General features: G+C 67.2%; 54 protein-coding genes (1 of these 54 cut by a window edge). 36 read left to right on the top strand and 18 right to left on the bottom strand.

The annotated features are described in order from the left end of the window. The 8 genes from ACIBK2_RS39960 to ACIBK2_RS39925 all read left to right on the top strand — a co-directional run. On the top strand, positions 1-880 hold the 3' portion of the coding sequence (locus ACIBK2_RS39960; RefSeq protein WP_396975437.1) for an extracellular solute-binding protein. Its footprint begins 371 nt before the window's first position; only the last 880 of its 1,251 coding nucleotides appear in the window; the start codon falls outside the window, past its left edge; it ends in the stop codon at positions 878-880. Between the two features lies 1 nt (position 881). Next, a complete protein-coding gene (locus ACIBK2_RS39955; RefSeq protein WP_379284380.1) occupies positions 882-1,763 on the top strand; it encodes a carbohydrate ABC transporter permease in 882 nt (293 codons plus the stop codon). Then, positions 1,760-2,668, top strand: a complete 909-nt coding sequence (locus tag ACIBK2_RS39950) for a carbohydrate ABC transporter permease (protein ID WP_396975435.1) — start codon at positions 1,760-1,762, stop codon at positions 2,666-2,668. Before ACIBK2_RS39955 ends, ACIBK2_RS39950 begins: the two co-directional genes overlap by 4 nt. A gap of 144 nt (positions 2,669-2,812) precedes the next feature. Continuing rightward, positions 2,813-4,210, top strand: a complete 1,398-nt coding sequence (locus ACIBK2_RS39945) for a lipase family protein (RefSeq protein ID WP_396975433.1) — start codon at positions 2,813-2,815, stop codon at positions 4,208-4,210. A gap of 68 nt (positions 4,211-4,278) precedes the next feature. Beyond that, positions 4,279-4,932 carry a TetR/AcrR family transcriptional regulator gene (locus tag ACIBK2_RS39940; RefSeq protein ID WP_396975431.1) on the top strand — a complete coding sequence of 218 codons (654 nt, stop codon included), beginning with the start codon at positions 4,279-4,281 and terminating at the stop codon, positions 4,930-4,932. A 138-nt stretch (positions 4,933-5,070) separates the two neighbouring features. After that, a complete protein-coding gene (locus ACIBK2_RS39935) occupies positions 5,071-6,693 on the top strand; it encodes an AMP-binding protein (RefSeq protein WP_396975429.1) in 1,623 nt (540 codons plus the stop codon). Between the two features lie 170 nt (positions 6,694-6,863). After that, on the top strand, positions 6,864-8,978 hold the full coding sequence (locus tag ACIBK2_RS39930; protein WP_396975427.1) for a CocE/NonD family hydrolase: 2,115 nt from the start codon (positions 6,864-6,866) through the stop codon (positions 8,976-8,978). A gap of 104 nt (positions 8,979-9,082) precedes the next feature. Further along, positions 9,083-9,874, top strand: coding sequence for a DeoR/GlpR family DNA-binding transcription regulator (locus tag ACIBK2_RS39925; protein ID WP_396975425.1), 792 nt, complete (start codon positions 9,083-9,085; stop codon positions 9,872-9,874). Positions 9,875-9,900: 26 nt separating this feature from the next. Here ACIBK2_RS39925 and ACIBK2_RS39920 read toward each other — a convergent pair whose 3' ends face one another. Continuing rightward, positions 9,901-10,143 (bottom strand): hypothetical protein, encoded by a 243-nt coding sequence (locus ACIBK2_RS39920; RefSeq protein ID WP_396975423.1) that lies wholly within the window; start codon positions 10,141-10,143, stop codon positions 9,901-9,903. A 5-nt stretch (positions 10,144-10,148) separates the two neighbouring features. Beyond that, positions 10,149-10,448, bottom strand: a complete 300-nt coding sequence (locus ACIBK2_RS39915; RefSeq protein WP_396975421.1) for a hypothetical protein — start codon at positions 10,446-10,448, stop codon at positions 10,149-10,151. 248 nt (positions 10,449-10,696) lie between these two features. On the opposite strand from ACIBK2_RS39915, the gene ACIBK2_RS39910 reads away from it, so the two are divergent. The 3 genes from ACIBK2_RS39910 to ACIBK2_RS39900 all read left to right on the top strand — a co-directional run bounded on the left by ACIBK2_RS39910 (position 10,697) and on the right by ACIBK2_RS39900 (position 13,393). Beyond that, complete coding sequence (locus ACIBK2_RS39910; RefSeq protein WP_396975419.1) at positions 10,697-10,855, top strand: hypothetical protein; 159 nt, start codon at positions 10,697-10,699, stop codon at positions 10,853-10,855. A 244-nt stretch (positions 10,856-11,099) separates the two neighbouring features. Beyond that, positions 11,100-12,641 (top strand): cytochrome P450, encoded by a 1,542-nt coding sequence (locus ACIBK2_RS39905; protein ID WP_396975417.1) that lies wholly within the window; start codon positions 11,100-11,102, stop codon positions 12,639-12,641. Between the two features lie 8 nt (positions 12,642-12,649). Next, complete coding sequence (locus ACIBK2_RS39900) at positions 12,650-13,393, top strand: TetR/AcrR family transcriptional regulator (RefSeq protein ID WP_396975415.1); 744 nt, start codon at positions 12,650-12,652, stop codon at positions 13,391-13,393. Between the two features lie 23 nt (positions 13,394-13,416). Here the strand turns inward: ACIBK2_RS39900 and ACIBK2_RS39895 are convergent, their stop codons facing one another. Continuing rightward, positions 13,417-14,409, bottom strand: a complete 993-nt coding sequence (locus ACIBK2_RS39895) for an FAD-dependent oxidoreductase (RefSeq protein ID WP_396975413.1) — start codon at positions 14,407-14,409, stop codon at positions 13,417-13,419. Positions 14,410-14,518: 109 nt separating this feature from the next. Between ACIBK2_RS39895 and ACIBK2_RS39890 the strand changes: the two genes are divergently transcribed. Then, positions 14,519-15,085 carry a TetR/AcrR family transcriptional regulator gene (locus ACIBK2_RS39890; RefSeq protein WP_396975411.1) on the top strand — a complete coding sequence of 189 codons (567 nt, stop codon included), beginning with the start codon at positions 14,519-14,521 and terminating at the stop codon, positions 15,083-15,085. Here ACIBK2_RS39890 and pnuC read toward each other — a convergent pair. After that, positions 15,082-15,798 (bottom strand): nicotinamide riboside transporter PnuC, encoded by a 717-nt coding sequence (gene pnuC, locus ACIBK2_RS39885; protein ID WP_396975682.1) that lies wholly within the window; start codon positions 15,796-15,798, stop codon positions 15,082-15,084. The two genes, ACIBK2_RS39890 and pnuC, sit on opposite strands and share 4 nt — an antisense overlap. 127 nt (positions 15,799-15,925) lie before the next feature. Between pnuC and ACIBK2_RS39880 the strand changes: the two genes are divergently transcribed. From ACIBK2_RS39880 to ACIBK2_RS39865, 4 genes are all read left to right on the top strand, one after another. Next, a complete protein-coding gene (locus tag ACIBK2_RS39880) occupies positions 15,926-16,768 on the top strand; it encodes an ABC transporter ATP-binding protein (protein WP_396975409.1) in 843 nt (280 codons plus the stop codon). A 121-nt stretch (positions 16,769-16,889) separates the two neighbouring features. Beyond that, a complete protein-coding gene (locus ACIBK2_RS39875) occupies positions 16,890-17,636 on the top strand; it encodes an ABC transporter permease (protein WP_379284398.1) in 747 nt (248 codons plus the stop codon). A gap of 181 nt (positions 17,637-17,817) precedes the next feature. Next, the gene (locus ACIBK2_RS39870; RefSeq protein WP_396975406.1) at positions 17,818-18,615 is read left to right on the top strand and encodes an ABC transporter permease; all 798 of its coding nucleotides are present in this window, start codon (positions 17,818-17,820) and stop codon (positions 18,613-18,615) included. 100 nt (positions 18,616-18,715) lie between these two features. Next, on the top strand, positions 18,716-19,810 hold the full coding sequence (locus tag ACIBK2_RS39865) for an ABC transporter substrate-binding protein (protein ID WP_396975404.1): 1,095 nt from the start codon (positions 18,716-18,718) through the stop codon (positions 19,808-19,810). Here the strand turns inward: ACIBK2_RS39865 and ACIBK2_RS39860 are convergent. Together ACIBK2_RS39860 and ACIBK2_RS39855 are read right to left on the bottom strand one after the other, a co-directional pair. Beyond that, the gene (locus ACIBK2_RS39860; protein WP_396975402.1) at positions 19,807-20,838 is read right to left on the bottom strand and encodes an XdhC family protein; all 1,032 of its coding nucleotides are present in this window, start codon (positions 20,836-20,838) and stop codon (positions 19,807-19,809) included. The two genes, ACIBK2_RS39865 and ACIBK2_RS39860, sit on opposite strands and share 4 nt — an antisense overlap. Positions 20,839-20,851: 13 nt before the next feature. Beyond that, positions 20,852-21,451 (bottom strand): NTP transferase domain-containing protein, encoded by a 600-nt coding sequence (locus tag ACIBK2_RS39855; protein ID WP_396975400.1) that lies wholly within the window; start codon positions 21,449-21,451, stop codon positions 20,852-20,854. A 150-nt stretch (positions 21,452-21,601) separates the two neighbouring features. Between ACIBK2_RS39855 and uraD the strand changes: the two genes are divergently transcribed. From uraD to ACIBK2_RS39835, 4 genes are read left to right on the top strand one after another with little or no spacing between them, the layout of a single operon-like run. Continuing rightward, a complete protein-coding gene (uraD, locus tag ACIBK2_RS39850) occupies positions 21,602-22,102 on the top strand; it encodes a 2-oxo-4-hydroxy-4-carboxy-5-ureidoimidazoline decarboxylase (RefSeq protein WP_396975398.1) in 501 nt (166 codons plus the stop codon). Further along, complete coding sequence (uraH, locus tag ACIBK2_RS39845; protein WP_379284404.1) at positions 22,099-22,416, top strand: hydroxyisourate hydrolase; 318 nt, start codon at positions 22,099-22,101, stop codon at positions 22,414-22,416. The genes uraD and uraH overlap by 4 nt, the downstream gene beginning before the upstream one ends. Positions 22,417-22,423: 7 nt before the next feature. Continuing rightward, positions 22,424-23,329: a factor-independent urate hydroxylase gene (pucL, locus tag ACIBK2_RS39840; protein ID WP_396975396.1), complete on the top strand. Its 906-nt coding sequence runs from the start codon at positions 22,424-22,426 to the stop codon at positions 23,327-23,329. Then, complete coding sequence (locus ACIBK2_RS39835; RefSeq protein ID WP_396975394.1) at positions 23,317-24,678, top strand: 8-oxoguanine deaminase; 1,362 nt, start codon at positions 23,317-23,319, stop codon at positions 24,676-24,678. Before pucL ends, ACIBK2_RS39835 begins: the two co-directional genes overlap by 13 nt. Before the next feature lie 29 nt (positions 24,679-24,707). On the opposite strand, the gene ACIBK2_RS39830 is transcribed toward ACIBK2_RS39835, so the two are convergent. Further along, positions 24,708-25,340: a M20/M25/M40 family metallo-hydrolase gene (locus ACIBK2_RS39830; RefSeq protein WP_396975393.1), complete on the bottom strand. Its 633-nt coding sequence runs from the start codon at positions 25,338-25,340 to the stop codon at positions 24,708-24,710. Positions 25,341-26,036: 696 nt separating this feature from the next. Here ACIBK2_RS39830 and ACIBK2_RS39825 point away from each other — a divergent pair. From ACIBK2_RS39825 to puuE, 5 genes are read left to right on the top strand one after another with little or no spacing between them, the layout of a single operon-like run. After that, positions 26,037-26,894: an FAD binding domain-containing protein gene (locus ACIBK2_RS39825; protein WP_396975391.1), complete on the top strand. Its 858-nt coding sequence runs from the start codon at positions 26,037-26,039 to the stop codon at positions 26,892-26,894. Continuing rightward, positions 26,891-29,803, top strand: coding sequence for a molybdopterin-dependent oxidoreductase (locus ACIBK2_RS39820; protein WP_396975389.1), 2,913 nt, complete (start codon positions 26,891-26,893; stop codon positions 29,801-29,803). The genes ACIBK2_RS39825 and ACIBK2_RS39820 overlap by 4 nt, the downstream gene beginning before the upstream one ends. A 38-nt stretch (positions 29,804-29,841) precedes the next feature. Then, positions 29,842-31,032, top strand: coding sequence for a DUF6986 family protein (locus ACIBK2_RS39815; protein ID WP_396975680.1), 1,191 nt, complete (start codon positions 29,842-29,844; stop codon positions 31,030-31,032). After that, entirely contained in the window at positions 31,029-31,997 is a 969-nt protein-coding gene (gene alc / locus ACIBK2_RS39810; protein ID WP_396975387.1) for an allantoicase, read from the top strand. The genes ACIBK2_RS39815 and alc overlap by 4 nt, the downstream gene beginning before the upstream one ends. After that, the gene (gene puuE / locus ACIBK2_RS39805; protein ID WP_396975385.1) at positions 31,994-32,911 is read left to right on the top strand and encodes an allantoinase PuuE; all 918 of its coding nucleotides are present in this window, start codon (positions 31,994-31,996) and stop codon (positions 32,909-32,911) included. The genes alc and puuE overlap by 4 nt, the downstream gene beginning before the upstream one ends. A gap of 87 nt (positions 32,912-32,998) precedes the next feature. Here the strand turns inward: puuE and ACIBK2_RS39800 are convergent, their stop codons facing one another. Then, positions 32,999-34,132: a lipase family protein gene (locus tag ACIBK2_RS39800; RefSeq protein ID WP_396975383.1), complete on the bottom strand. Its 1,134-nt coding sequence runs from the start codon at positions 34,130-34,132 to the stop codon at positions 32,999-33,001. A gap of 495 nt (positions 34,133-34,627) precedes the next feature. Here ACIBK2_RS39800 and aceA point away from each other — a divergent pair, with 495 nt between their 5' ends. The 4 genes from aceA to ACIBK2_RS39780 all read left to right on the top strand — a co-directional run bounded on the left by aceA (position 34,628) and on the right by ACIBK2_RS39780 (position 41,498). Beyond that, positions 34,628-35,917 carry an isocitrate lyase gene (gene aceA / locus ACIBK2_RS39795; RefSeq protein WP_396975381.1) on the top strand — a complete coding sequence of 430 codons (1,290 nt, stop codon included), beginning with the start codon at positions 34,628-34,630 and terminating at the stop codon, positions 35,915-35,917. A gap of 330 nt (positions 35,918-36,247) precedes the next feature. Then, complete coding sequence (locus ACIBK2_RS39790; RefSeq protein WP_357385319.1) at positions 36,248-37,120, top strand: 3-hydroxybutyryl-CoA dehydrogenase; 873 nt, start codon at positions 36,248-36,250, stop codon at positions 37,118-37,120. Between the two features lie 90 nt (positions 37,121-37,210). Beyond that, on the top strand, positions 37,211-39,514 hold the full coding sequence (gene metE, locus ACIBK2_RS39785; protein ID WP_396975379.1) for a 5-methyltetrahydropteroyltriglutamate--homocysteine S-methyltransferase: 2,304 nt from the start codon (positions 37,211-37,213) through the stop codon (positions 39,512-39,514). 355 nt (positions 39,515-39,869) lie between these two features. Then, entirely contained in the window at positions 39,870-41,498 is a 1,629-nt protein-coding gene (locus ACIBK2_RS39780) for a DEAD/DEAH box helicase (RefSeq protein ID WP_396975377.1), read from the top strand. A gap of 61 nt (positions 41,499-41,559) precedes the next feature. Here the strand turns inward: ACIBK2_RS39780 and ACIBK2_RS39775 are convergent, their stop codons facing one another. Further along, positions 41,560-42,291 (bottom strand): ZIP family metal transporter, encoded by a 732-nt coding sequence (locus ACIBK2_RS39775; RefSeq protein ID WP_396975375.1) that lies wholly within the window; start codon positions 42,289-42,291, stop codon positions 41,560-41,562. A 79-nt stretch (positions 42,292-42,370) separates the two neighbouring features. After that, positions 42,371-42,928 carry a TetR/AcrR family transcriptional regulator gene (locus ACIBK2_RS39770; protein ID WP_396975373.1) on the bottom strand — a complete coding sequence of 186 codons (558 nt, stop codon included), beginning with the start codon at positions 42,926-42,928 and terminating at the stop codon, positions 42,371-42,373. 95 nt (positions 42,929-43,023) lie between these two features. On the opposite strand from ACIBK2_RS39770, the gene ACIBK2_RS39765 reads away from it, so the two are divergent. Beyond that, on the top strand, positions 43,024-44,349 hold the full coding sequence (locus tag ACIBK2_RS39765; protein WP_396975371.1) for a hypothetical protein: 1,326 nt from the start codon (positions 43,024-43,026) through the stop codon (positions 44,347-44,349). Here the strand turns inward: ACIBK2_RS39765 and ACIBK2_RS39760 are convergent. Next, complete coding sequence (locus ACIBK2_RS39760) at positions 44,318-45,544, bottom strand: AI-2E family transporter (protein ID WP_396975369.1); 1,227 nt, start codon at positions 45,542-45,544, stop codon at positions 44,318-44,320. The two genes, ACIBK2_RS39765 and ACIBK2_RS39760, sit on opposite strands and share 32 nt — an antisense overlap. 53 nt (positions 45,545-45,597) lie before the next feature. Then, entirely contained in the window at positions 45,598-46,650 is a 1,053-nt protein-coding gene (locus ACIBK2_RS39755) for an NAD(P)-dependent alcohol dehydrogenase (RefSeq protein WP_396975367.1), read from the bottom strand. 176 nt (positions 46,651-46,826) lie between these two features. Here ACIBK2_RS39755 and ACIBK2_RS39750 point away from each other — a divergent pair, with 176 nt between their 5' ends. Then, positions 46,827-47,915, top strand: a complete 1,089-nt coding sequence (locus ACIBK2_RS39750; RefSeq protein ID WP_396975365.1) for a S1C family serine protease — start codon at positions 46,827-46,829, stop codon at positions 47,913-47,915. Here the strand turns inward: ACIBK2_RS39750 and ACIBK2_RS39745 are convergent. Together ACIBK2_RS39745 and ACIBK2_RS39740 are read right to left on the bottom strand one after the other, a co-directional pair. Continuing rightward, positions 47,912-48,478 carry a vitamin K epoxide reductase family protein gene (locus ACIBK2_RS39745; protein WP_396975679.1) on the bottom strand — a complete coding sequence of 189 codons (567 nt, stop codon included), beginning with the start codon at positions 48,476-48,478 and terminating at the stop codon, positions 47,912-47,914. The two genes, ACIBK2_RS39750 and ACIBK2_RS39745, sit on opposite strands and share 4 nt — an antisense overlap. Beyond that, complete coding sequence (locus tag ACIBK2_RS39740; RefSeq protein ID WP_396975363.1) at positions 48,478-49,254, bottom strand: DsbA family protein; 777 nt, start codon at positions 49,252-49,254, stop codon at positions 48,478-48,480. The genes ACIBK2_RS39745 and ACIBK2_RS39740 overlap by 1 nt, the downstream gene beginning before the upstream one ends. Positions 49,255-49,481: 227 nt before the next feature. Here ACIBK2_RS39740 and ACIBK2_RS39735 point away from each other — a divergent pair, with 227 nt between their 5' ends. After that, positions 49,482-50,342: an LLM class flavin-dependent oxidoreductase gene (locus ACIBK2_RS39735; protein WP_396975361.1), complete on the top strand. Its 861-nt coding sequence runs from the start codon at positions 49,482-49,484 to the stop codon at positions 50,340-50,342. 52 nt (positions 50,343-50,394) lie between these two features. Here the strand turns inward: ACIBK2_RS39735 and ACIBK2_RS39730 are convergent, their stop codons facing one another. The 4 genes from ACIBK2_RS39730 to ACIBK2_RS39715 are packed head-to-tail and all read right to left on the bottom strand — an operon-like array spanning position 50,395 to position 53,060. Next, the gene (locus tag ACIBK2_RS39730; RefSeq protein ID WP_396975359.1) at positions 50,395-51,243 is read right to left on the bottom strand and encodes a polyphosphate kinase 2 family protein; all 849 of its coding nucleotides are present in this window, start codon (positions 51,241-51,243) and stop codon (positions 50,395-50,397) included. 30 nt (positions 51,244-51,273) lie between these two features. Beyond that, on the bottom strand, positions 51,274-52,002 hold the full coding sequence (locus tag ACIBK2_RS39725) for an ESX secretion-associated protein EspG (RefSeq protein WP_396975357.1): 729 nt from the start codon (positions 52,000-52,002) through the stop codon (positions 51,274-51,276). Further along, positions 51,999-52,637 (bottom strand): hypothetical protein, encoded by a 639-nt coding sequence (locus tag ACIBK2_RS39720; protein ID WP_396975355.1) that lies wholly within the window; start codon positions 52,635-52,637, stop codon positions 51,999-52,001. Before ACIBK2_RS39720 ends, ACIBK2_RS39725 begins: the two co-directional genes overlap by 4 nt. A 30-nt stretch (positions 52,638-52,667) precedes the next feature. Continuing rightward, entirely contained in the window at positions 52,668-53,060 is a 393-nt protein-coding gene (locus ACIBK2_RS39715; RefSeq protein WP_396975353.1) for a hypothetical protein, read from the bottom strand. Between the two features lie 167 nt (positions 53,061-53,227). Between ACIBK2_RS39715 and ACIBK2_RS39710 the strand changes: the two genes are divergently transcribed. The 4 genes from ACIBK2_RS39710 (at position 53,228) to ACIBK2_RS39695 (ending at position 56,423) form a co-directional block, all read left to right on the top strand. Further along, positions 53,228-53,962 carry a GntR family transcriptional regulator gene (locus tag ACIBK2_RS39710; protein ID WP_396975351.1) on the top strand — a complete coding sequence of 245 codons (735 nt, stop codon included), beginning with the start codon at positions 53,228-53,230 and terminating at the stop codon, positions 53,960-53,962. Between the two features lie 86 nt (positions 53,963-54,048). Next, on the top strand, positions 54,049-54,252 hold the full coding sequence (locus tag ACIBK2_RS39705) for a hypothetical protein (protein WP_396975349.1): 204 nt from the start codon (positions 54,049-54,051) through the stop codon (positions 54,250-54,252). A 99-nt stretch (positions 54,253-54,351) separates the two neighbouring features. Further along, positions 54,352-55,596 carry a serine hydrolase gene (locus ACIBK2_RS39700; protein WP_396975347.1) on the top strand — a complete coding sequence of 415 codons (1,245 nt, stop codon included), beginning with the start codon at positions 54,352-54,354 and terminating at the stop codon, positions 55,594-55,596. Positions 55,597-55,799: 203 nt separating this feature from the next. Then, complete coding sequence (locus ACIBK2_RS39695) at positions 55,800-56,423, top strand: hypothetical protein (RefSeq protein ID WP_396975345.1); 624 nt, start codon at positions 55,800-55,802, stop codon at positions 56,421-56,423. Positions 56,424-56,890 lie beyond the last annotated feature (467 nt).

Below are 56,890 nucleotides of genomic sequence, written 5' to 3'. Positions count from 1 at the left end.
GCAGGTGCTTTCGGACATCCAGCCCGGCTTCGCGAAGAACGCGTCGCTGAACGGCACCCAGTTCGCGCTGCCGCTGTTCGCCTCGACGCGCACCCTGTTCTACAACACGGACCTGTTCGCCAAGGCGGGCGTCACCGCGCCGCCGAAGACCTGGGCCGAGCTCACCGACACCGCCAAGAAGATCCAGGCGCTCGGCGGCGGCGTCTCCGGCTACGGTCTGCCGCTCGGCAGCGAGGAAGCGCAGGGCGAGACGTCCATCTGGACCTTCGGCGCGGGCGGCCAGTGGGCCGAGGGTGACAAGCTCACCATCGACACCCCGGCCAACCTCGACGGCGTGCGCGCCATGCGCGAGATCGCCGATGCCGGTGTCACCCAGCCCAATCCGGGCGCGACCGACCGCAAGGACGTCATCAACGCGTTCATCCAGGGCAAGATCGGCATGATCGAGGGTCTGCCCCCGAACATCAGCCAGATCACCGCGAAGAACCCCGGCCTGAAGTACGCGACCGCACCGACGCCGACCAAGTCCGGCACCCCGGTGACGCTCGGCGTGGCCGATCACCTGATGGCGTTCAAGAAGGACGGCAAGAAGACCGACTCGATCAAGAAGTTCCTCGACTTCTTCTACGGCGCCGACGTCTACTCGAAGTTCGTCTCGACCGAGGGCTTCATCCCGATCACCAACACCGCGGCCACCAAGCTGGCCTCGGACCCGGTGACCAAGGCGTTCGGTTCGACCCTCGCGGTGGCCCAGTTCTACCCGAGCAACAACGCGAAATGGGCTGCGGCGCAAGGCGCGATCCGGCAGCAGATCGGCACCATCGCCCAGGGCACCGACCCGGCCCAGGTCTTGCAGCGCATTCAGGAAGCCGCGAAATAGCGTGCGACGGAAAGGAACTCTGGCGGCGATACCGTGGATCGGACCCGCGCTGGTCTTGATCGCGGCTATCGTCGCCTTTCCCGCCTGCTACATGGTGTGGACGAGTACCCGGGATCTCAACGCCTACGGTCAAGACCGAGGCGCGGCGGGCCTGGCGAACTTCCGCACCCTGTTCGGGATTTCCGAGCTGGGATCCGTTCTGGCACACACGGTGATCTGGGTTGTCGCCGTGGTGCTGATCACCCTGGTGTTGTCCGCGGCGCTCGCCCAGTTCCTCAACAAGGATTTCCCCGGCCGCACCGCGGTGCGGATGGCGATCCTGGTGCCGTGGGCGGCCTCGGTCGTGATGACGACGACGATCTTCTACTACATGCTCGATCCCGACGTCGGCATCGCCAATCGCTTCCTGGTCGATATCGGCCTGCTGGACCGGGGTTACGGCTTCACCAAGCAGCCGACGCCCGCGTTCCTGGTGGCGATCGGCGTCGCGGTGTTCGTCTCGATCCCGTTCACCACCTACACGATTCTGGCCGGGCTGCAATCGATTCCGGCCGAGATCGGTGAGGCGGGCCGGGTCGACGGCGCGAGTTCGTGGCAGCGCTACCGCTTTCTCACGCTGCCGCAGCTGCGGCCTGCCATCGCGGTGGCGACGATCATCAACATCATCAACTCGTTCAACTCGCTGCCGATTCTGCAGGTGATCACCGGCAGCATCGCGGGGTTCCAGGCCGACACCACAACCACGTTGATGTTCAAGCTCATTCGGCAGAATCAGCAGGTCGATACCGCCGCGGCGATGAGCGTGCTGAACTTCGTGCTGATCATCGTCATCATCGCGATCTACGTGAAGGTGATCCGGCCGACTCAGGAGGTCGACGGATGACCGCGGCGGATATCGCGCACATCGAGAAGGTCACCGGCGCAGCGGAAGCCGGTGACTCGGCCGAGCGTCCCGGCGCGCGAACGAAGCGGCGCCGCTGGGAGCTGACCGCGGTCGGCGTCGTGCTGGCCGCGCTGTTCCTGCTGCCGTTCATCGTGATGGTGCTCGGGTCGCTGAAGAGCCGTGCCGAAATCCTGCGCATCCCACCGACATACCTGCCCGAGACGTGGCATCCGGACAACTACGCCACCATGTGGGACACCCCGGAAACGCCGCTGCCGTTCAATCTGGCGAGCACGGTGATCATTTCGGTGTTCGCCACGCTGCTCGTGCTGATTGTCGCCATTCCGGCCGCGTATTACACGGCGCGGCACAAGTTTCCGGGTCGCGCGGTGTTCCTCGGCCTGGTGCTCATCACCCAGATGTTGCAGCCGACCGTGCTGGTGACCGGTCTGATCCGGGAGTTCTTCGCGCTCGGTATCAACGACACCTGGCTGGCGATGATCCTGGTGAACGCGGCGTTCAACCTGTCGTTCGCGGTCTGGATCCTGCACAGCTTCTTCGCCTCCATTCCGGTGGAGATCGAGGAGGCCGCGATGCTGGACGGGCTGAGTCGCTGGCAGATCCTGGTCCGGGTGAGCCTGCCGCTGGTGTGGCCGGGCATCGTCACCGCGACGATCTTCGTCGTGGTCTCCTGCTGGAACGAGTTCGCCGCCAGCCTGGTGGTGCTGACCACCCAGAAGAACCAGCCGTTGTCGGTGGCGCTGACCAAGTTCATCGGCCAGTACGACACCTCGTGGCAATACGTTTTCGCTATATCTACGGTCGGCATCATCCCGGTCGTGATCCTGTTCGCCTTCATCGAGAAGCGCCTCGTCGCGGGTCTTACCGCGGGCAGCGTCAAGTAAGCCGACTCGGCGGGTGGTGTGCCACACCACCCGCCGTTTGGCGCGTTGTGAGCCGACACACTGTCTGAGTCTGGACTTCTCGCCGGTTATCTGAAAATATCCCTTACCAGTATCGGTAACGAGCGGTAACGGGAAGGCATTTCGATGAACGTGCGCAATGGTGGGCGCGTCGTCGTCCTCGGCGTCATCGCGCTGATGGCGGCGTGGACGGCACTCGGTTCGGGACAGGCGACGCCAGGGGAGCAGGAGAGTGTCCGGATCGAACCGGCGCCCGCGCTCACCCTGCCGCCGGAACTCGACGACTTCTACCAGCCCGCGGCGGGAGCGGTCGCCGCGGCACAGCCCGGCGAGATCCTGCGCGCGCGGGCGATCTATCCGGCGTTCATGGGCATCTTGCAACTGAATGTCGATGCGTGGCAGTTGCTTTACCGCACCACCAACAGTCATGGCGAGCCGATCTCGACGGTCACCACCATCCTGAAACCGCGCGGCCCCGCGCCCGTGGGCGGGGCGAAGCTGCTGTCCTATCAGATCGCCGAGGACAGCGTCGCGCAGTACTGCGCCCCGTCGTATGTGGCCCAATCCGGTGCCATCCCGGTCGATTACGTGAACGCGGCGGAGACGCTCATTCCGATCGCCGCGGGCCTCGGCCAGGGCTGGACTGTCGCTATGCCCGACTATCAGGGGCCGAATTCGGCGTACGGCGCCTCGCGGATGAACGCGCAGGCCACCCTCGACGGTATTCGGGCCGCCGAGAACTTCGCGCCTGCGCAGTTGAGCGGGCCGGATACTCCGGCCGCACTGTGGGGCTATTCCGGTGGCACGATTCCGACGGCCTTCGTTCCGGAGATCAAGGAAAGCTATGCGCCCGAACTGAATATCGTCGGCATCGCGGCGGGCGGTGTCGCGGCGGGCGACTACGCCGGGGTGGTGCGGCACAACAACGGCGGCGTCTACGCCGGGCTCATCTCGGCCGCGATCGTCGGCATTTCCACCGAATACCCGGAAATGCAGCGGGTGATGCGCGAAAGGGTCGATCTGCTCGGGCAATTCGTCCTGGCGTCCAAGAAGGTGCTGTGTCATCCGCAGGGTGCCATCCTGTTCCCCGGATTCAACTACTTCGGCACTTTCCAGGGCGGAGATCCGCTGAGCCTGCCGGAGATTCGGGAAGCGATCGCGGACAACTCACTCGGGCAGCAGAAACCGACCGTGCCGATCTACTTCTATCACGCACAGAACGACGAGCTCATTCCGATCGCGGGCACCGATGCGACGGTGCAGAAATACTGCGGCGAGGGTGCGCCGAGCGTGACCTATGTCCGGGAATTCGCCGCCGAACATCTCTCCGGTGTCCTCTCGCACTTGCCCGGCGCGTTCTATTGGCTGAAAGACCGGCTCAACGGCGTCGCCGCACCGCAGGGCTGCTCGATTACCAGCCCGGTGAGCACCATTGGGGAACCCCAGTTCGGGCAGGCGCTGTCGGAGATCCTGCCGCCCATGGCGCAGGCCCTGGTCGGATACGCCATCGGCCAGCGGAAGTGAGCCGTCGACCCCGGCGCGGACCGATGTCCGTGCCGGGGTTGCGCCGGGTCAACGGGTAGCATCGAACGGTGGCACGGCGGGAAGAAGAATCGAAGGACGGTCGCAGCTACGGCGGGCTGTCACGGGAACAGCGGGTGGCGCAGCGGCAGGCCCGATTGATCGATGCCGCCCTCGAATTATTCGGCACCCAGGGTTACGCGGCCACGTCCATCGAGCGACTCTGCGCGGTCGCCAATGTTTCCACCCGCAGTTTCTACGAAGATATGGGCAGCCGTGAGGCTTTGCTCATCGCGTTGGTCAACCGGACCACCTCGCACGCGGTAGAGCGGGCCTTGGAGGCCTTGGCGAAAACCGAGCACGATCCGCTGTCGACGAGGGTGGTCGAGGGCTTTCGCGCCTATCTCTCGGTGACCTGTGCGGATCATCGATCGGCCAGGGTCTGTTATGTCGAGGTGGTCGGCGTGAGCCAGGCGGTCGAGGAATGGCGCAGAGATCAACGGCGCCTGCTTTCGTCATTGTTGATCAGCGAAGCCGAGCGGGGTGTCGAGCGCGGCGAGGCCAAGCCGCGGCGTTTCGATCTTTTCGCGCTCGCGGTGATCGGCGCGGTGAACTCGCTCGCCCAGGAATTGGTGCAGAGCACGCTGCCCGATTCGGTCATCAGCGTGGACGAAATATGCGAGGAGATCGCGTATTTCGTGAACTCCGGGCTCGCACTCACCTGAACTGAAACCAGCGAAACTGACTGAGGGTTCGGCGAGATCAGTATCTGAAAAGATGTCTTGCCGAATTGGTGTAAATCTCCTACAGTCGAGTCGACGCCCTTGTTCGAGGGCGTCGACGATTCTCTGGACGGAGTGTTCATGTCCTCCATCGGAAGTGCCGTTCGCGCGCTGGTGGTCAATCTGCATTCGGTGGGCGTGCTGCAACGGGCGGGCGTGCTCAACCTGCTCGCACCGGCCGACCTGGTGCGCGCCTCCCGCGCGGTCCGGCAGTTCGGCGGTATCGCCGGGCCGGTGCGGATGTCGGCGCGGCGCGAGCCCGAGCGGGTGGCGCTGATCGATGAGCTCGGCCCGCTCACCTACCGGGAGCTCGAGGCCCGCGGCAACGCGCTGGCCCGCGGCTTCGCCGGGCTCGGCCTCGGGCCGGGTGACACGGTCGCCGCGCTCATCCGGGACCGGCGCGAGTTGGTGGACACCATGCTCGCCGCCGCGAAGATCGGCGCGCGGCTGGTGCTGCTCAATACCGGGTTCGCCGGTCCGCAGCTGGCCGATGTCGCGGCGCGCGAGGGCGTGAATGTCGTGGTGTACGACCAGGAATTCACCGACTTGCTGCAGGTGTTGCCGCCGGACGTGCTGCGGGTGCTCGCCGTGCACGACGGCATCGGGGTCGGCGGCATCGCGACCGTCGCCGAGTTGATCGCGGGCAACGACACGGCCGAACTGGCTCCGCCGCCGCGGCAGGGCGGGTTCGTGCTGCTGACCGGCGGCACCACCGGGACGCCGAAAGGGGTACCGCGCGAGGTCAAGTCGCCGCTCGCGGCGGCGGCGTTGCTGGAGCGGATTCCGTTGCGGCGCAACCAGACGCTGGTGCTGGCCGCGCCGCTGTTCCACGGCACCGCGCTGAACCAGTTCATCCTGGCGCTGTCGCTGGCCTCGACGGTGGTGCTGCGCAGGCGATTCGACGCCGAGGCGACCCTGGCCGACGTCGCCGATCATCAGGCGCAGGTGCTCGTCCTGGTGCCGACCATGCTGCGCCGGATACTCGACCTAGGCCCCGAGGTGTTGGCGAAATATCACACCGACAGCCTGCGGATCGTCTTCAGCGCGGGGTCGGCATTGCCTGCCGCGCTGGGTGATTCGGCCACCGAGGTGTTCGGCGACGTGCTCTACAACTTCTATGGCTCGACCGAGGTCGGTGTCGCCGCCATCGCCACGCCCGCGGACTGGCGGGCGGCGTCCGGGACGGTCGGCAAGCCGCCGACGGTGTGTACCGTCCGGCTCTACGACGAAGACGGCAAGCTGGTCACCGAACCCGGTGCGCGGGGCACCATTTACGTGCGCAGCATGCTGTCGTTCGCGGGGTACTCCGGCGGCGGCAACAAGGACGTCATCGATGGCCTGCTGTCCTCCGGCGATGTGGGGCACTGGGATTCGGGCGGTCGGCTGTTCATCGACGGACGCGACGACGACATGATCGTCTCCGGCGGCGAGAACGTCTTCCCCGGCGAGGTCGAGGAGCTGCTGTACGCCCATCCGGCCATTGCCGAGGCGGCGATCGTCGCGGTGCCCGACGACGAATTCGGCCAGCGGCTCGCGGCTTTCGTGGTTCGGCATTCCGATCAGGAGCTGGATGCCGACGCGGTCCGTGCCCATGTGAAGGCGAATCTGGCCCGGTTCAAGGTGCCGCGCGATGTCACCTTCGTCGTCGAGCTCCCGCGCACCAGCACCGGAAAACTCTTGCGGCGCGACCTCACCGCGAGCTGAGTCAAATCGTCTGGGACAGGTGTAGACAACCCGTCTTTTATCTGAAAATATAACTTACCAATATGGCGGGTAAGCGGCCGTCGCTCGTCGGCGGTCGACGCCGCCGTCGAATCGGAAATTGATGGTGAGCAGGCACAATCGCCGCTCGCAGGATCGATGGGTGATCAATGATGATGACCGATAGTTGGCCGAAGCGTGCCGCGCGGTGGCCTGGATTCGCCGCGACCGCGGCCCGAATCGTGGTTGCGGTAGGCGTTCTCGCGGTTTCCTCGGTGCTGCCGATGGCCGCACCGTTAGCGCTCGCTGATCCGGCGCCCACCACTCAGTTTCCAAAAGCCGACGCCCGCACCGGATTACCCGAGGGGTGGAATCCGGGGCCCGAGATCTATGGCGTCGGCGAGCAGAAGAACGTGGAGCTGCCGATGGCGGACGGCGTGGTGCTGCGCGCGGACGTTCGGTATCCGACCGACGCCACCGGCACACCAGCGCCGGGCCCGTTCCCGATCATGTTGACCCAGACGGCATACGGCAAGGACAGTGCCGGTTTCGTGCGGCTGCTGTCCTACGACGGACTCGGTCCGCTCTTGCAGAATGCACTGCCTAGCGTCATCGATGTGGCGAAACAGATCAGCGATGCGGCGGGGTACGGCGACTACTTCGTCAAGCGCGGCTACATCAGCGTGATCGTGGACATTCGGGGCACCGGATCCTCCGGCGGTCAGTGGAGCATCCTGCAGCCGCAGGAGCGGGAGGACTCGAAGCGGGTAATCCATTGGGCCGCTGAACTACCCAACTCGACCGGGGAGATCGGCCTCTGGGGTCTGTCCTATCTCGGGATGAGCGAGCTGCTCACCGCCGGTGTGCTGGAACCGGATTCGCCGGTGAAGGCGCTTTTTCCGCTGATGCCCGGTAACCACGCGTTCCAGGATCTGCTCGACCACGACGGCTTCTACAACATCGCCTTCCTGGCCTCCATGCTTCAGTTCCCGATCACCCTGCTGCCGCAGCTGGATCCGATCCTCGGGCTGTACCGGGAGCCGGACAAGATGGCCAGCGTCTTCGTCGACCACCTGATCTCGCACTTCCGGGCCGACGGCACCTGGCATTCGGTGTTCAACGCGCTGCTCGACGGCGACAAGGCCTACAACAGCCCGTACTGGGAGTCGCGCGCGATCGACAATGTGGTGGACCAGATTGCGGCGAACGACATTCCGACCTATCTGATCGGCGGCCAGTACGACCTGCTGCAGGACGGCACGCCGCGCACCTTCGCGGGCTTGCAGAACGCCTACGCCGGACGCTCGCACAACGGTCCGATGCCCGCGGCCGCGCCGTCCAGCGGCCGCTTCCAAATGCTCACCGGCCCTTGGTTCCACATACAGCCCGGCGTGCAGCGCAACACCGATATCGACATGCACGCCATCCAGCTGGCCTGGTTCGACCGGTGGTTGAAGAACGACCGCAACGGCATCGACGGGACGAAGACGCCGCTGCACGCGATCGACGTCAACGGCAATGTGCTCGAGAGCGCCACCTATCCGATGCGGGAAACCCCCACGCAGAACCTGTATCTGGAAGCCGGTGGCCGACTGTCATCGGATCGCCCGGTAGCGCAGTCGGGTTCGGACCGGGTGACCTTCAGCCCGGTCAACGGCGGCACCATCTGCAACTCCTCGTTCTCCCGCAATTTCTCCGGGGTGTACGAGCTGCTCACCACGATGGCAGGCATCGATGACCCCTGCGGGCAAGTCCCTGCGCACCCGGATGTGCCTGGGCTGCTGGACAATCCGCAGTACACGACCGATGCCTTCGCCGAGCCGACTGTGCTGGGCGGGCCGATCGGCGCCACGCTCTTCGCCACCTCGAGCACGCCCGCCTCGGCGTTCAGCGTGACGGTCCAAGACATCGCGCCGGACGGTACGGCCATCGCGTTGACCGATGGTCAGCTCGCCGGAAACTTCCGCGCGTTGGATGAAGACCGGACCTGGCGGGCCCCGGACGGCAGTGTGCTCGGCGCGTTCCATCCGGGTACGAGGGAGTCGATGCTGCCGGTGGTCCCGGGGCAGGTGACCGAGTACAACGTCAAGGTCCGCCCGGCCTTCCATGTGTTCCAGCCCGGCCACCGGTTGCAGGTGACCATCGGCTCCGGCGACGCGCCGACCCACATCTTCAACCCGAAGGACTATCCGGCGCTGCTGGGTGGTGTCTACGACATCCAGCGCACCGAGGGCGCGGCCTCGTTCCTCACGTTGCCGCTGGCCAGTGCCTCGGCGATGCACCGCTGAGGCGGCGCCCGCTTGGCATTGCCGCACCGGAATCTCTACGGTCGGCAGCGTGCCTGTGATCAGATGGTTCGCGTGCCTAGAAAAACAGCAGGTCGGGTTGTGAGATGACCGGACCAACCGACCGCCCGCAGCGCTGGAACCGGCTGCTTGAACTGCTCGCCGAATCCGGGCGGCTCTCGGTGGAGGAGGCCGCCGAGCGCCTCGGCGTGTCCTCGGCGACGGTCCGCCGCGACTTCACCGCCCTGGCCGAACAACAGCTGGCGACCAGAACGCACGGCGGCGTCGTCGCGACCTCGGTCGCCTACGACCTGCCCGCCCGCTACCGGCAGACCGGCGGCGAGGCCAAGCAACGGATCGCGGAACATGCTGCGTCCCTGGTAGATCCGCACAAGGTCATCGCGATGAACGGCGGCACGACCACCACCGCGGTGGCGCGGGCGCTGGCCGGCCGCACCGACCTCGGCATGACCGGCGACGAACAACTGACCCTCGTCACCAACGCGCTCAACATCGCCGGCGAAATGGTCCTGCGCCCGCACATGCGCACCGTCGTCCTCGGCGGCGTGGCCCGCCGCGAGTCCTACGAACTCCACGGACCCCTGGCCGAACGCGCGCTAGCCGAACTCCGCCTCGACGAACTGATCCTCGGCGTCAACGCCATCTCCGCCGAGGGCGGCGCCCAATGCCGCCACATCGACGAGGCAGGCGTAACCACCGAAATGGTCCGCCGCTCCCGCCACGTCATGGTCGTAGCCACCGCAGACAAACTAGAACGCACCGCCCTGGCCCGAATCTGCACCATCGAACAGGTCCACGTCCTGGTCACCGACACCGACGCCGACCCGGTGGCGGTAGCGGCGATCCGCGCGACGGGAGTACGCGTCGACGTCGTGTAGTGCCCCGCCAGGGATAGAACTGCCCTTCAGCCGGCCGAGCCCCCCGACTCGATCCGATACTGCTCACGAATGTCTTCGTACTGCTGCTGCCGCTCGGGCTCCATATCCTCCTCGGAGTCCACACCGATAGCCCACGGGATCGGGCACGGCGGTGCGTGATCCGGGTTGGGGCACAGCAGATGAGAGATTTGATCAGCCAGTTTCTTCGCCTCGGCCTCGGTGGCGAGGATGCCGACTTTGATCTCCCACAACGTCTTTCCATCGGACATAGGACTCAGATCTCCTTGCAGTGCCGTTTGTAGTGACCTTGCGGGACCGATCGATCGGCATCCTTCTTCGCCGCCGCAACCGCCCCCGGCTTCGTATTGTCGCTCCCCGTGCCCGTGATGTAGCCGACGGCGGCCCCATCTTTGATCAGCTGGCACTTCACCGTAGCGGTGTATCGCGCATCGAATTCGATGTGACCAGCGGGTACAGCATCGACGACGGCGACGACCCCGGCATTCGGAGCGGCCCCGCTCGGTGCGGAAAAAGCGACGAGCGCCGCAGCCACAATCGACACGGCAGCGACCACCCTACGTACATCCATTTCGGATCCTCCCCGAGCGTGGGGCGAACTTCATATGTTGGCCCCTTCATCAAGTTAGATGCGAGACAAGGGGTTTCGGTTCCATGGAAGTTTTGTGACCCATCTCTCGCAGTGCGGCAAGTCGCCATCGCTGGACAGAGTGCCGCAGCGGATCCCAGTCGACGGCTTACGGCGGTACCGCTGGGATCGGGTGATTGTTGCCCGGTTCCTGTTTGAAGGTGGCTGGGTCGGGCATGTCCGTGGCCATGACCACTGAACCCGGTACAGAGCGTTCGGATGACACTGAAGTGGACCGCGAGGACGTTGATCAGCCGGATTCGACCGAGGATGCTGCGGCGACCACGGAGGATCAGGCGGCGGATATGGATTATGAGGGCGATACGCCCAACTGAGGATTCTGTTCGCGCAGCACCGATTTATCGATGAGACTTGCTCTTTCGCGCCGCCACGCTTAGTTCCGCTTGATCGCGGGACCGTCGATAACCCCAGCCCGGTAGGCCTTGGATGGCCTGCCGGGCTGTGCTGTGTCGAGGGTAGGAGATCGGTGCCATTCACCCATTGACCGAGTCATCGTGTCTCACTAGTCTGAGTGGGACAGCACGTCCCATATGAGTGTGTAGGCAAGGTGAGCCCGCTATGGCCGATGTTGATTCCGTTGATCCTGTCGTTGATTCGAAGTTGCATCCACCCCGTTGGGCGCCGACGTTCATCCGATGGCACAACACGCCGGTGACCTGGTGGGAGTCGGTGAAGTTGTCGGTGGGGATTCTGCCGAGGGTGCGTGATCACACGGTGCTGGATTACGTGACGAACTTTCCGGGGCAGGATGACGTGCTTGTTGCTCGGGTGCCGTTCGCGAAGTTCGTCATCGTGCGCAGTCCGGAGTTGGCGCGGCATGTGCTGGTGACGAATCAGAACAACTACACGAAGAGCCCGGATTACGACATGCTCGCGGTGGCGTTCGGGCGCGGGCTGGTGACCGATCTGAATGATGAACTGTGGCAGCGTAATCGGCGGCTGGTGCAGCCGATCTTCGCCAAGCGCAACGTGGATGGGTTCGCGCCGGTGATGGTCGAGGCGGCGCGCGATGCCGTGGCGCGGATCCGGGAGCTGTCGGCGGGCGATGGTGTGGTCGATGTCAATGCCGAAATGAACCGGCTCACTTTGGATGTCACGTCGCGGACGATGTTCGGCACCGATATCACCGGGCCGATGTCGGAGGTGGTGCTGTATCGGCTGCTGCGGTTCTTCGGCCGTGGGTTCATGACCAACCTCAGCCATCCGCTGCATCACCTCGCGACCTGGCTGCACAAGCGTGGGCGGCACCGCGATGATGCCGGGAATTCGCGGTTGCCGATGCGGGTGATGCGGGCCGCGGGCTGGGTGATCGAACCGCGCAGCATGCGCGACCTGCGGCACGCCGAGGGCGTGGTCGACGGCTTGATCGCCGATCATCGCGCGGGCCGGATCACCCGTAAGGACAACCTGCTCGCCGCGCTCATCGACGCGTCCGATCCGGAAACCGGCTACCAGTACACCGATCAGGAGATCCACGACGAGCTGATGACGTTCATCGGCGCGGGCATGGAGACCACCGCGACCGCGCTGGCCTGGGTCTGGCAGATGCTTGCCGAGCATCCCGAGGCCCGCGATCGGCTGCGCGACGAGGTCACCTCGGTGCTCGGCTCGCGCCCGGCCACCGCCGCCGACCTCGATCGGCTGCCGTGGACGCAGGCCGTCGTCGCTGAGACCATGCGGGTGCTGCCGCCGGTGGTCGGGTTGGCCAGGACGGCGAAAGCGGCTGACGCGCTGGGCGGTTACCGGATCAAGCCGGGTACCACGGTGATCACGCTGATCCACGGCTCGCACCACAATCACCGGGTGTGGGATCGGCCGGACGAGTTCGATCCGAGCCGGTACCTGCCGGAAAACGTTGAGCGCGAACACAAGCGAGCCACCATGCCGTTCGGCGCGGGCAAAAGAATGTGTGTCGCTTCGGGATTCGCGAACATGGAGGCCGCGCTGGTGGTCGCCACCTTCGCGCAGCAGCTGCAATTCGACGCGGTGTCGGATCAGCGGGTGCGACGGCAGATCTCGTTCACCGGCGGTCCGGACGGCCCGCTGCCGATGCGCCCTCGGTTCCTGCCGGAACTGGAGCGCGCGGACACCGCCGTATAGTCGGATCCGTGAAACCGCCCGCCCACATGCGCAGCCATCGCAGGCGCTCGGGCGGTCAGCGCTGGGACGAACACAATTCGACCAGGCAGACGCAGATCCTCGAGGCGGCCGTCGCGCTGATCGAGGAGCACGGCCCGACCACCGAGGTGTCGATCCAGCAGATCGCCGAGCGCGCCGGACTGGCCCGCTCGGTGGTCTACCGGCAGTTCGACAATCGGGAAGACCTGGACGCCCGGGTGCGCGAGTACATCCTGGATCACTATGTGGCCGAGGTGGAGTCGCTGTTCGTGCTCGACCCGACCCGGACCGCGGAAGAGATGTTCCACGACATCATGCGCCGCGTGGTGAGCTGGGCCGCGGATCATCCGAATATCTACCACTTCGGGCAGAACGGGCCGGTGCACGGGCACTCGACGGGCGAAACCACCCTCACCATCGGCCGACATCGGGTCGCTGAGACGCTGTGGCAACAGTTTTCGTCGTGGACCGGCATGCTCGCCATCGATGTCGAACCGTATCGTCCGCTCGTGTACGGGCTGGTCGGCCTGGTGGAAGGCATTGTCACGCAGTACATCGGTACGCCGGAGGCCGAGCGTCCCGACCCGGAAACCATTTCCCGCATGCTCACCGCCTCGGCCTGGCACCTCTTCGCGGGCCACGCCGCCGACCGCGGCTATCACTTCGACCGGTCCGCCAATATCGCGGAGACGCTAGCCAAGCTGTTTGCCGAGGCTGCGGCGCAGCGAGACTGACAGTGCCGCAGGTATTTTCGGCCTCACACGGCGTAGGTGCTAGGTGTAGCGGCTCCCGTTCGGGCGGACCGCAGTGTGGAGATCGCGGTAATCACGGGTGCCAGCCGGGTCGCTCCGTTGCGCAGCGCGATGCCGGTGCGGGTGGCAGGTAGTAACAGCGCACGGGCGACTCGGCCGGTCGACCAAGTGGGTAGATCGACCTGGCTGACGGCGTCGAAGTACAGATCCTCGGCGGCATACATGCGCTCCAGTAGTTCCGGCAATCGCCAGCCGCCGCCCGAATATGCCTCGGCGACAAGGTGTTTGTGGCTTGCTTGATCCCGGTGATCGAAGCCGGGCACGGCATCGTGCCGGAAGATGAACGCGGCAAGTGCGTGCCCACGCGTCGGATGCACCGAGACGGCTCGGCCCGGCGTGTTGTAGATGACGACTTCCCGATCCGAGCCGACGGGCGCGTCGATCGGCATCGTGGCGACGAACATGCCCTTGTGCCTGACGAATTCGCTCTCCGGCCCGAAGGCCAGGCGCCGGACCGTGGAGTGCTGCCCGTCGGCGCCGATGACCAGGTCGAAGCGCCGGGCAGGCGCATTTCCGAAGGTGACGTCGACGCCCTCGCTGTCCTGGGTGAGGCCGGTAATGGTGTCGCCCCAAACGAATTCGGCGTCTGTGTGACTGGCCTCCAGCAGGATCGCGGCGAGGTCGGCACGCGGTACCTCTACTTCGCGATCACCGCCCGAGCCCTGGAAGGCAGCGAGCGGAACCCGTCCCACCGACTTGCCCGAGCCATCGACGAATGTCATGCGGTCGACGGCCGATCCAGCGGCACGCAGCTGCGGCATGATCCCCATCTGTTCCGCCACCGCCACTGCGGGCCCCTTCACGTCGACCGGATTTCCGCTCGAACGCAACGCCGCCGCGCGCTCCACCACGGTCACCTCGTATCCCCGTCGCGCCAGCCAGTAGGCCAGCGTCGAACCCGCGACACCCGCTCCGGAGATCAGCACTGTCTTGTTCATGGCGACGCCTTCTTCAGCTAACTGGACGAATTTCGTCCGGTTAGCAGTAGCGTACGCTAAACGGAAGGATTTCGTCCAGTTATCCGATATAGCCTGATAGGAGACGCTTATGACGACCGAGGAACTGCGCGCAGACGCCAGAAGCAACCGCGATCAGATCCTCACGGCGGCACTGAGCGTCTTTCGTGAACGCGGAATCGACGTGCCGATGAAGGAGATCGCCGACCGCGCGGGCGTCGGTGTCGGCACGCTGTACCGCCGCTTTCCCGACCGCGACGCGCTGATCTCCGCCACCTCCAGCGCCTACCTGGCCGGGCTCGCGGACACGGCCGCGACGGCATGGCGCGAAGAGCCTGACGCGTGGACTGCGCTCGCCCGATTTCTGCGCGAATGCATCCAAATGGGCGTTGGCGGACTGTCTTCGGCGATAGAGCCCGTCGCGCACACGCGAATCCAGTCGAACCCCAAGCTGATCGAGGTGCGCAGCACCGTCACCGACCTCATCGAGCGTATGACCGCGCAGGCCACAGCGGACGGGGCGCTACGCGACGACATCGGCCCGGCGGACATCGCCAAGCTGATGACGCTCCAGATCTACACTCGCCCAGGCGAATCCCACCCCGAGGCCGTCGATCGAGTCGTCGACATCATGCTCGACGGGCTGCGCGCCCGCTAGTGCGTAGCAGCCAGCGACACGGCGTCGGGTGTGGTCGCCGGGCGAATGCTGCGCATCCAGACCACGAATCCCCAAGCCACGAAGCCCGCGTAGACGAAGTACAGCGTCGCCGACGGGTAATAGCCCGCCTTCACCAACAGCGGGATGCCGACGATGTCGACGGCGATCCAGATGAGCCAGAACTCGGCGAGCCCGCGCGCCATCCCGTAGGTCGCCAGCACCGAGCCGGTGAAGATCCAGGCCTCGGCCCACGGACCATAGGAACCGATCAGCGCGAAGATCTGCGCGAAGGCCACGGTGCCGACGAACATCGCGGCGACCAGCACGAGGCGTTCGCGATTGCTCGCCCAGCGCGGATCGACGCCGCGATGTTCGAGACCGGTTTCGTTGGCGTGCCGATGCCAGCTCCACCAGCCGTAGACGCTGACCGCGACGAACATCAGCTGGCGTCCCGCCTGCCCCGCCATGTTCAGATGCTGCGGAGTATTGAAGACCCCGCCGACGAAAACGGTGAACAACAGCGCGTTCCCGGCGATGCCGATCGGCCACGCCCAGACGCGCCGTCGCATGCCGCCGAGCGCGGAGGCGAGGCCGAAACCGTTGCCGATCACCTCGCGCCAGAGGATCTCCGAGCCTGCGATGTGCAGCTTGGCGTCGAGCAGCGAGATGATCGGGTTCACCTGTGGTGCAACCAGCGCGCAGGCCGATGTCATCCACGTGCCGGACATCGGCTCGGGCTGATCGAAAAACCGGCGCAGACGCGGGTTCGCGTAACGATTGCGAAATCTGGGGTCGCGATTCGCAATATCTGTGCAACGGACCCCTTCTAGGGTGACGTTTATGAGCGCGGAGAGCAGTACCGGGGGGACCGGAATTCACATCAGTGGGTTGACCAAAACCTTCCGAGTCGGTCGTAAGACGGTGGAGGCGCTGGACTCGGTCGACCTGCACACCGAACAGGGAACGTTCCTGTCGTTGCTCGGCCCGTCCGGCTGCGGCAAGTCGACCGTCCTGCGCATCCTCGCGGGCCTGGAAACGCCGAGCGCAGGCAAGACGCTCATCGACGGCCAGACGCCCGCCGAGCTGGTCCGCAGGCACGAACTCGGCATCGCGTTCCAGGACTCGGCGCTGCTGCCGTGGCGTTCGGTCGAGTCGAACATCAAGCTGCCGTTGCAGGTGGCGGGCCTCACGCCGGACCCGGCGCTGATCGCGGACCTGATCCAGCTGGTCGGGCTGGAGGGCTTCGAGAAGGCCAAACCCGCGCAGCTCTCGGGCGGTATGCGCCAGCGCGTCTCGATCGCCAGGGCGCTGGTGGTGAAGCCAACGGTGCTGCTGCTCGACGAGCCGTTCGGCGCGTTGGACGACATGACCAGGCAGCGGCTCAACCTGGAACTGCTGCGGATCTGGACGGAGAAACCGGCGACCACGCTGATGGTCACGCACGGCATCGCCGAGGCGGTGTTCCTCTCCGATGTGGTCGCGGTGATGAGTCCGCGACCGGGCCGGGTGCTGGAACTGGTGGAGATCGATCTGCCGCGCCCGCGCACCCCGGAGATGATGCGCACCCCCGAATTCCACAAGCTGCACGACTATCTGTCGGAGCTGCTGTTCGGGAAGTCCGGCACCGGCGGCGCGCTGGGCACCGCCGCGGGGAAGTCGAGCACGGGCGCGGTGCAGGCATGAACGGACAACGACCGGCGCGCTGTCAGTGGCAGGCGCGACCGGGTTGGCAGCGGGTGCGGCCCCACGGACAGTCGATGCGGTCGGTCGCGCTCTGCGTGCGGCGTGGCCGGGGAGGTCGGGCATGAAGCGAATCGGCGGATTGCTCGGCGTCGCCGGGTTGATCGGGGTGTGGTGGCTGCTCGCGGCGCTCGGTGTCGCGGGTGGCACCGTGCCGAGCCCGTGGACGGTGCTGCACACCATGTACACCGACGGGTGGGGCCTCTACGGGCCGAACTTCCGGATCACCGCGCTCGGCGCGCTGAAGGGATTCCTCTGGGGCAATGGGATGGCCATCGCGTTGGCGATCCTGATCATGCTGATCCCGCAGATCGAATCGTTGGCCACGCAGCTGGCGATTCTGAGCTACTGCACGCCGTTGCTCGCGCTCGGGCCGATCATTCTGGTCGTGTTCGGCGGGCGCACCCCGACGGTGTTCCTGGCCGCGATGTACTGCTTCTTCACCACCATGGTCGGCACCGTGACAGGTTTGCGCTCGGCCGATAGAACAAGCCTCGACCTGGTGCGCGCCTACGGCGGCGGGCGCTGGCAGCAGCTGTACCGGGTGCAGTTGATCTCGGCGTTGCCGAATACGTTCGCGGCGTTGAAGATCGCGGCTCCCTCGGCGGTGCTCGGCGCGATCATCGGCGAGTACCTCGGCGGCGTCGACAGCGGCATCGGAGTCGCACTGACTGCCGCCCAGACGGCCTACAACGTGCCACGCACCTGGGGCATGGCGTTGGCCGCCGCCGCACTGGCCGGCCTCGGCTACGCAGTCGTCGCCCTAGCCGCCCGCGTCGTCGCCCCCTGGACCACCCAGGCGGCGCGATGACCACCGCACCCCCGCGTCCCCGCGCACGAATTCGCTTGGTGCGCAAGAATTCGCCGACGAACTCATGCGCGGCGGCACGAGATGTGCGCGGCGCGCCAGGACGTGCTGTGGCGCGTAGGGATTTGCTGGCGGATTCGTGCGCAGCGGGACGAGATGTGCGCGGCGGCGTGGAGGAGGGGCGATGAAGGTTGTGTGGCGGATCGGGAAGTTTTTGTTTCCGTTGTTGACCTCGTTACTGCTGATGTTGGTGATCTGGTACGTCTTCCTGAAGGCGTTCCCGCAGGTCGGGCCGCGGGTCGGGAAGTCGCCGGAAGACATCTGGCGTTATCTGGTGACCTCGCCCGGTGCGAGTGCCGCGCGCGAGGTGATCATCGACGACTTGCAGATCACGTTGCGGGACGCGGCAATCGGGTTCGGGCTCGGCATGGCGGCGGCGCTGGTGGTCGCCGCGCTGTTCGTGTCGTTCGCCGCGGTGGAGCAGACCTTCCTGCCGGTGGCGATGCTGCTGCGGTCGGTGCCGCTGGTGGTGCTCGCCCCGATCATCGTGCTGGTGTTCGGCCGAGGGCTCGGCGGCGTCGCGGTGCTGGCCGCGATCGTGGTGTTCTTCCCGGCGCTGGTGATGATCATGGCCGGGTTGCGCAACGCGCCGCGGGAGGCGCTGGACCTGGTGGCCGCGTACGGCGGGTCCACATGGACCGGACTGCGGATGGTCGCGGTGCCCGCCGCGCTGCCCTCGGTGTTCGCGGCGGCGCGGATCTCGGTGCCGGGCGCGCTGATCGGTGCGCTGCTCGGCGAATGGCTCGGCAGCGGAACGGGGCTCGGCGCCAGCCTGATTCGGGCCATCCCGACGTTCCAGTACAACCAGCTGTGGTCATCGATCGTCATCGTCACCATCGTTTCGGTGCTGCTCTACGCGATCGTCGGCGTCATCGAGAATCTGGTGCTCGCCCGCTTCGGCGCCGAGGCGGGTAGGTCGTGAGCCCCGTTTTCTGCCCGGAAAACGCGGCGAAATTCGAGCAAATCAATATCCGGAACGTCAAAGTAAAGAAAATGAAACGCAATCGACCTAGATTCGGCGCATGACACCCGTGCAACGCTCTTCGTTCGGGCCGACACTGAACCGACGGTCTCTCCTTCGTTACTCCGCGCTGGCCGGTGCCGCCCTCGGCGGTGCTGGTCTGCTCGCCGCCTGCGGCGACAGTTCCTCCGACTCGTCGGGCGGTTCCACCGCGGACGGCTCGAAATACGGCACCGTGGCGGTGCAGCTGTCCTGGCTGAAGAACATCGAATTCGCCGGCGAGTACTTCGCGGATAGTAAGGGCTATTTCAAGGAAGCCGGTTTCGGCTCGGTCAACCTCATCGCGGGCGGTGCGGCCAGCACCTCGGTGGAGGCCGGGCTGGACACCGGAAAGATCTGGCTCGGCCTGTCCGCCCCGCAGACCACCGCCAAGGCGGTGCTGGAGGGGCTGCCCGGCAAGATCATCGCCACCACCTATCAGAAGAACCCCTTCGCGATCGTCAGCTCGGCCGCCAAGCCGATCAAGACGCCCGAGGACATGAAGGGCAAGAAGATCGGGGTGCAGGACACCAACCAGCTGATCTTCAACGCCCTGCTCACCGCGAACGGCCTGAAGCCGAGCGATGTCACCATCGTGCCCGCCCAGTTCGATCCGTCCCCGCTGGCCAACGGCGAGGTCGACGGCTGGGTCAGCTACGTGACCAACGAGCCGATCACCTTGACCGCCAAGGGATTCGCCAACACCCACTTCCTGTTCGCCGACTACAACCTGCCGCTGACGGCCGAGACGCTCACCGTCAAGCAGTCCACCATCGACAAGGAGCGGGACAAGCTGAAGGCGTTCCTCGTCGCGGAGATCAAGGGCTGGAAGGACGCGGTGGCCAACCCGGCCGAATCGGCCAGGCTCGCGGTCGAGGTGTACGGCAAGGATCAGAAGCTCGACCTGGCCGAGCAGACGAAGGAGGCGCAGGCGCAGAACGATCTGGTCACCTCCGCGGACGCGACCGCCAACGGCCTGCTGACCATGACCGACACACTGATCGAGCAGAACATCACCGCGTTGAAGGCGGCCAAGCTCGATATCAAGGCCGATCAGCTGTTCGATCTGTCGGTGCTGCGCGAGGTATACGCGGAGAACCCGGGCCTGAAGGCTTAACTATTCAGTCCGACAACGGTTTTCAGCGGAGGCTGGGTGCTGTTGTGCAGCGAGTGCCGCCCGGACTGCTCGGTCTTGGCGGCAATCAGCTCGGCGGCGATCGCGACGGCCATCTCGGTGGCGGTGCGCGCGCCGAGGTCGAGTCCGGCGGGGGAATGCAGGCGGGCGAGGGTCGCTTCGGTGAAGCCGCCCGCCCGTAGGTCTTCCATGCGCTGGGTGTGCACGGTGCGCGCACCCATGGCGCCTAGGTAGCCGAGCTCGGGTAGTCGTAGCGCGACGGTGAGCAGCGGGATCTCGAACTTCGGGTCGTGCGACGTGACGACAATGCCTGTGCTGCCGTCGATTTCGCCCGCCGAGGACAGCGTGTTCAGGTATCGGTGCGGCCAGTCGACGACCACCTCGGCGCCGGGGAACTTCTCCGGCATCGCGAAGTTCTCGCGGGAGTCGCAGATGGTGACGCGGTAGCCGAGCAGCCTGGCCTGCACGGTCAGCGCCGCGGCGAAAGAGTTGGCGCCGAAGATGATCAGCCGCGGCGGCGGGGCGAACGACGCGACGAACACATCCGAATCCGGCAGTGCGAGCAGCTCGGTGCCGTGCTTCTTGTCGGTGACCAGGTGCTGGCCGATCAGGTCCGCGTCGGAGTTCCACACGACGGTGAACACGGTGATCCGCCGGTGTGCCGCGATCTCCGCGGCGACGACGGGAAACTCGGGAAAGTGCCTGCGCGAGAACGGTTCAGTGAACACATCCATGGTGCCGTCGCGGTCCGACGCGCCTTCCGCACCGGTAGCCACGCCGTAGCGGTGCATCGCGCGCCGACCCGTGCGAGCGGCCTGCAGGACGGCCTCGTAGGCGATCTCCTCGAGCCCGCCGTCGGTCACCGCGCCGTAGACGCCACCGTCCGGATCGACCAGCATCGCCGAGCCGATCGGCAGGGACGCGGAGCCCCCGGTGCGCACGATGGTGGCCAGCCCACCGGTCCGCCCGGAATGCCAAACCCGCAGTAGGTCATCAACGATGTCCCGCATCAGCTCGCTCCGATCAGCGTGCGGACGAGGCCGGGTAATCACGATCGACGCCCGTCGCCAAATCGTCGCACGTGACGCACACCATATCTGCCTTGCGTGACAAATAGTTGCGCGCGCCCGAATCTCCTACGGCCTCCTGACATATCGAGGTCCAGTGCTTGTGCGCGACCACAACAGGGTGCCCCGGTGTGTTGTGGAACACAGCGCGGGCGAGGCCGCTGGACGCGGCGAAGGCCGCGGCGGTGACCCTGGCGACCACATCGGCGCCGACGTCCGGGGTATCCACCGGCATGATCGCGGCGTAGCGCGCCGGGGTGCGCGCGGCGGCGATGAGCCCGGCCCGGACCGACGCGGCGAGCCCGGTGGCCCAGTCCGCCGCCCAGACGTGTTGGACGCCGGCCGGGAGGTCGAGCAGGGCCGGATCGGGGCCGGTGGCGCCGAGCACCACGATCACCGGATCGCACCCGCCCTCGCGCAGCGCGGCCACCGCGCCGCGCAGCCAGGCACCGCCCTCGGCCAGGGCTTTGGGCCGTCCGTAGCGTGTTCCGGCGCCCGCGGCGAGCACGATGCCCGCGCAGACGGGCGGGACGGCCGGGCGATCGGGTACAGCCATGGTGACGACGGTAGTCCGGAACCGCTGTCCGCGCGTGTCGGAAGAGTGCTGCTCACGGACCTGTCCGGCCGCTTTCGTTGCGGCGACACGCCGGGGGTGATTCATCTCTTTCGGGTGGCGGCCGGGCGGGTCGTATTCGATGCTGGTCCGATGACAGACGACGGGGCGGGCCTGGCCGGGTTCGACGCGATGCCCGACAACGCGGCCACCGAGGCATTGCTCGCGTGTTGCTCTTCGCCCGAGTGGGCGCGGGCGCTGGTGGCGGGGCGGCCGTACCCGAGCGTCGACGCGCTGCTGGACGCCGCCGACACCGTGCTGGCCGGGCTGCCCGAGTCCGAGATCGACCGAGCCCTGGCCGGGCATCCGCGGATCGGCGAGCGACCGGACACCGCGGCCTCGGCGCGTGAGCAAGCCGGCGTCGCCACGGCCGAGGACGCGGTACGGTCGGCGCTCGCGGCCGGAAACCGGGCCTACGAGGCGCGGTTCGGTCATATCTATCTGGTGTGCGCGAGCGGCAGATCGGGCAGCGAGCTGCTCGCGATCCTCGAGGAACGACTCGGCAACGAGGCCGAGACCGAAAGGCGGGTCATGCGAACAGAACTGGCGAAGATCAATCGAATCCGGTTGCGCGCGTTGCTGGCGGACCGATGAGCTCGCTGAGCACGCACGTGCTGGACGCGGTGCGTGGCGCGCCCGCGCAGCAGGTCGCGGTGACGTTGTATCGCGGTGCCGAGCAGCTGGATTCGGGCACGACCGATGCGGACGGCCGGATCGGCGCGCTGGGCGGCGCGCTCCCGGCGGGTACCTATCGGCTGGTGTTCGCCACCGGCCCCTACTTCGCCGGACAACAGGTCGACACCTTCTACCCCGAGGTCTCGGTGACGTTCGCGGTCACCGAGGAGCGGCACTACCACGTCCCGCTGTTGCTGTCGCCCTTTGCCTTTTCCACCTATCGAGGGAGCTGAACCGAGCATGGAACTGACCGGGCCGATCGTGCTGTCCGACCACCGATACGGCAAGGCCGAGAACCGGATCGTCCGGATCTGGCGGCAGCACGCGCGCCACGAGATCCGCGACGTGAACGTGTCCACCGTGCTGCGCGGCGACTTCGCCGACGCCTACGTCGCCGGTGATCAGCGCAAGGTGCTACCCACCGACACGCAGAAGCAGACCGCGTACGCCTACGCGAAACAGCCTGGGCTACAAACGATCGAGGACTACGCGCTGGCGCTGGCCGGTCATTTCGTCGACGACGTCGAGCCGGTGACCAGCGCGCGGATCGAGATCGACGAGTATGCCTGGCAACGGGTTTCGGTCGACGGCCGCGAACACGACTACACGTGGGTCCGGCAGGGTCCCGAGGTGCGCACCGCGGCGGTCACCGTGGCGGGCAAGGGCGCCGACCGGCAGGCCTGGGTGATCGGCGGGGTGAAGGACCTGACCATTCTGAAGTCGACCGGCTCGGAGTTCGCCGACTTCCTGACCGACGAATTCACCGTGCTGGCCCCGACGCACGACCGGATGCTGGCCACCTCGCTCGTGGTGGAATGGCGTTTCGCGGGCAGCACCGACATCGCCTGGGACGAGGTGTACGCCGGTGTCCGGGCGCGGTTGGTCGAGACGTTCGCGACGCAGCACTCGAAGGCGTTGCAGCAGACCCTGTTCGAGATGGGCAAGGCCGCGCTGGAGGCGTACCCGGTGCTCGCCGAGATCCGGTTGGCCGCGCCGAACAAGCACCACTTCGACTACGACCTGGCTCGCTTCGGCATCGAGAACAACGGCGAGGTGTACCACGCCGCCGACCGCCCGTACGGCCTGATCCACGCGACCGTGCAGCGCGCCGACGCACCGGAGGCAGGGCCCGCATGGACACAGTGACAGTCATCGAGGGCTGTGCCGTCGCGACGGTCGACTCGGCCGGCACCGAATATCGCGACGGTTATGTGGTGTTGCGCGGCAACAGGATCGAGGCCGTCGGCTCAGGCGTGGCGCCTGTCATCGATGGCTCAGTGCACCGCATCGACGGTCGTGGCTGTCTGCTGACTCCCGGCCTGGTGAACACGCACCACCACCTCTACCAGTGGATCACCCGGGGTCTCGCCGCGGACAACACGCTGTTCGAGTGGCTCACCACGCTCTATCCCATTTGGGCAGGTATCGATGAGGAAGCGGTCCGGATCGCGGCGACCGGCGGGCTGGCCGCGCTGGCCCGTACCGGCTGCACCACCACGACGGACCATCACTATGTGTTCCCGCGCGAGGGCGGGGACCTGCTCGGCGCCGAGATCGCCGCGGCGGCCGAGGTGGGCTTGCGCTTCCATCCGTGCCGCGGCTCGATGGATCTCGGTGCCAGTTCGGGCGGGCTGCCGCCCGATCACGTGGTGCAGACCTTGGACGACATCCTGGCCGACAGCGCAGCGGCCATTGCCCGCCACCATGATTCGTCGTTCGACTCGATGTTGCGCATCGCGCTGGCCCCGTGCTCGCCGTTCTCGGTGACGCCGGAGCTGCTGCGCGAGTCGGCCGTGCTGGCGCGCGAGTCGGGGGTGCGGCTGCACACCCATGTCGCCGAGACGATCGACGAACAGGACTACTGCGCCGAAACATTCGGCTGTACGCCGGCGCAGTACATGGAGCGGCTCGGCTGGGTCGGCTCGGACGTCTGGTGGGCGCACGCGATCCACCTGGACGACTCCGCGATCGAGACCATGGCGAAAACCGGTACCGGAGTGGCACATTGCCCCACCTCGAACGCGCGGATCGGCGCGGGTATCGCGCGTACCGCGGATCTGGTGCACGCCGGTGTGCCGGTCGGTCTCGGGGTGGACGGGGCGGCGAGCAACGAGTCCAGCTCGATGATCGAGGAACCGCGTAACGCCCTGTTCTTCGCACGCAACAAGGGCGGTCCGCGCGCGATGACCGTGCGAACGTCGTTGGCGCTGGCCACCATCGGCGGCGCGCGGGTGCTCGGCCGCGCCGCCGAGATCGGCTCCATCGAGGTGGGCAAGCTGGCCGACCTAGCCCTCTGGCGCCTGGACACCCCCGCCCACGCAGGCATCGCCGACCCGGTGACCGCCCTGATTCTCGGCGCGGCCCCACCCCTCGCGGCATTGATCGTGAACGGACGCGAGGTCGTTCGGGATGGACAGCTGCGAACCATCGACGAGGATGCCGTCGGAACACAAGTGGCCATGGCGCAGGCCGCGCTGGTCGCCAAGGCCGGATAGCGCGGGCTCGATGAATGATCGGCTAGGGCTCAGCCGCCGTGGCGTTCCGCCAGCAGGGCGAGGGAGTCTGCGCGGGCGCGCATTTCGCTGATCAGGACGTGTGGTTCGGCGCCGGTTGTGCTGCCGCAGGGGGTGAGGGCGGGGACGACGGTCGCTTTGGCGGTGAGGCCGCTGTGCAGGGCGTGGCGGGTGCCGAGGTTGTCCTGTAGGCCGCCGACCGTGAACTGGAGCAGGATGGGGTGGAGCAGGGGTATTCCGCTGCGGCGAAGCATGATCGCGGCGCCGAGGATGGCGGCGAGGCCACCCTTCATCTTGTGCAGGCCTGCGCCGTAGAGGCGGTCGCCGTCGCGCCGGGCGGTGAACGGATCGCGCGGTGAGTGCCGGTCGAGTGGGTCCATGTCGAGGTGGCCACCGAGTAGCAGTGCGGGGGTGCCGCGTTCCGGGCCGAGGCGCGCGATGGTTTGTAATCGTCCCGGCTCGACCTCTTGGTAGTAGGAACGAATATCGTTGCGGCGCAGAGTATTCCGGACGTGGCAGGCTAGCGCGGTTTCTTTTCCGGTGAAGGAAGGGACGGCGGTGAGGCCGGCGGCCAGGCGGATCAGCTCTTCGTCGGGGAGCAGGCGGTGCAGCTGATCGGCGAAGGTGGTGGTTGAGCTGATCACGCCGGTGGGTTCCGATCGAGAGGATCTTGCGCGGGTCGGTCGGTACTGTCGCGGAGCGCAGGGCTCGCCATCGGCAGTGTGTTTGTCGAGAAATGGGGGCTCGTTCGGGAAACAGTGGCGAGCGGCGCCTGCTGATTGGCGTTGATCGGTCGCCCTTCCGCGTCGGGACGTTGCGGCCCGCAGCGGGGCTGTCGACCGCGTAAGTCGGTGAGGGATGGCTCGACCGTGGCGTGGGAAATCTCACACCCGGGCGGGTCGCGATGGACACTAATCATCCGGCGGCCCGGTGTCGAGTGTGTGGCGTGCCCGACCTGGTGTGTCGACGACGCACCGTGAATTCGAGGCTTGGTGTGTCGCATGGGTGGCAGTGTCCGTGGCTCGGGGTTTGTCGGTGTCTCGGTGTGGTGCTTGGTGCTCGGCATACGCAAACCGTCCGGTCGTGAGGTGGCGTCGGGCCTGTTCACAGGATGTGCGGGATACTGGAACGATGCCGCCTCTGACTGTACGGAGCCGGGTGGGATGGATGCCGGGCGTGGTCGAGGGTACTTCGGAGGTCCGCAGGGGCGGAAATGGCCGGTTACGCGGCGTCGCGAGTCGGGCGGGTAACGGTTGCGCAAACTGGCGTGGATGTTGCGCAACATTGCGGCAACTCCACACTCCTAGGGTGGCCGCAGAGGCAGCGGAGTGAGGTGAGACGTGGACCTGGACACGATCCGGGAGTTGGTGCTGGCGCGGGAGCGGGCGGACCTGGGTGCGATCGGTGAATCGTGCGCGGTGCTCGCGGGCGGGACCTTTCTCTTTTCCGAGCCGCAGAATCACCTGGACCGGCTGGTCGACATCACCGCTCTCGGCTGGCCCGCGTTCACCGCTGGGCCGGACGGGCTGGAGATCGCGGCCACCTGCACGCTGGCCGAATTCGCCAGTGCCGCGCCGGGGCGTGAGCTCGGTGCGCCGGTGTTGCGCGAACAGTGGCCGGGGACAAGGTTGTTCGCGCAAGGGTGTCGGGCATTGCTTGCGTCGCACAAGATCTGGCGCACGGCGACGGTGGGCGGCAACGTCTGTTTGTCACTGCCTGCCGGTGCGGTGCTCGCGGCGCTGACCGCGCTCGACGGCGTCGCGCTGGTGTGGGGGCCGGATGGGGTGGATCGTCGGGTTCCGTTGCGGGAGTTCGTGCTCGGTCCCGGTCTGAATGTACTGCGGCCCGGCGAGGTGCTGCGCTCGATCACGGTGCCGACCTCGAGTCTGCTGGCGCACACGAGCTTTCGGAAGGTCGCGCTCGCGCCGCTCGGCCGGTCCGGATCCGTGGTGATGGGGCGGCGCGATCCGGATGGTCGCTGCGTGGTCACCATTACCGCCGCCACTGACCGGCCCGTCGTGCTGGATTTCGTTGCGGCGCCAAGTGATGCGGAGATCGATGCGGTGCTCGCGGAGATAGATCCGCTGCTGTGGTTCAACGACCCGCACGGCACACCTGACTGGCGCCGGCACGTCACCGGCGTACTCGCTCGCGAGGTAGCCGCCGAGCTACGCGCGCCGGATCGGAAGCGACTATGAAATTCGAAGTCGACGGTCGTCCCGTCGAAGCCGAACCGCGCGCCGGCCAATGCCTGCGCACCCTGCTCCGTGAACAAGGCACACTGTCCGTCAAAAAGGGCTGCGACACAGGCGATTGCGGAGCCTGCTCGGTACAGCTCGACGGAATGACCGTGCACTCCTGCCTCATCCCGGCCCACCGCGCGGCCGACCGCGCGATCACCACCGCGGCGGGGCTCGGCACCGCCGAAGAGCCGCATCCGATCCAGCGCCGCTTCGTCGAGAACGCCGCCTTCCAGTGCGGGTTCTGTACTGCGGGAATGGTCGTGACCGCCGCAGGTCTCGGCTGCGGAACATCCGTGTGTGGATCGGCGGCCGACGTAGCGGCGCCGAGTGCTTTCGCCACGGCTGAACGTTCCGACACCGAGTTGGCTGAGCTGATGAAGGGAAACCTGTGTCGCTGCACCGGTTATCGATCGATCGCCGAGGCACTGGCCGGTGGGCGAGCCGACGACCCTGAAGGGGGCGATGCGATCGAGAGTGCTGCCGCTGTCGGAATTGGCTCGGGCAGTGGCGGATCGGGTCATGCTGTCACCGGACGAGCGGGTAGTGGAGTTGGTGCTCCTGCCGGTCCGCGGATCGTGCGCGGGATGGAGCCGTTCACCTTTGATATCCGACCAGGTGCTGCGCGAACGGACGCGAACGGTGTGACAGGTGGAACTTCCGCGAGTTCGCCTGGGGAACCGGAGATCTCGCCACCCACCGCACCACTGCACCTCGCGGTGCTGGCCAGTCCGCACGCGCACGCGCGCATCGTGTCCATCGATACGTCTGCCGCCGAGGCGCTGCCCGGTGTGCACGCGGTGCTCACCTACCGGGATGCGCCGGACGTGGCGTTTTCCACCGCGCGGCACGAGTTGCGGGAGGACGATCCGGACGACACCTACGTGCTCGATCGGACGATGCGTTTCGTCGGACAGCGGGTCGCGGCGGTGGTCGCGGAGAGTTCGGCGGCCGCACGTGCGGGTTGCCGGGCACTGCGGGTCGAGTACGAGGTGTTGCCCGCCGTGTTCGATCCGGCTGCGGCGTTGGCACCGGAGGCACCGAAACTGCATGGGGAGAAACCGGATTCGGCGCGGATCGCGGACGTCGACCGCAACCTGATCGCCGAGGTGCACGGCGAGGTCGGCGATGTGACGACCGGTCTCGCGGCGGCGGCGAAAGTGGTGCGCGGCGTGTGGCATTCGCCGCGTGGGCAGCACGTGCATCTGGAGACGCATGGCGGGATCGGCTGGCTCGACGCGGACGGCAGGCTGGTCGTCCGGTGCAGCACGCAGGTGCCGTTCCTGGTGCGGGACGAGCTGTGTCAGGTGTTCGGGCTGCGGCGCGAGCAGGTGCGGGTGTTCGCCACCCGGGTCGGCGGCGGGTTCGGCGCCAAGCAGGAGATGCTGGCCGAGGATCTGATCGCCTTGGCGGTGCTGCGGACCGGGCGGCCGGTGCAGTACGAATTCACCAGGGCCGACGAATTCGCCTCCGCCACCTGCCGTCACCCGATGCGGGTCGCGGTGACCGCGGGCGCCGATGCGAACGGCGTGCTGACCGCGCTGGCGGTCGACGTGCTCGCCGACGCGGGCGCGTACGGCAATCACAGTGCGGGCGTGATGTTCCACGGCGTCGGGGAGTCGGTCGGCGTCTACCGCTGCGCCAATAAGCGGGTCGACGCGCAAGCGGTGTACACCAACAACATTCCGTCCGGCGCGTTCCGCGGCTACGGGCTCGGGCAGGTCATCTTCGGCATCGAGTCCGCGCTGGACGATCTCGCGCGCGAGATCGGCGTCGACCCGTTCGAATTCCGGCGCCGCAACGTGGTGGTCCCCGGCGACGAGTTCGTCGGCGCCGAGGTGGACGAGAGCGACCTGTCGTTCGGCAGCTACGGCCTCGACCAGTGCATCGACCTGGCCGAACGAGCGCTGTTGCGGGGCAACGGAGTACCGGCTCCCGGGCCGGAATGGCGAGTCGGCACCGGCATGGCGGTGGCGATGATCGCGACCATCCCGCCGCGCGGGCACGCGGCCGACGCCACCATCACCCTGCTGCCCGACGGCCGGTACGAACTCCGGGTCGGCACCGCGGAATTCGGCAACGGCACCACCACGGTGCATGCCCAGCTCGCGGCGTCGGCGTTGGAGACCGATGCGGTGCGCATCGTGGTCCGGCAATCCGACACCGACCTGGTCGGGCACGACACGGGCGCGTTCGGCTCCACCGGAATCGTGGTGGCGGGCAAAGCAACCTACGCGGCGGCGCTCGAATTGCGCAGGCTGCTGCTGGCCAGGGCGGCGAAGCTGGCCGGACTGCCCGAGCGCGACTGTGTGCTCGAGTCCGACGGAGTCCGTTGCGGCGACCAGGTATTCGGCGTCGGCGAATTGCTGGCCGACGGCGACCTGATCGCGCACGGCGAGCACTCGGGCACCCCGCGATCGGTGAGCTTCAACGTGCACGCGTTCCGGGTCGCCGTGCATCAGGACACCGGCTCGCTGCGCATCCTGCAGTCGATCCAAGCCGCCGACGCAGGCACCGTGCTCAATCCGGTGCAGTGTCGCGGCCAGGTGGAGGGCGGCGTCGCGCAGGCCATCGGCACGGCGCTCTACGAGGACATGCGCAGCGAGCTCGGCGTCGTCACCACCCAGTCGCTGCGGCACTACCACATTCCGCAGTTCGCCGACGTGCCGCGCACCGAGGTGTACTTCGCCGACACCGCCGACGAGTTCGGCCCGCTCGGCGCCAAGTCGATGAGTGAATCCCCGTACAACCCGGTCGCCCCCGCCTTGGCGAACGCGATACGGGATGCTGTCGGGGTGCGGCCGGATCGGCTGCCGATGACCGCCGATCGGATCTGGCGGTCCATGCAGGAAGGAGACCAGCGGTGACACGGTTGCCGGAGGATGTCCGGGTCAGGATCGATGCGATGCTGGACACCGTCGATGCCGAGCTGCGCACGCGCTACCCGGGACCGGACGGACGAGCACAGCCGATTCACACGGCGTATGTCCCGGCCGACCGGATTCGCGAGGACACGCCGCCCGTCTGGGGTGCCGCGGCGATCGAACTGCTCGACCGGCATTACGACCTGCTGTCCGAGCTGGATTCGACCGGCTCGCTGCCCGATGTGCGCAAGCGCCTCGAGCAGGATCCGATCCAAGATCTGCGCATCGACTTCGAGGACGGCTACGGGTTCCGCTCGGATTCGGAGGAGGACGAGGCGGCCACCGCGGCGGGTGCGGTGCTGGCGACCTGGGCGTACACGCCGTATCGCCCGCAGAGCTATGGCATCAGGACCAAGGGCCTGGCGATCGGCGAGCGGAACCGCACGTTGCGCACGCTCGAACTGGTGTTGGCGGCCATGGTCGACGTACCAGCTGGTTTCGTGTTCACCGTCCCCAAGATCCGTGCGGCGGAGCAGGTTCCGGCGCTGGTCGCGCTGTGTGAGGGACTGGAGAGCGGCTACGGCCTCGCCGCCGGCACGCTCCGCTTCGAGCTGCAGATCGAGAGCCCGCAGGCGATCATCGCCGCCGACGGCACCGCGCCGATCGCGCGCATGATCGGGCTGGCCGGCGGGCGCTGCAGCGCATTGCATTTCGGCACCTACGACTACACCGCCGCGTGCGGTGTCGCCGCGCCGGACCAGGCCCTCGATCACCCGGCCGCTGATTACGCGAAGGCGGTCATGCAGGTCGCCGCCGCGCAGACCGGCGTGTGGGTGTGTGACGGCTCCACCCAGATCGTGCCCGACACCGAACCGGAAGCGGCGCTGCGCAACCACCACCGCTTGGTCAGCCGGTCGCTGAAACATGGCTACTACCAGGGTTGGGATATGCACCCCGGCCACCTGATCACTCGCTGGCTGGCGACCTACGACTTCTTCCGGCAGGCGATCGACGTGGCCGTGCCGCGACTGCAGGCGTACCTGGATCGTCGATCGGGCGGCGTCATGGACGAACCGGCCACCGCGGAAGCCTTGGCGTCCACCGTTTTACGCGGCGTGGAGTGCGGTGCGCGCACCGCCGAGGACCTTGCCGCCCGAGCGCCCGAATTGTCACCGGCGGTGTTGCGTGCGCTGGTCACCCGTTCGCCGATTCCCCAGGAGGTGCGGTCGTGACCGACCCGCAAGAGTTCACCCTGCTCCCCGACCTCGCGGTTCGCCCGCTCGGCGGCTCGGTGATCTGGGCCAACGACGAATTCTTCGCGGAGAAGGAGAATTTGGTCAACCCGGACCCGGCCGAATATCAGCCGTCGACCTTCGGGCATAAGGGCCAGGTCTACGACGGCTGGGAAACCCGCAGGCACCGCGGCCGACCCGGCGACGACTCCGCCATCGTGCGGCTGGGCGTGCCCGGCGTGATCCGCGGCATCGTGGTCGATACCGCCTGGTTCAAAGGCAACTACCCGCCCGCGGTCTCGGTGGCGGCGTTGGAGGTCGTCGACTATCCGACCGCGGAAAGTATTGCCGCACGTGACGATTGGGAGACCCTGATCGATCACGCGCCGGTCGCCGGGGACAGCCGGAACCCGTTCGTCGTCGCGAGCGAACGGCGATGGACCCACGTCAAACTCACCATGCATCCCGACGGAGGTGTGGCGCGGCTTCGCGTGCACGGCGAGGGCAGCCCCGATCCGCGCCTGCTCGGCCTCGGACCACTCGACCTGGCAGCACTGGAAAACGGTGCGCTGGTAGTTGATTGCTCCAACCGCTTCTACAGCTCGCCGAATCAGCTGTTGTATCCCGGGCTGGCCCGGCGGATGGGCGACGGCTGGGAGACCGCCCGCCGCCGCGACGACGGCAACGACTGGGTACAAATCCGGCTTGCCGGACCCGGCCTGATCCGGCTCGCCGAGATCGACACCTCCTACTTCCTCGGCAACAGTCCGGGCGCCGCCCGGCTCACCGGCCGCACCAACGACGGCACCGAGCTCGAATTGCTTCCGCGCACCGAGCTTTTGCCCGACACCAGGCATCAGTTCGCGATCGCGCCGATGGCGGCCTCGGTGGAGGAGGTCCGCCTGGACATCTATCCCGACGGTGGCCTTGCACGGCTGCGTCTGTACGGAGAGCTCGGCGGATGAGCGCGCCGTACGAGCCTGCTCGCGAATTCATCGGATACGGCCAGCATCCGCCCGACCCGCAATGGCCCGGTGGCGCGCGGATCGCCGTGCAATTCGTGCTGAACTACGAGGAGGGCGGCGAGAACAACGTCCTCGACGGCGACCCGGCCTCGGAGACCTTCCTCTCGGAAATGACTCCGGCGCAAGCCTTTCCGAACCGGCACATGAGCATGGAGTCGCTCTACGAGTACGGTTCCCGTGCCGGACTCTGGCGTGTTCTGCGCGCCTTCGAACGCCGCGACCTGCCGCTGACCATCTTCGCCGTCGCGCACGCCATGCAGCGAAACCCGGAGGCGGTAGCCGCTTTTCGCGAACTCGGCCACGAGATCGCCAGCCACGGCCTGCGCTGGAAGTCCTACCAGCTCACCGACCGCGACACCGAACGCGCGGACATGGCCGAGGCGGTGCGCCTGCTCACCGAGCTCACCGGCGCCGCGCCGCTGGGCTGGTACACCGGCCGCGACTCACCGAACACCCGCGAACTGGTGGTCGAGCACGGCGGCTTCGTCTATGACTCCGACTCCTACGCCGACGACCTGCCCTACTGGGTCACCGTGCACGGCCACGACCACCTGGTGGTGCCCTACACCCTGGACACCAACGACATGCGCTTCGCCTCGCCCGCCGGTTTCCCTACCGGCGAGCAGTTCTTCGCCCACCTGCGCGACGCCTTCGACGTGCTGTATCGCGAAGGCGCGGAAGGCAATCCGAAGATGCTGTCGATCGGCCTGCACTGCCGCATCGTCGGCCGCCCGGCCAGAATCGCGGCGCTGGAACGCTTCCTGGACCATGTCCAATCCCACGATCAGGTGTGGATCACCCGCCGCATCGACATCGCCGAACACTGGCGCAAGGTCCACCCGGCGCGACCCTGACGGTCAACTGGTCTGCGTAATCACCAGTCTGTCCGGCTAGACCCGATGCGCGGCCGGGCGCGAGGGCTGGCCGCGCACGCCAGGGGATCAGCCGAACAAACCACGCACGAACGGCACCGAATCCGGCAGCGATGCGTTCACCGTCCCGCTGTGGTCCTCGGGGTAGGTGTGCAACTGAACCGGCTGTCCGTTCGCCTGCAGCACCGCGGCGAACCGCAGCGTCTCCGGGGTGATGACGTCGGTGTCGCGCAGACCCTGGCCCATGAACAGCGGCTTGTCGTAGCCGGATTCGGGCAGCCCGAGGTAGCGGGTGAGCAGTCCGTGTAGGTCGGGGATCTGTGCCAGCGGCTTGGTGAACAGGTTGCCCACCACCACGCCTGCCGCGCCGAGCTCGTCGCCGAGCGGGACGAGGCACTCCTCGCGCGCCTTGGCCAGCCAGGAGCGGCCCGCGTCGGTGAGGAACGAGTCGATGTTCAGCTCCGGGTAGGTGGTGCGCAGCCCGTTGAGGATGTAGAGCAGATAGCCCGTGGTGTGCGGACTGAGCTTCACCGGCGGCATATTCGGGCCGAGTGGCACCAGAATGTCCTCGATATAGGCCGGTACGCCGGTGCCGACCGCGCCGCGGTAGTCGAGTTCCGGACCACCGAATTCGGTGGCGTAGCGCGCGGTGTAGACGGCAGCGCCGCCGCCCTGCGACTGGCCGACCACCACCCATTTCTTCGCCAGCGACGAATACTGCCGGGTCGCCGCCTTTACGGCGTCCACCACGTTGTGCGCTTCGACGATCCCGTTGAGGTAGGGATGTTCACCCGGCGTGCCGAGCCCGGCGTAATCGGCGGCGACGATCGCATAACCCTGCTGTAGCCAGGTGCCGAGGTACGCCCAGTCGCGTTCGACCGCGCCCGGCCCGGCGATGCTGTACGCGCAGTCGTCGCCGAGTCCGACGGTGCCGTGCGCCCACGCGATGACCGGCCAGCCACCCGGCGGCGGCGCGCCCGGCGGGAAGTAGACCGCCGCGCTCGCGGTGGTCGGCACGTCGTTGGCCGTGGTCGAGCTGTACAGGATGCGGGTCGAATTCACCGCGCCCGGTGGCGTGGCGGCCGGTGCCAGCGGCGCGACCGATTCGACCGTGCCGACGGGCGCGGCCGTCGCGACGGGCAGATTCAACAGGCCTGCGGTGCAGGCAAGGGTGAACGCGGCGGCGATGACCGATTTCCGCATGGGATCTCCTGTCCGGGTGCACGTGGGTGCCGTGGCTTCCCGAGGGAAGCCGGACGCATGTCCAAGTTCAGATTCGCCCCAGTCTGCCCGAACCGGTGTCCGCCGCCCACGCGCGGGTGGCGTAGGCCACACGGGCGGCACCTGCCCGGACTTGTGAACGTCCTCACAACCCGGAATGAATGGCCGCGCGGCAGGCCGATACGCGGCCGATCTCTAACAGTACGGGCGTTACGCTAAAACCGCATGTCAGGGCTACTTGCCGGTAGGTTCCATGTTTGCAATTTGCTCGCAAATTTCGCAGAGTTAGCAAACGAGGATCGAAACCTAGCTTAGATTCACATTAGCAACAGGTAGACGGCCATTTCGCATTGTGCAATCGTGTGGAAGTACACCCCATGGGCCTAGCAAGCCTGCAAATTGCCGCTCCAGCAGTTCGAGCTGTTTCACCGCTCGGCCGTGGGGCAATCGACTTAAAACGAGGAAGTGGAGTCAGAGATGTCGAACGCCGGCACCCCGAAGACCGCTGCGGAAATCCAGCAGGACTGGGACACCAACCCCCGCTGGAAGGGCGTCACCCGTAACTACACCGCCGAGCAGGTGTCGAAGCTCCAGGGCACCGTCGTCGAAGAGGCAACTCTCGCTCGTCGCGGTTCGGAGATCCTCTGGGATCTCGTGAACAACGAGGACTACATCAACTCGCTGGGCGCCCTCACCGGCAACCAGGCGGTCCAGCAGGTCCGCGCCGGCCTCAAGGCCATCTACCTGTCCGGTTGGCAGGTCGCCGGTGACGCGAACCTGTCCGGCCACACCTACCCGGACCAGAGCCTCTACCCGGCCAACTCGGTCCCGAGCGTCGTGCGTCGCATCAACAACGCGCTGCTGCGCGCCGACGAGATCGCCAAGGTCGAGGGCGACGATTCGGTCAAGAACTGGCTCGCCCCGATCGTCGCCGACGCCGAGGCCGGCTTCGGTGGCGCGCTGAACGCCTACGAGCTGCAGAAGGCCATGATCGCGGCCGGCGCCGCTGGCGTGCACTGGGAAGACCAGCTCGCCTCGGAGAAGAAGTGCGGCCACCTCGGTGGCAAGGTGCTGATCCCCACCCAGCAGCACATCCGCACGCTGACCTCCGCGCGCCTGGCCGCCGACGTCGCCGACGTGCCGTCGGTGATCATCGCCCGCACCGACGCCGAGGCCGCCACCCTGATCACCTCCGACGTGGACGAGCGCGACCGGGAGTTCCTCGACGGCACCCGCACCGCCGAGGGCTTCTACGGTGTGAAGAACGGCATCGACCCCTGCATCGCCCGGGCCAAGGCCTACGCCCCGTACTCCGACCTCATCTGGATGGAGACCGGCGTGCCGGACCTCGAGGTCGCGCGCAAGTTCGCCGAGGCCGTCCGTGGCGAGTTCCCGGACCAGCTGCTGGCCTACAACTGCTCGCCGTCCTTCAACTGGAAGGCCCACCTGGACGACGCGACCATCGCGAAGTTCCAGCGTGAGCTCGGCGCGATGGGCTTCAAGTTCCAGTTCATCACGCTGGCCGGCTTCCACTCGCTCAACTACGGCATGTTCGACCTGGCCTACGGCTACGCCCGCGAGGGCATGACGGCCTTCGTCGACCTGCAGGAGCGCGAGTTCAAGGCCGCCACCGAGCGTGGCTTCACCGCCGTCAAGCACCAGCGTGAGGTCGGTGCCGGCTACTTCGACACCATCGCAACCACCGTCGACCCGAACACGTCCACCGCGGCGCTGAAGGGCTCGACCGAAGAGGGCCAGTTCCACTGAGCCACTGATGGGGAGTTGATTGAGTTGACCGCAGCGTCGACGACAATCCATCACCCACTGCGCGAGTCTTACGAGCGCCGTTTGCGGCCCGTCTCGCGTCCGAGCTGTCGAAGCGCATGCGCCGTAGGCGCGAGTCTCGACAGCTCGGACGCGAGATACCCGGGGGCCGCAAACACGCGTCGCCGCAGGCGTCGCAGAAGGCAGAGCCCTCCCTGCTGAACAGCCCCAGCAGGGAGGGCATCCCTATAACTTGGACTATCGAGGGGTCGCTCACACCAGAGCACACCCCCTCCAGCCACCGACTAGCCAGACCAACAGCAGGAGCGGGACGTGAGCAGCGAGAAGATTCAACGCGTCGGCATCATCGGTGCCGGACAGATGGGTGCCGGAATCGCGGAGGTGTGTGCCAGGGCGCACGTCGACGTGCTCGTCTTCGAACAGACCAGGGAATTGGCCGCCGCGGGTCGCTCTCGCATCCTGCGTTCGCTCGACCGCGGCGTCAGCAGCGGCAAGATCACCGAGCGCGAGCGCGAGCAGGCCGCATGGCGACTGCGCTTCACCTCCGACCTCAGCGACTTCGCCGACCGCCAGCTGGTGGTCGAGGCGGTGCTCGAGGACGAGAAGGTCAAGACCGCCATCTTCGCCGAGCTGGACAAGGTCGTCACCGACCCGTCCGCCGTGCTGGCCTCCAACACCTCGTCCATCCCGATCATGAAGATCGCGGTCGCCACCACCCAGCCCGAGCGCGTGGTCGGCATGCACTTCTTCAACCCGGTGCCGGTGCTGCCGCTGGTCGAGCTGGTCACCACGCTGAAGACCAGCGAGGAGGTGTCCAAGCGGGCCGAGGCGTTCGCCGGTGACGTGCTGGACAAGCAGGTCGTCCGCTCGGCCGACCGCTCCGGTTTCGTGGTGAACGCGCTGCTGGTGCCGTACCTGCTCTCGGCCATCCGGATGGTCGAGTCCGGCTTCGCCACCAAGGATGACGTGGATAAGGCGATGGTCTTGGGCTGCGCGCATCCGATGGGTCCGCTGGCGCTGACCGACCTGGTCGGCCTGGACACCGTCAAGTCGATCGCCGACTCGATGTACCAGGAATTCAAGGAGCCGCTGTACTCCGCGCCGCCGCTGCTCATGCGTATGGTCGAAGCCGGGTTGCTCGGCAAGAAGACCGGCGCGGGTTTCTACCAGTACAACCGGGCCTGAGCTCGTTTCGATTCAACCCAGGCGCTTTAGCGTGCGGCGTCCATTGTTCCTAGTGGGCGCCGCACAGCCATCGAAGGGAGCAGCGCGCTCATGGTGAACGTGACCGACGGCTACGGGTCGAGCATCCTCGGCTACCCGCGAATCGGGCCGCATCGAGAACTCAAGCGGGCACTCGAGGCCTATTGGCGCGGTGCGATTCCCCGCGCCGAATTGCTCGCGGTGGGCCGTGACATTCAGGAGCGGCAGTTCAACGAACTCGCCGCCACCGGGTTGACCCAGGTCCCCGGCAACACCTTCTCGTTCTACGACCACGTGCTGGACAACGCCCTGTTGTTCGGTGCCGTGCCCAAGCGGTTCGAGCAGTATCGCGACGAACTGGACCCGCTGGACTTCTATTTCCTGATGGCGCGCGGCAATCCGGACGTGCCGCCGCTGGAACTGGTGCGGTTTTTCGGCACGAACTATCACTACCGGCAGCCGGAATTGGATGCCGACAGCGAATTCTCGCTGCACCCCGAGGCGCTGCTTGACGAATTCGACCGGGCCAAGGAGCGCGGTATCGAGTTGCGGCCGGTCGTGCTCGGCCCGCTCTCGCTGCTGCTGCTGTCCAAGGCGGGTCAGATTCCGGGTCAGGACGAGTTCGACACGCTGAAGCTGCTGGACAAGCTGCTCCCGGCGTACGAGCAGCTGTTCGAGATCCTGGCCAAGCGCGGCTCGACCTGCGTGCAGCTGGACGAGCCCGCGTTCACCAGCGAGCGCACGCCCGCCGAGCTGGCCGCGTTCGAGGCTGCCTACCAACGACTTTCGAAGGCGCCGTTGCGTCCCCGGATGCTGGTCACCGGGCAGTACGGCGATTTCGGTGAGGCGCTGCGGATCCTGGCGGCCAGCAATGTGGAGGCCATCGGGCTGGACCTGTCCAGCTATCGGATCACCCCGGAGGACCTCGCGGAGATCCCCGGTATTCGGCGTAAGCGGCTGTACGCCGGTGTGATCAGCGGTCAAAACGTCTGGCGGGCCGATCGTCACGTCACCCTGGAGTACCTGAACCGGCTCGCGCAGGTGTGCCCGGACCTGGTCGTGTCGACCGGGACGACGCTGCTGCACGTGCCGTACGACCTGCTCATCGAGTACGACATCCTCGGCAACGTGGCCGACCGGCTCGCCTTCGCGAAACAGAAGGTGGGCGAGGTGGTTTCGCTCGCCAAGGCGCTCACCGACGGCCCGTCGGAGAGCTGGCGCAAGCGGCCGACCGAGGTGCACTTCAAGCAGAAGCACGCGGTGCGGCAACGGGTTTACGCGGTCACGCCGGAAATGCGTACGCGCGAGCCCTATTCGGTGCGCCGGACGGCGCAGCAGGCCAAGCTGAACCTGCCGCCGGTGCCCGCGACCACGCTCGGTTCGTTCCCGCAGACCAACAAGATTCGGCAGGCGCGCTACGAGCTCGGACAGGGGCGACTGTCCTTCGACGACTACAAGAAGCGGATCGAAGCCGAGATCGAGGCGACGATCCGGTTGCAGGAGGACATCGGCCTCGACGTGCTGGTGCACGGCGAGCACGAGCGCAACGACATGATCCAGTACTTCGCCGAGCTGCTGGACGGCTTCGCGACCACCCACTTCGGCTGGGTGCAGGTGTACGGATCCCGGTGCGTGCGACCGCCGATCATCTACGGCGACGTGTCGCGGCCCGCGCCGATGTCGGTGGAGTGGATCAGCTACGCCCAGTCGCTGACCGACAAGCCGGTCAAGGGCATGGTCACCGGGCCGGTCACCATGCTCGCCCGCTCGTTCGTCCGGCAGGACCTGCCGCTGCACGAGACCGCGGACCAGGTGGCCCTGGCCATCCGCGACGAGCTGGCCGACCTGGAGAAGGCGGGCATCGTGATCATCCAGGTCGACGAGCCCGCACTGCGCGAGATGCTGCCGCTGCGGCCGACCGGCCGGGCGGAGTACCTGCGCTGGGCGGTCGGCGCGTTCCGGCTGGCCACCTCCGGGGTCAAGCCGGAAACCCAGATCCACACGCACATCGGGTATTCCGGCCGGGCCGAGGTGGTCGAGGCGATCGAGGAACTCGACTGCGACGTCACCGCGATCGTGGCGACCCGCTCGATCGAGTGGGTGGTCAAGGCGCTCAAGGCGGACAGCGGCACCGATCACGGGCTGAGTCACGGCGTCGGCCCCGGTGTGTACGAAAGCCGCTCGGCGCGGATCCCGGACATCGACGAGCTGGACGAATTGCTCACCGCCGCAGCGGAAGCCATCACGCCGGACCGACTATGGGCGAATCCGGACGGTGGCCTGAAGACGCGGCACTACTGGCAGTTGGAGCCGTCGTTGCGCAATCTGGTCGCGGCGGCGCGCCGGGTGCGCAGGCGTGCGCTCGAGAACGAGTAGGCGAACTACGTTGGCCGCCCCCTGTTTTCGCAGGGGGCGGTTTTCGTTCGAGCCGTGTTCTCGGGTCGTCCGCGGTGTCGAGGTGTGGCCCGTGCGACATCGGCGGTCATGCCTTGTCTGACGCACGGTGATGTAACCCACTTGCGAACCTCTCGGTCTGAAGGCGAGGAATACGCGAGGTTGCGGTAGAGTTACCAAAGGCAAGCGTTGATCTTCACGCTCCTCTCGATCCGTCGTGGATGTCTTACCTTTCGCGTCGGCGCCTCAGCTGGGTGTCATAACACCGAACGCACGGACCGCCGTCCTGCGCAGCGCTGGGGTACACCCCGATGCCTGGAAGGCACACCCACCACATATGACAACCCCTATTTCGAGCCCTGCCCCCACCACGTCGTTCGCCGCTCTCGGAGTCGGCGCGAAGCTGGTCGGCGCCCTCACGGCGAGTGGCATCACCGCTCCTTTCCCCATCCAGGCGGCCACGCTGCCCGACACCCTGGCCGGTCGCGACGTGCTCGCCCGCGGCAAGACGGGTAGCGGCAAGACGCTCGCCTTCTCCATCCCGATGGTCGACCGCCTGGCCGGCGGCGAGCAGCGCCCCGGCCGTCGTCCGCGCGGCCTGATCCTCGCGCCGACCCGTGAGCTGGCGACCCAGATCGCCGCCGCGCTCGAGCCGATGGCCACCGCCGCCGGGCTGAAGGTGACCACCATCATGGGTGGCGTTTCCCAGCACCGGCAGGCCAAGGCGTTCTCGGCCGGTGTCGATATCGTCGTCGCCTGCCCCGGCCGGCTCGAAGACCTGATGCGTCAGCGCGTGGTCTCGCTGCAGGACGTGCAGATCACCGTGCTCGACGAGGCCGACCACATGGCCGACCTCGGCTTCCTGCCCGCGGTGACCCGCATCCTGGCCGCCACCCCGAGCGGCGGGCAGCGGCTGCTGTTCTCCGCGACGCTGGACAACGGCGTCAACAAGCTGGTCAAGCAGTTCATGCGCAACCCGGCCAACCACTCCGTCGACACGGCGGACTCGCCGGTGCCCGCGATGACCCACCACGTGTTCGAGGTCGGTGGCGTCGAGGCCAAGCGCATCCTGGTGGAGACCCTCGCGGCCGGGTCCGGGCGTCGAATCCTGTTCATGCGCACCAAGCACCAGGCCCGCAAGCTCGCCAAGCAGCTGAGCATGGTTGGCATTCCCGCGACGGACCTGCACGGCAACCTGTCGCAGGTGGCCCGCGACCGCAACCTGGCCGCCTTCACCAACGGCTCGGCCCGGGTGCTCGTCGCGACCGATATCGCGGCTCGTGGCGTGCACGTCGATGATGTCGAGCTGGTCGTGCACGTCGATCCGCCGGCCGAGCACAAGGCTTACCTGCATCGCTCCGGGCGTACCGCCCGCGCGGGCAGCTCCGGTGACGTCGTCACCGTCGTGCTGCCCGAGCAGCGCCGGGATGTCGCGGCGCTGCTGCGCAAGGCCAACATCAATGTCGCTTCCCAGCGGGTGACCGCTGATTCGGTACCGGTGACGGCGCTGGTCGGCACCGTCGCGCCGCGGGTCGCGCCGAGCGCGGTGCCGGTGAGCTCGAACGCCGATACCCAGGGCAACCGCAACCGTCGTGGCGGTGGCGATCGTCGCTACAGCGCACCTGCCGGGCAGGCGCGCAGTCGTGGCGAGCGTGGTCCGCGGGACGGCGCCGCTGCCGGTGGCCAGCCGCGTAGCCGCAATGCGCGTGGCACCGATGACACCGTCTCGCGCGGTGCCGCCGGTGGTCAGTCGCGTGGTCGCGGTGCACGTGGTGCCGGTGACGCCGCGCCGTTCGCCGGCGGTGGTCAGCCGCGGAGCCGGAATGGTCGTGGCGGTAACGGTGCCGCGGCCCATGGCATTGATGGCGCAGGCCGCCCCGCGAGCCGTTCCGCCCGTAGCGGAGCGCCGCGCATCCGCACCGTCGCGACTCGCGAGCAGGCACCTGCCGTCCGCGCCGGACGGTAGTAGCTCCATAGCTTGAAAGACCAAGGCCGTCTTCCCATTACGGGAAGGCGGCCTTCGTCGTTCAGTGATTGAGTGCGGCGACGCCAAGCATGAGTGCCGCGCCCGCCACGGTGCAGGCGAGGGTGAGGCGGGACGGGTGCACGGCGTGCGCCTCGGGGAGGATGTCGGCGGTGGCGAGGTAGAGCAGGAAGCCGGCGAAGTAGCCGAGGTAGAGGCCGACCACGCTCTGCGGGACGTGGATCAGGGTGCCGAGTATCGCGCCGACGACGGGGGCGATGGCGTCGAGGGCGAGCAGCGTCAGTGCTCGTTTGCGAGCGTTGCCGTAGAGGGTCGAGATGGTGAAAGTGTTGAAGCCGTCGGCGAAGTCGTGCGAGATGACCGCGATGGCCACCGCGGCGCCGACGGTGGCGCCCGCCTGGTAGCCGAGGCCGATGCCGAAACCGTCCAGCAGGCTGTGAAAGATCAAGCCCGCCGCGGCAAGCAGGCCGACGGACTCGAAACCGTGTGTGTGCGTGCCGAATTCCTGCTCGTGCCCGGTGTGGATGGCGACCGCGCGCTCGATGACGTGGATGGTGAGGAACCCGACCACCGCGGTGATCAATGCGGCGGGCACGCCGAGCACGTGTTGGCTGGACTGTTCCAGCGCCTCGGGCAGCAGATCGAAGAAGACCACGCCGAGCATCACACCGGCGGCCAGGCCGAGCACCAGATGTTTGCGGTCGCCGATGCGCACCGCGACATAGCCACCGACCAGTGTGGCGCACATCGACACCAGCGCCAGCAGAATCGCCATCGTTCCAGCATGGGTGATCGGCACGGGCGGGAACGTTAGCACGGGCCGACGAGTTCGCCGGGCGGTCGCCCGGTGCCGGTCAGGCCGCGGCGAGCCCCGCGGCCAGCGCGCGCAGGCCCGCGGCGATGGTCTCGGCGGAGGGCGCGTTGGCGGGGTCGACCAGCCATTGGACGAGCAGTCCGCCGATCATGGTCTGCAGCACCGCGCCGACGGCGGGATCGGGTGTCGCGGTGTCGAAGACGTGCGAAAGTGCTTCGCGCGCTTGGCTTTGCGCGGTGCCGAGTTCGGTGCGCAGCTCGGGGGAGTGCAGCGCCTGTACGAAACTCTCGATATTGGCCGACCAGAGCAGCCGGTCCGCGGTGAACGAGGCGATCAGCTGCTGGAGGAAGGCGCGCAGCCGCGCGGCCGGATCGGCGGTGTCGTCGGCGGGCAGCGAGTCCAGGATCGCCTGCACCGCGGTCGCGCTCGACTCCATCATGGCCTGGCTGAGCAGCTTGTCGCGGGTGCCGAAGTGATAGTTGATCGCCGCAAGATTGGTGCCGGAGGCGGCCACGATGTCGCGCACGGTGGTGCGCGCGTAGCCGCGTTCGGCCAGGCACTGCTTGGCCGCGGCGAGGAGGTCGTCTCGGGTTCCCACCTCCGCACGATAGCAGCCGGGCATACGCATGTTTGTGACAATCGTTTCACACATTCGTTTGTGACAAGCGTTTGAAACGTGCGTATGGTCGGGGCATGACCGCACAGCGTCCCATTTCCCCCTTCGAAACCACGTTCTTCGGTACCGGCACCAAGCTCGGCAGCGTGCCGACCGGTGGCATGCCGCTGTTTATCGGCTCCACCGTGCACGGCGTGCTCGAGGCCGAGATCCTGCGCCGCGTCTTCGGCGAACTGGCCGCCATCCACCCCTTGCTGCGCAGCAAGGTGGTGACCGAGGCCGACGGCACGATGCACCTGCTCCGCGACGACGACTATCGCCCGCGCCTGGACATCGCGGACGGCGACGAGGCCGACTATCTGCGGCTGGTGAACGGTCCGCGGGACTGGACCGACGGGTTGTTCCGTGCCCAGCTGCTGCGTGCGGGGGAGCGCCAGCAGCTGGTGTTGATCATCCATCACGGAATCTCCGATGGCCGATCGGCTTTCGCGCTGCTCGCGGAGTTCTGGCGGCGCTACACCGCGCACCTCGCGGGAAGGCCGCTGCCGGTGGACGATTCGGACCAGTCGTTGCCCGCGGCGATGGATGCCCTTCTCGCCGAGGTGTTTTCCGATGCCGAGGTGGCCGAGTTCTTGGAACTCGTCCGCGCGGGCGTGACGATGATCGACCCGGCGGCGGCGCCGCGGCAGCTACCCGACGACGGGGACGGAAGTGGTGACGATCCGCTCGGACGATTCGCGGTGCGGCGCATCGAATTGGACGCCGCCGAAACCAAGGCGCTGGTGGATTCCGCTCGCGCGCACGGTATCTCGGTCAACAGCTTGCTCACCGGCGCGGCGCTGGTCGCGTTCCGTACCGAGATCGACCCGGGCACCGGAGCGCTGCCGATGATCTGCGGGCACGCCGTCGACGTCCGCGGCGAGCTGACGCCGCCGGTGCCCGCGAACACGATGGTGAATTTCGCGTCAGGCGTCGGCACCGCGGCGGAGGTCGAGCCGGACGACAGCCCGATCGGTCTCGGTCTCCTGGTGACGGCAGGCATGCAAGCCGCGGCGGAACGACACGACGCGGGCCGATTCCCACTGGCCGCACAGCGCGTCACGGATGCGGCGACGGCCGCCGCGTTTGCCGCCGCGCCCACCCTGGCCATGTCCAATATCGGCCGCCTGCCAGCATATTCGACACCGGCGGGTGTCCGGCATGTGCGCGACGACGTCTTCGCGATGGGACCGGGCATGCCGCCGAAGCTCACCGTCTTCACGGTCGGCGATCGGCTCACCATTCAGGTCGAGCACGACACCGCGCAACACAGTCGCGGGCAGATGGCGAAGGTCACGCTGGCACTGATCGAGCAGATCCGCCGGTGCGCGACTACTCGCCCGTCGGCCGATCTGCGCCGGTGAATCGAATGGTCAACTGGCGAGCCCACTTTCGATGAGGTTTCGGCGGTGCCGGTGGCAGCGGCGCGTCGTGGTCGACATCGGTCTGCACCTCGTAGCGCCGGACGTAGGCCCCGGCGAAGGCCTGCACGGTCGCGGTGACCGGAATGGCAAGCAGCGCACCGGTCGCGCCGAGTAAGGCGGCACCCGCCAGCACCGCGCCGAACGCGACGGCGGGGTGCATGTCCAGGGTGGTCGCGGTGATTCTCGGTTGCAGCACATAGTTTTCGAACTGCTGGTACACCACGATGAAGCCGAGGATCCAGAGCGCGTCGGAGGGACTGTGCACCAGCGCGACGATGACCGGCAGCGCGCCGGCCAGGTAGGTGCCGACCGTCGGGATGAACTGCGAGACGACGCCGACCCACAGCGCGAGCGCGAAGGCCGACGGTACATCGAGCACGCGCAACGCGACATAGTGCGCGATCGTGGACGCGAGCGCGAGCAAGCCGCGCGAGTAGATGTAGCCGCCGGTCTTCTCCACCGCGATATCCCAGGCGCGCAACACATGTCGCTGCTTGCGCGGCGGCAGCAGCGAGCATACGGCGTTGCGGAAACGCGGGCCGTCGGCGGCGAAGTAGTAGGTGAACAGCAGCACGCCGAGGGACTGGAAGACCACCCCGACCGTCCGAGTGCCGATATCCCAGGCGTTTCCGGCCGCGCCCTCGAGATACTTGCTCCAGTTGCTGGTGTATTTCTCGATGTCGGTGCCGGACAGGTTCGTCTTGAAGGTGTGGTTGATCCAGTCGATGCCCTGGTCGGCATACTGCGGCGCGTTGTTGACCAGGGTGGTGACCTGATCGATCAGCAGCGAGCCGAGCGCCCAGAAGAAGCCGACGACGACGGTGGCCAGGACGAGAAAGACCACGCCCGTGGCGAGTCCGCGCTTCATCCCGCGGCGCGCGAGCGCGTTCACCGCCGGTTCGATGGCGAACGCCAGGAACAGCGAGACCAGCAGAATGGTCAGCAGACCTTGCAGCCGGGTCAGTGCCCAGAAGCCTGCGAACAGTCCGGCCACTGTCGCCGCAGCGAGCAGGAACGCCCGCAGCAACCACGGCGGCGGACCGGTCGTCATCTCCGCGGTGACCACGGCGTCGCCGGTGGCCGCCGCCGGTGCGTCGGTGGGCCGTGTCGCGCTGTCGTCTTCATCCGAGGCCACATCGCCAAACGTACCCACGCCGGGGCGGGTCCACCGGTCAACCCGCCAACCAACTACATGGTGGACACGTCGATGACGAAGCGGTAGCGGACGTCGCTGGCCACCACGCGGTCGTAGGCGCCGTCGATCTCGTCGGCCGAGATCACCTCGATCTCCGCGCCGATGCCGTGCTGGGCGCAGAAGTTCAGCATCTCCTGGGTTTGCGCGATGCCGCCGATCGACGAACCGGCCAGCGAGCGCCGAAGGCCCGCGAGGGTGAACGGCTTGACGCTGATCGGGTTTTCCGGAAGCCCGAGGATCACCAGGGTGCCGTCGAGATTCAGCAGCTTCATGTAGTGATCGATCGGCAGATCGGCCGAGACGGTGTTGAGGATGAGGTCGAACTTGCCGCGCAGTTCGCGGAAGGTCTCCCGGTCGCTGGTCGCGTAGTAGTGGCTCGCGCCGAACAGCTTGCCGTCCTCCTGCTTGCTCAGCGAGTGGCTGAGCACGGTGACCTCCGCGCCGAGCGCGGCTGCGATCTTCACGCCGACGTGCCCGAGCCCGCCCATGCCGATGATGGCGACCTTCTTGCCCGGCCCGGCGTTCCAGTGCCGCAGCGGGGAGAACAGGGTGACGCCTGCGCACAGCAGCGGGGCGGCCTGGTCGAGCCCGATGCCCTCGGGGATGCCGACGACGAAGTTCTCGGTCACCACGATCTGGGTGGAGTAGCCGCCCATCGTGTATCCGTTGGCCTGGACCGCCGGATCGACGGTCGCGTTGTAGGTCATGGTGGCGCCGCGGGTGCAGTACTGCTCCTCGTTGGCCAGACACGGCCCGCATTTCCCACAGGAATTCACCATGCAGCCGACGCCTACGCGGTCGCCGACCTGATACTTGCTCACTTCGGAACCGACGGCAGCGACCAGGCCCGCGATCTCGTGACCGGGCACAACGGGGTATTTGGTGCCACCCCACTCGTCGCGAGCGGTGTGAATGTCGGAATGGCAGATGCCCGCGTATTTGATGTCGATCAAGACATCGCGCGGACCGAGGTCCCTGCGCTCGATCGTCACCTTCTCGAACGCGCCGTCGGAACTGGATAGGGCGTACGCGGCTGCAGTTGTCATGCATACATGCCTACCGCCGCATGCCACGAGTTGCCAAACACGACACATAACGGACATGGCTGAAATACGGACACGCGGGTATTTCGGCGGTGATCGGCCGCCATCCGGACCGTTTTCTGATCTACGGTGAAGATCTCCGGCCACAATGGAATTCGCAGGCATCGAGGCGGAGAACAATGAATGAGCAACGGTTTGGTGGCCGCGCGCTGGCGTTGATCGTCGCCGCGCTGCTTGCCGCGGCCGGATTCCTCGGCTATCGGGGTGAGCTGCCCGGGTGGCAGAGCGGGGCGAGCGAGGTGGCCGCGCCGATCGTCGAGGTCGCGCCGCCGCCGCTCGATCCGGCGGTCGTCGCCGCCGTCGTCGATCCGGCGCTGGTGGATGTCAGCGCCTCGACCAAGCCGTTCGGGCTCGGCGCGGCCGGGTCCGGCATCGTGCTCACCGCGGACGGGCAGGTGCTGACCAGCCATCACGTGGTCAAGGGCGCGGACACGGTCACCGTCACCGATGTCGGCAACGGGCGCGAGTACGACGCCATCGTGCTCGGTTACGACTCAGACGCCGATATCGCGCTGCTCGCGCTGTCCGGCGCGGCGGGGCTATCCACCGCCCGCATCGGCAGCTCGGCCGACGCTCGGGTGCGCGATCAGGTGATGGCGATCGGCAACGCGGGCGGCGTCGGCGGCACGCCGACGGCGATCCAGGGCACCCTCACCGATTTGGACAGCACCATTGTCGCGCTGAATTCCGCCGACCTGTCCCGCAAGCCGCTCACCGGGATGCTCGAGGTCGCCGCGGCGGTCACCTCCGGGCAGTCCGGTGGGGCGCTCGCCGATCGCGAGGGCGCGGTGATCGGGGTGATCGCCGCCGCGTCGGGCGATCCGGCGCGCGCGGTGAGCAGACCGCCGAACGGTTATGCGGTGCCGATCGATACCGCGATGCGGGTGGTCCGGCAGATCCGCTCCGGGACGCCGACCGAGACCGTGCACATCGGGCCGACCGCGACCCTCGGCGTGCTGACCACCGACGCGAAAACCGGTGGGGCACGGATCGATATGGCGATCTACGGACAACCCGCCTACGCGGCCGGGCTGACCCACGGCGAGGTGATCACGTCCGTGGACGGGCGCCCGATCACCTCGGCCCGGACCTTGCACGCCGCGATCAACGTGCACAAGCCCGACGACACGATCCAGCTCGAAATCCTCGACCCCGCGGGTGCCCGCCGCACGGTCACCGTTGTGCTCGGGCTGGGCACGCCGAACTAGACCAGCGACAGCCAGTAATCCTGGAACCGCAGGAAGATCAGCAGCAGCACCACCGCGTAGAACAGCGCGACGATCGTCCACCGCCACTCCGCGAGTATCCGCAGCGGCCCGCGTGACTCGCCCCAGAGCTGATCGATGACCACCGCGAGCAGCGGGGTGATGATCGCCCACACCACCATGCAGTACGGGCACAGCGCGTTGATCCGGTACAGGCTCTGGAAGATCAGCCAGCCGATGAACCCGACCCCGAGCAGCAGGCCGAGCAGCAGCCCGCCCCAGATCCAGCGCGGGAACCCGATCCCGGCCACGGACAGCACCGCGAGGGTGACCAGCACGGAGAAGCCGACGACGCCGATGAGCGGGTTCGGGAACCCGAAGACCGCGGCCTGCTTGGTCACCATCACCGAGCCACAGGACAGGATCGGATTGATGCTGCACGAGGGGGTGTAGCCCGGATCAGTGAACAGCTTGAACCGTTCGACGGTCAGCGCCACCGCGGCCAGCCAACCCGCCAGGCCGCCGAGAAGCAATATCCAGGCGGCCCGGGGCGGGGCGGCGACGATCACTGCGCCGCGGCGGCGGCGATCACCGGTGCGAGGCCGCCGGGGCCCATGAGCTCCTGGCTCGACTGGATCTGCTTGCCGTTGACGAAGACCGACGGGGTCGACTTGATGCCGCTGTTGAGCACCTCATCGGTGCGGGCCTGGATGTACTTGTCGTACTTCACATCCGTGATGCAGCTCGCCACCGAATCCGGGTAGCCCGCTTCCTTCGCGATCTGGGCCAGCTTGTCGTTGGTGAGACCGGCGCCGCCCTCGGCGGGCTGCTGGGCGAACATCGAGGTCAGCCAGGCCATGTATTTGGTCGGGTCCGCCTCGGCGACGCAGTACGAGGCGTTCGCCGCGCGGGTCGAGTAGCGGGTGGTCGACGCCTTGTCCAGGAACGCGATCACGTTGTATTCGACCGCGATGGTGCCGTTCTTGACGTTGTCGTCGAGCACCTGCGAGTTGGCCGCCTCGAAGCCCTTGCACGCGGGGCACTGCAGGTCGGCGACGACCCGGACGGTGGTCTTCGCGCCGGCCTTGCCGATGCGGATCGAGCCGTTGTCGGTGATCGTGCCGGTGATGCCCGAAGCGTTCTGGTTCACCTCTGCCGGAATCGCCGGGCTGGCGCCGGGGTCGTCCTTGCGGGCCTTCTTCACCGCGACACCGATGCCGATCGCCGCGATCAGCGCGATCAGTACGGCGGCCACCGCCACCTGGATGAAGATCTTGCGGTTGCGCTCGCTGCGATCCGCCGCCAGCAGCGGGTTCTTCTTCCCACCCGGGTTCTTGCTCACCGTGCGTTCACCACGCCTTTCGCTCGACTGCCGGTACCTGCCGCCACGATGGTAGAGCCGGAAAGCGAACCCCGCGTGGGCGGCCTCGCGCATGCGCGACTCGCAAGCGCTCTAATCGGGCCACGGCCACATCATCCTGGGTGAACCTGAGAGATTCCGAAATATCGGGCACAGACGCGGTCGTGGGGATCGCCCGGATGTCGTACCCGCCGGGTAGGAATGGGCGGGTGACTGTCCTCGGTGCCGTATTTCGTCCGCAGAATCCACCCGAGCGGCTGCGTGCCGCGGTCCGTGTCGCCGAGGCGGCCGGGCTGGAGCAGTTGTGGCTCTGGGAGGACTGCTTCCTGGAGAGTGGAATAGCCAGTGCCGCAGCGGCTTTGGCGTGGAGCGAGCGACTGCAGGTCGGCATCGGACTGCTGCCGGTGCCGTTGCGGAACGTGGCGTTGACCGCAATGGAGGCGGCCACGCTCGACCGGCTGTTTCCCGATCGAGTGCTGCTCGGCGTCGGGCACGGCGTGCAGGACTGGATGGGTCAGGTCGGTGCGCGGGTCGATTCCCCAGTGACGTTGCTCGGCGAGTATCTGGATGCGTTGCGGGCGTTGCTCGCAGGCAAACGCGTCAGCACCGACGGCCGCTATGTGCGGCTCGACGACGTGGCGCTCGACTGGCCGCCGCTCGTGCCGCCGCGGATCTACGCCGGTGCGCGGGGGCCGCGCTCGATTCGGCTGTGCGGTTCGCATGCCGATGGGACGCTGCTGGATTCGATCACCGACGCGGACGGTGTGCGTGCCGCGCGGACGCTGATCGACGAGGGACGTGCCGCGGCCGGGCGGACCGACGAGCACGTGGTTGTCGCGAGTCTGCTCGCGGTCACCGGCCCGGACGCCGCAGCGCGGCTTGCCGCGGAGCGCACGCCGCAGCATGCGCCGGGAGCGGGCGTCGCGGGTGACGCGCACGCCGTGGCCGACGCCGTCCGCAAGTTGGCCGACGCCGGCGCGAATACCGTGATCATCCAGCCTGCCGCGGACGAGCCGGACCCGGCGGCCTTCATCCGCTTCGTTGCCGAGCAGGTTCGCCCGCTGGTGTAAAAAGGCTCGCGCCCAACGGAAATCGGTAGCGGCGGGTGCGCCGCCACCGAGCTCAGGCGTCGGCGAGGCGGCGCTTCTGCTCCTCGACGTCGAATTTCGCTTCGGGCCACTCGAGGTCGAGTCGTTCCAGCGCGTCGATGAGCAGTTCGGTGATCGCGAGGCGGGAGAACCACTTCCGGTCGGTCGGGATCACATGCCACGGCGCGTAATCGGTGTTCGTGCGGTCGAGCATGGCCTGGTACGCCTCTTGGTAGGCGGGCCAGTAGGCGCGCTCGTCGATGTCGGACGGATTGAACTTCCAGTACTTGTCCGGCCGTTCCAGCCGCTCCATCAGCCGCTTCTTCTGTTCGTCGAGCGAGACGAACATGGCCACCTTCACCACCGTGGTGCCCTCGTCGACGAGTTCGCGCTCGAAGGCGTTGATCTCGTCGTAGCGCGGCTCCCACTCCGCTTCGGGGACCAGGTTGTGCACCCGCACCACCAGCACGTCCTCGTAGTGCGAACGGTCGAACACGCCGAGCTGGCCGCCGCGCGGCAGCGCCTTGCGGATGCGCCACAGGTAGTGGTGGCGTTTCTCCTCGTCGGTCGGCACGCCGAACGCGTGGTGGTCGACGCCCTGCGGGTCGACCGAGCCGATGACGTGCCGGACGATGCCGCCCTTGCCCGCGGTGTCCATGCCCTGCAACACCAGCAGCACGCTGCGTGAATCACCGGACCGCCCATTGGCATAGAGCCGCTCCTGCAGTGCCGACAGCACCTCGGTGCGCTCGGCGAGCAGCTCCTGGCCTGCCGCCTTGTCGCCCTTGAAGCCGGGCGTGCCGGAGGTGTCCAGGTCAGCGATCCGCAATCCATCGGCTTTCAGGGCCTCGGTAGCCGGAACGGACCAGCGCTTCTTCGCCATCTCCCACAACTACCACAGTGGGGACCCCGCTCAGCGGATGTGCGCGAGACTGATCAGTTGGGCCGCGAAGTCGTCGTCGGAGACCGGGGTGAGGATGAGGTCCTGCGATGTGGTCAACAGGTAGCGCCCGTCGCCGGTGAAATCGAGCCAGGTGCGGTGGCGGGTGGGCGGTGACATCGGGTTGTCGGGTTCCACCGTGACGGTCAGGAAGCCGCGCCCGTCGACCGGCTTGCGCAGCGTCTGCCGGAAACGGGCGGCGCCGCGCTGCCCGTTGGTGCCGAACGGCTCGGTGCGCTCCTGGCTGAGCACCGCGTCCTGCGGTTCCCGCATGGTGCCGAGCTTGCCCGCCGGGGCCGGGCCGATGATCTGCACCAGGCGCTCGCCGACCTGACGGGCGTGGCACATCAGCACGGTCACCTTGTCCGGGGTGGCGACCAGGATGCCCGCGTGATTGTGCACCACCGCGGCGTAGGCCAGGATGCGCTCGGTGTCGGGCCCGGAGCCGTTGCGCGGCGGCGTATTTCGATCGCCGGAGACGGTGATGGTGGTCGCGTCGGAGCGGCCGCACAGCATGAGCGCGGCGGCCAGGTCGGGGTCGGCCTGGCGGGCGAAGCGTTGCGGCAAACGCAGTGCGGCGTACTCGGATTCAGTGCGTACGGTGGCGGCGGGCACCATGTTGACCGGGTAGGGCCTGCGGTCGAGGCTGGTTTCGTTTTCCCAGACGTGTGAGAACTCGTCCGGGGTGAGTACCCATTTCACTGCGCGGCGCCCCCGTTGCCCGCGGGCTGTGGTCCGTCGGGTGGTGGGGTGAAGCGGGGCACGTGGTTGCCGGTGGCGGGCATGGTCGGGACGTAGACGTAGGTCATCGTGTCGCGGACATCGGCTTCGATATCGGCCGCGGCACTGTCGTGCGCCATCCGCCGTTTGCCGCCGTAGACTGCCTCGGCCGCCGGGTCGTCCAGCGGCCGGTAGGGTAGCGGCGGCGGGATGGCGCCCCGGATCGTTTGCGCGGCATCGCAATTCAACTCGATCAAGCGCGCGACAGTGCGGCAGACCTCGTGCGCGGCGGTACCGGCGAGGACGAACTCCCTGGTGGCACGCAATGCGGCGTCGGCGGCGCGGCCGGACCAGTGCGCGAATTCCCGGTTGGCGACGTCGGAAAAGGCCTGGAACGCTTCGGCGAGCGCGTCCGCGTTGGCCTGCCACGCCGCCGACGCCTGGCCGAGCGCGGCCGGGTCGAGCGCCTCGTGGACGAGGTCCCAGATCTCCTGGTGGCTATAGGAACCGAAGCGTTCGCGATCCGGCGCGTAGGCGGGATCGGTTGCGCCGGTACGTAATCCGGCCAGCTCCTGGCGGATCGTCTCGGCGGCCGCGCGGGCCGCGGAATCTGCCATGGCGGCCCCCTCAGCCGTCGCCGTGCGGAATCATCGGGCCTCTAGGTGCTCGGCGACCAGGTCGATGGCCGCCTTGTTCGCGGCTTCGGCGTCGGCGAATCGCTTGCCCGCCGCCAGATATGCCGCCTTGAACAGCAGCGCGGTCTCCTGGAAGGCCGCCAGGGTGTCCAGGTATTGCCTGCCCTTGTCGTCGAAGCCGCGGGTAAGGCCTTGTCCGCTGGGCAGATTCGGGAATCCGGTCACGTCGGTGACGAGATGTCCGGTGGCCATTGCCTGATGCAGGTCCTCGACCAGCTTGTCGCAAGCGGCAGCGAGGTTTTCGGCGACGTCGGACGCCAGCTCGAAGGGCTGGCCGGGGCCGGCGCCGGTGGCCGCCGCGTACAGTTGCCTTGCCGTCCCCTGCCCGGTGTCCGGTACCGCCATCTGGAAACCCCCTCTGCTGGTCCAGTTCGTAGCGCCGTACTCCGTTGGGCACTCTACCGGGCGGTAAGGCCCGCCGGGACCTGGATGGCCGCGCACTCCCGCTGTGATGTGAGGCACGATTGTTACACTGACCAGTGGCCTGAGCGGTACGCGCAGAGAGGCGACCGGTGCCCGAATTCGACGAAGTGCTGCCGAAATATCTGCGGATATCGGGGTACCTCCGCGATCGGATCGAGCGCGGTGAGCTGGCACCCGGCGACGAGGTTCCGTCCGAGCGCGAGCTCGCCGCGCAGTGGCGGGTGGCCCGGCCGACTGCGGCCAAGGCGCTGAATACGTTGCGGCAGCAGGGAATTGTGGAGTCGCGGCGTGGCTCCGGAACCTATGTGGTCGATCGGGCCGATGGTCCGGCCATGCGCGATCGGGTGCCGAAGTACGGATCGGCCTTTGCCGAGGGGGTGTCGGTAACCGTGCTCGAGGCCGCGATCGTTGCCGCTCCCGACCAGGTCGCCGAGGTGCTCGGCCTGCCGAAGGGGAGTACGGCGCTGATGCGGAAGTGGTTGACCAGCAACGGATCTCGTGTTGCCGAGCTGGGCACGTCCTGGTTCGCGAGCGAGCTCGCCGAGGTCGCGCCCCGGCTGCTGCGCGCCGAGCGACTGGCCGACGGGACGCTGCGCTACCTCGAATCGGTGACCGACCGCCGGGTGGCGTACCTGCGCGATCGGGTCGGCGCCCGGCTCGCCACCGCCGACGAGCGGCGTCGGCTCGCGCTGGCCAGGCCCGCCGCCGTGCTGGTCTATCAGCTCACGCTGCACGCCGCGGACGGCACGGTGATCCAGCTCGACGAGATCGTCCACCCGCCGGAACAATGGAGGTTCCAAAAGGAACATTCCAGCAGGTCATAGCCACTTTTTCCGCATTGACACCCGTGTGCGCAGGATGGCATAGTCCGCACATCGACAGTGGCATAGGCCAACGGGTGGGAGGTGCGATGTTCGATCATTTGACCATCGGTAGCTGGGTGATCGTCGACGAGCACTGCTCGGTCCGACTCGCACCCGTCCATCGAGACGAGTACCTGACGTTCGTCTTCGACAGCGGCGGAAACGAATTCGAATTCGCCGTGGCGCCGGCGATGTTGCGGAGCATGGTCGAGCTCGCCGCGGCGCCGTCCGTGCCGGACGATCCGGACTGATGCGGTGCGTTCCGAAGGCCTGCGCGCCGCGGACCGAGTCTGCGGCGAGCAGGACTTTCTCTCATCCTGATCTCAGATCGAGGTCGATATGCTGGGCAAATGAGCACACTCCCGAGCACGTTGGTGACGGTTGCCGAGGATGTGGACTCGGTGACGACGATCGGCGCCGAGGACGATCCGGCGGCGGCCGGGGTGTCCGCGCGCGAGGTCGAGGCGCTGTGGGAGTCGGTGCGGGACTGGTATCGGCTGGGGACCACGCCCGCGATTCAGGTGTGTCTGCGACGCGACGGGAAGATCGTGCTGAACCGGGCCATCGGGCACGGCTGGGGGAATGCGCCGGGGGACGGGCCGGATGCGGCGAAGGTGCTCGCGACGCCGGAGACGCCGTTCTGCGGGTTCTCCACCGCCAAGGGCGTTGCGGCGGCGCTGATGTTCATGCTGATCGAGCAGGGGGCGTTCCGGCTCGACGATCCGGTGTGCCAGTACATTCCGGAATTCGCCGCCAATGGCAAAGAACGGATCACCATCGGCCACGTGCTGTCGCATTCGGCTGGTGTGCCGTTCGTGACACCGCCCTATAAAGGGTTCGAATTGGTGGTCGACGAGGAATTGGCTGTTCAGGGATTGGCCGATCTGGTCCCTAGTTGGCCGCCGGGCCGGTTCCGTATTTATCACGCGATGACGAGTGGGCTGATTCAGCGGCTGCTGGTGCAGCGGGCTACCGGAAAACGGATGCGTGAGCACCTCGCCGAGCAGGTGCTCGAGCCATTGGGGTTCCGCTGGAACAACTTCGGGGTGCGGGCCGAGGAGGTCGACCAGGTGGTGGCCGGGGTGAAGACCGGGCCTGGGCCGTCGCGCATCTCGAAGTTCCTGGCGCGCAAGGCACTCGGCGGCGGGATGGGCGGGGCGATCTCCGATGCCGCGACCCGGAGCTTCCTCACCGCCGAACTTCCGTCCGGCAACCTCGTCACCACGGCAGTCGAGTTGTCGCGCTTCTACGAAATCCTCAGTCGCGGTGGGGAACTGGACGGCGTGCGGATCATGCGGACGGACACGCTGCGTGACGCGATACAACCGGCGAACCGCATACCCGGCCTGGCCGGACGGGTGAGTCGAGCAGGCTTCGAACTCGGCGGACGCCGATCGAAGTTCGGGCGCAACACCCAGACCCACTTCGGCCGCAGCGGACTGACCACTCAGTACGGCTGGGCCGACCCGGCCCGCGACCTGTCCGGTGCCATCTTGACCAGCGGCAAGGCGACCACCGACACACAGCGGCCATGGCAACTGGTCGCGCAGATCTCCGACACTATCGCGCCCATCGCCCAGCCGACCTGGCTATGAATCACCGATAGCCGCGCACCGTTTATGCGAGCGCATAAACGGTGCTCAGCTGTGTGTTCGACGCCCTAGTCGTGACCGGTGGTTCTTTCAAGCCCCAAAAAGTAGGTAGTCGGGAAAGTCACTGTCGTGTATCGAAATTGGACATTCCACCGATAGGGGATTCGGGTGCGGTAAGCGCGCTCATTTCTCGATGGAGGTCGAATATGTCGCAGTGGAGAAGACCGCGCACGGTGCGGCAGTCGGTCGTGCTGGCCGCCGTGGCCGCGACGTTGGTGCTCGGCCCCGCGACACTCGTCATCCCCGCATTCGCAACCCCAGATCCGAGCCCCGCCACACCCGCCACCGTCGCGCCGGTAACCACGGCCCCGCCGATCACCACCGCCCCGCCGATCACCACCGCGCCCCCAGTGACCACTGCGCCGCCGGTGACCACCCCTCCGGTGACCACCGAACCGCCGGTCACCACCCCTCCGGTGACCACCGAACCGCCGGTCACCACCCCTCCGGTCACCACCGAACCACCCGTCACCACCCCCACCTTCCCCAAGCCCCAAGATCCCGACGACGGCTATGGCCCCGACGGCTTCGACATCTACGGCTTCGATCGATTCGGTTATGACCGAGCCGGTTTCGACCACTGGGGCTACGACCGTTCCGGCTACAACCGATCCGGCTACGACAAATGGGGCTACGACCGCCAGGGCTACGACGCCCAGGGCTACACCGCCAAGGGCTGCGCCCGCATCGGCGAAGACCGCCCCGACGCCGACCACGCCGCCTGCGAACTACGCCGCGCCCGCCCCACCACCGGCAGCGCAGGCAGCTAACCCGCACCCAGCGCTCGTCCGTCGAACCCACAGAGGTTCCCCACGCCTCACAAGGACTACATACCCTGTGAGGCGTATCGATGCTCTGTGAATCCCCCCAGGGGACGAGGCAGGTGTGCGAAGAACGCTTGCTACGCCAGCACGGTGACTCACGCAGTCGGTGCCGAGATCCGCACTCTCACTCGGGATCTGCACTGACTGTAGGGCCCTATTCCGAGTGCAGATCCCGAGTGAGGGTGCGGATCTGTGGTGAATCCGGGTACAGCACGGCCTGCGCTGAACGGCTCACCCGTTGTTTAACCTGCACACCCGCTATACCGGGTGTGCAGGTCAAACAACGGGTGAGCACCTTCCAATCCCCTACGCGGGCAACGGAATCGGCACCCTCTATCGGGATCGCACACCCGGATTAGGGCCTTACTGCCGGGCGGATTCCGAGAATTAGGGCCCTACTGCCGGGCGGATGC

Origin of the sequence: Nocardia sp. NPDC050175, from assembly GCF_044459885.1 — a bacterium.
GTDB lineage: Bacteria > Actinomycetota > Actinomycetes > Mycobacteriales > Mycobacteriaceae > Nocardia.
The sequence above is the reverse complement of the archived record's forward strand: the minus strand, read 5'-3'. Positions and strand labels throughout refer to the sequence as shown.

Coding starts and splice junctions, on each gene's coding strand:
- ACIBK2_RS39765 (WP_396975371.1), top strand. CDS start 43,024: ATGACCGCACAGCGTCCCATTTCCCCCTTCGAAACCACGTTCTTCGGT.
- ACIBK2_RS39935 (WP_396975429.1), top strand. CDS start 5,071: ATGTCCTCCATCGGAAGTGCCGTTCGCGCGCTGGTGGTCAATCTGCAT.
- ACIBK2_RS39780 (WP_396975377.1), top strand. CDS start 39,870: ATGACAACCCCTATTTCGAGCCCTGCCCCCACCACGTCGTTCGCCGCT.
- ACIBK2_RS39910 (WP_396975419.1), top strand. CDS start 10,697: ATGTCCGTGGCCATGACCACTGAACCCGGTACAGAGCGTTCGGATGAC.
- metE (WP_396975379.1), top strand. CDS start 37,211: ATGGTGAACGTGACCGACGGCTACGGGTCGAGCATCCTCGGCTACCCG.
- ACIBK2_RS39950 (WP_396975435.1), top strand. CDS start 1,760: ATGACCGCGGCGGATATCGCGCACATCGAGAAGGTCACCGGCGCAGCG.
- ACIBK2_RS39855 (WP_396975400.1), bottom strand. CDS start 21,451: ATGGCTGTACCCGATCGCCCGGCCGTCCCGCCCGTCTGCGCGGGCATC.
- ACIBK2_RS39750 (WP_396975365.1), top strand. CDS start 46,827: ATGAATGAGCAACGGTTTGGTGGCCGCGCGCTGGCGTTGATCGTCGCC.
- ACIBK2_RS39890 (WP_396975411.1), top strand. CDS start 14,519: ATGACGACCGAGGAACTGCGCGCAGACGCCAGAAGCAACCGCGATCAG.
- ACIBK2_RS39945 (WP_396975433.1), top strand. CDS start 2,813: ATGAACGTGCGCAATGGTGGGCGCGTCGTCGTCCTCGGCGTCATCGCG.
- ACIBK2_RS39715 (WP_396975353.1), bottom strand. CDS start 53,060: ATGGCGGTACCGGACACCGGGCAGGGGACGGCAAGGCAACTGTACGCG.
- ACIBK2_RS39865 (WP_396975404.1), top strand. CDS start 18,716: ATGACACCCGTGCAACGCTCTTCGTTCGGGCCGACACTGAACCGACGG.
- ACIBK2_RS39720 (WP_396975355.1), bottom strand. CDS start 52,637: ATGGCAGATTCCGCGGCCCGCGCGGCCGCCGAGACGATCCGCCAGGAG.
- ACIBK2_RS39860 (WP_396975402.1), bottom strand. CDS start 20,838: ATGCGGGACATCGTTGATGACCTACTGCGGGTTTGGCATTCCGGGCGG.
- ACIBK2_RS39930 (WP_396975427.1), top strand. CDS start 6,864: ATGATGACCGATAGTTGGCCGAAGCGTGCCGCGCGGTGGCCTGGATTC.
- ACIBK2_RS39775 (WP_396975375.1), bottom strand. CDS start 42,291: ATGGCGATTCTGCTGGCGCTGGTGTCGATGTGCGCCACACTGGTCGGT.
- ACIBK2_RS39730 (WP_396975359.1), bottom strand. CDS start 51,243: ATGGCGAAGAAGCGCTGGTCCGTTCCGGCTACCGAGGCCCTGAAAGCC.
- pnuC (WP_396975682.1), bottom strand. CDS start 15,798: ATGACATCGGCCTGCGCGCTGGTTGCACCACAGGTGAACCCGATCATC.
- ACIBK2_RS39835 (WP_396975394.1), top strand. CDS start 23,317: ATGGACACAGTGACAGTCATCGAGGGCTGTGCCGTCGCGACGGTCGAC.
- ACIBK2_RS39870 (WP_396975406.1), top strand. CDS start 17,818: ATGAAGGTTGTGTGGCGGATCGGGAAGTTTTTGTTTCCGTTGTTGACC.
- ACIBK2_RS39700 (WP_396975347.1), top strand. CDS start 54,352: ATGAGCACACTCCCGAGCACGTTGGTGACGGTTGCCGAGGATGTGGAC.
- ACIBK2_RS39925 (WP_396975425.1), top strand. CDS start 9,083: ATGACCGGACCAACCGACCGCCCGCAGCGCTGGAACCGGCTGCTTGAA.
- ACIBK2_RS39895 (WP_396975413.1), bottom strand. CDS start 14,409: ATGAACAAGACAGTGCTGATCTCCGGAGCGGGTGTCGCGGGTTCGACG.
- ACIBK2_RS39875 (WP_379284398.1), top strand. CDS start 16,890: ATGAAGCGAATCGGCGGATTGCTCGGCGTCGCCGGGTTGATCGGGGTG.
- ACIBK2_RS39755 (WP_396975367.1), bottom strand. CDS start 46,650: ATGACAACTGCAGCCGCGTACGCCCTATCCAGTTCCGACGGCGCGTTC.
- ACIBK2_RS39695 (WP_396975345.1), top strand. CDS start 55,800: ATGTCGCAGTGGAGAAGACCGCGCACGGTGCGGCAGTCGGTCGTGCTG.
- ACIBK2_RS39880 (WP_396975409.1), top strand. CDS start 15,926: ATGAGCGCGGAGAGCAGTACCGGGGGGACCGGAATTCACATCAGTGGG.
- ACIBK2_RS39815 (WP_396975680.1), top strand. CDS start 29,842: ATGCTGGACACCGTCGATGCCGAGCTGCGCACGCGCTACCCGGGACCG.
- ACIBK2_RS39905 (WP_396975417.1), top strand. CDS start 11,100: ATGGCCGATGTTGATTCCGTTGATCCTGTCGTTGATTCGAAGTTGCAT.
- uraH (WP_379284404.1), top strand. CDS start 22,099: ATGAGCTCGCTGAGCACGCACGTGCTGGACGCGGTGCGTGGCGCGCCC.
- ACIBK2_RS39920 (WP_396975423.1), bottom strand. CDS start 10,143: ATGTCCGATGGAAAGACGTTGTGGGAGATCAAAGTCGGCATCCTCGCC.
- ACIBK2_RS39820 (WP_396975389.1), top strand. CDS start 26,891: ATGAAATTCGAAGTCGACGGTCGTCCCGTCGAAGCCGAACCGCGCGCC.
- puuE (WP_396975385.1), top strand. CDS start 31,994: ATGAGCGCGCCGTACGAGCCTGCTCGCGAATTCATCGGATACGGCCAG.
- uraD (WP_396975398.1), top strand. CDS start 21,602: ATGACAGACGACGGGGCGGGCCTGGCCGGGTTCGACGCGATGCCCGAC.
- ACIBK2_RS39800 (WP_396975383.1), bottom strand. CDS start 34,132: ATGCGGAAATCGGTCATCGCCGCCGCGTTCACCCTTGCCTGCACCGCA.
- pucL (WP_396975396.1), top strand. CDS start 22,424: ATGGAACTGACCGGGCCGATCGTGCTGTCCGACCACCGATACGGCAAG.
- aceA (WP_396975381.1), top strand. CDS start 34,628: ATGTCGAACGCCGGCACCCCGAAGACCGCTGCGGAAATCCAGCAGGAC.
- ACIBK2_RS39705 (WP_396975349.1), top strand. CDS start 54,049: ATGTTCGATCATTTGACCATCGGTAGCTGGGTGATCGTCGACGAGCAC.